The sequence below is a fragment of the Arthrobacter sp. MAHUQ-56 genome, assembly GCF_019710585.1.
Taxonomy (GTDB): Bacteria; Actinomycetota; Actinomycetes; order Actinomycetales; family Micrococcaceae; genus Arthrobacter.
The window spans coordinates 285,434-341,722 of the sequence record NZ_JAIFZQ010000004.1; the positions used below are offsets into that span (position 1 = coordinate 285,434).

The following is a 56,289-nucleotide window of genomic DNA, read 5'->3' on the forward strand; positions in this document are numbered from 1 at the left end:
GCCGTCAAGGAGGGCCTGACCATCCGCCAGGCCACCGAGAAGCTCGGCTTCGTCGGCGAAGGCGAAGGCAAGGTCTCCGAGGCCGACCTCGACAAGGCCCTGGACGTCACCACCATGACGTCCCCTGCCCACAAGGCCTAAATCCGCACTGCCTCCCTGGCTTCGGAGGCCCCTTTTGGGGGCCCGACGGCGGCCGGTACCCTTCGCGCGGAAGGCACCGGCCGCCGTCGTACTTTCATCCCAAGCGCTTGAAGGCATCCGGAACCCCGTCCCGGTGTGGGCGTGAAGGTACTACAGTGGATGCATGGCTCCCAGCCGCCATCCGCTCGACGACCTGCGTGAAACGATCGGCCACCTTGCCGATCAGCTCAAGCTGCCCGGCTCGGAGCGCGTCGATGACCTGGTCGGCGATTTCATCGGTGCCAGGCCCGGGCCGGCCCGGCCGCTGTCCGAGGTACAGGCCGAGCTTGACGCGCTGGTCGGACTGGAGACCGTGAAGGAACAGGTGCGGGCCCTCGTCGCACTGCTCCAGGTCCAGGCCCGCCGTAAGGCGCACGGCCTGCCGGAGGTGGCCACATCGCAGCATCTGGTGTTCCTCGGAAACCCGGGCACGGGCAAGACCACCGTGGCGCGGCTCCTGGCCGAGATGTACCGCGCGGTCGGACTGCTGCAGAAAGGCCACCTGGTCGAGGTGGACCGTTCGGGTCTGGTGGGACAGTACGTCGGCCAGACCGCCATCAAGACGGACCGGGTGATCCGGCGTGCCCTGGACGGTGTCCTGTTCATCGACGAGGCCTACGCGCTGGCCCCGGAGGACGGGCGCATGGACTTCGGCCCCGAGGCGATCGAGGTCCTGCTCAAGCGGATGGAGGACCACCGCCACCGCCTGGTGGTGATCGTGGCCGGGTACCCGCAGCTGATGGAGTCATTCCTGCTTTCGAACCCCGGACTGCGCTCCCGCTTCGCCCGCGAGATCACCTTCCCCGACTACTCCGTCGACGCACTCCAGACAATCTTCCACCAGATGCTGGCCCAGCACGAGTACACGCTGGAGCCAGGTGCGGACCAGATGCTCCGCCGCATCCTGACCGGGCTCCACGCGGGCGAGGACTCCGGCAACGCACGGTTCGCCCGCACCTTGTTCGAGCAGGCGCTCAACCGCCAGGCGCTGCGGCTGTCGCTCGACGGGGAACAAAGCCTCGACGCACTCGACCGTGAGGCCGTCATGACGCTCACCGCGGACGACATCGTGGAGGCCGCGCGCGCCCTGGGCGAGGAGCCCGAACCGGAACCGACGCCGGAACCGGAGCAGCCGCGGTGGTGGCGCTGGCTGCAGGCTTGACCGGAGCCGCGGCGCCTGCGGGCTTATGGCTCGAAGTGCGCGGTTCCTGACGGCGCCAGCGCCTGGCGGATGCTGGTGAGGTGCCCGGGCATCAGTTCGGGAAGTTCGTCGAGGCCAAACCAGCCAACAGCCAGGGATTCGTCGTCATTGACGCGGGCCTCGCCGGCCACATAACGGCACAAAAACACCACGTCCAGGAACTCGCAGACATCGCCGTTGGGGTAGGTCACGGGGCCTACCGCGCCCACTGACACGACGCGTTCGGCTTCCGCGATAACCGCCGTTTCCTCGAAGATCTCCCGGACCAGACCCCGGGCCGGCTGCTCCCCCGGGTCCAGCATGCCGCTGATGAGTGCCCATTGCCGGTTGTCTGCCCGCTGGGCCAGCAGGATCCTGCCGGCATCGTCGATCACCACTCCCCGGACGCCGGGAACCCAGAGGGGGTCGTTGCCGATCTTCTTGCGCAGCTTTAGGACGTATTCGGGTGCAGGCATACCGCCAGCCTACCGAAGGCCAAAGCCATTCAGGCCGGCAGCAGCATGGCGGCGGCCGTTCCGGCAAGCATGAACGGGCCGAACGGAATGGATGATTTCAGGGTTCCCCGGCGGGCCGCAAGGAGCGCCAGGGACCACAGCCCGCCCAGCAGGAAAGCCAGGAAGGTCCCGGCAAACAGGTGGCCCCACCCGAGGTAGCCAAGGTACAGGCCCAGCACTCCGGCGAGCTTGACGTCGCCGAAACCCATCCCCGCCGGGTAAATAAACCGCAGGATGAAGTAGAAGAGCCACAGGATTCCCGCCCCGGCCAGGATGCGAAGCGCCGGAACGGCCAGGATCCCGGCCGTGCTGTCCACTGGGGCCTGGACGGGACTGGCCCAGGCCACGGCGGCTGCCGCCAGCAAGAGCACTCCTGCCACCGCATAGGCGGGGAAGACAATCCGGTTGGGCAGCAGGTGGTGCCGGACGTCGATGATGGTGAGCCGGACCGCCATCACGGCGAAGTAGAGGCAGGCCGCCAGCACCAGCCAGAAGGCAGGCGGACTGTACTGCCAGAGGTCACCCAATCGTCCGATCACCCCTCGGATGCTACTGGATCCGGCCACTCCCGCCGTAGCACGCCCGCGTAAAATGTGGATATGTCGACCTGGGACTCCCGGCATGGGGCGCAACCCGAGACCGCTGCCGCCCCCGCGGACCTCGCAACCATGTTCAGGAACCTGTGCCGGTCTTCGCCCTGGAAATGGCAGTCGCTGCGCTTCGAATACTGGGACCAGCCTTTTGACCGGGCGCCGGATCCTGCCGCTCCCTTTGTCCGTGCCTGGCTGCGCCGCCCGGGGGCGCTGCGGCTGGAAAGCCCCGACGGGCAGATCCTGTACAGCACAACGGGAATCAACGATTCCCGGGACGTCTTCTACGTCAGCGCCACCCGCAAGTCCTGGCTCCTGCCCCCGCACCTGGTGACGCCGGTGTACGACGACGCCGGGCTGGTGCGGCGGCGGCCAGAGGCAGCCTACGGCGAGCCGGGCTTCGGCAACGGGCGTTTCTCTGCTGCGCTCGATCCCGTGGAGCTCGCGGGCAACGCCCCGGTGCCCCTCGAGTTCCCCGGGAGCAATGCCTTGGACATACTCCAGGTCCGGTTCGCCGAGCACGAGGGCCGGCGGGTCCTCGAGGCTGAGGCGATTGCCAATCCCGCCTACCGTCCCGGCGACCCTGCCGCTCCGCTCTGCGTTGCCGGCCGGTCCCGCCTTCGCCTGGACGTCGGCACCGGGGTTTGCGTGTCCAGCCAGTCGCTGGAGCCGGAAACGGCGGAACACGGGCACTGGCTGCGTATCATCGCCGTGGATGAATACATGCTGGATGACCTGTTCCTCGCGGAGTCCATGAACCTCACCGACGTCCGCAGGCACATCACCTGGGACATTCCCGCCTGAGCACAGCCCGCCACTGGCACGGACCGATCACCGCTCATCGGCTAGGCTTCGCGGATGACTACGTTGAGCTCCGTCTGGCCCTTGTTCGATCTCAGGCTGGTTACCCCGCGCCTGGAGCTCAGGCCCATCACTGACCAGGACATTCCTGCGGCCGTGGATGCTGCGCGCAGTGGCATCCACGACAACGGCAGGAACCCCTTCAGCACGCCGTGGACTGCGTTGCCGGAGCAGGAGCTGGGCCCGAACATGGCCCGCTGGTACTGGCGTTGCCGGGCCGAGTGCACGCCCGAGTCCTGGACCCTGCTGCTGGGTATTTGGCACGATGGCGGGTTTGTCGGCTGCCAGGACGTCGGCGCCAAAGACTTCGCGTCCCTTCGGACAGTCACCACCGGCTCCTGGCTCAGGCAGTCCGTCCAGGGCCGCGGCCTGGGCAAAGAGATGCGCGCCGCCGTCGCGCTCTACGCGTTTGACTGGCTCGGCGCTGACGTGGCCGAATCCGAAGCTGCCATCTGGAACGAAGCCTCCCTCGGCGTCTCCAGGTCCCTCGGCTACGAGCTCAACGGGACCACCCGCAAAACCTGGGGCACGGAAGTCCAAACGGTGCAGCACGTCCGCCTCACCCTGGAGAAGTTCAATCGCCCGGACTGGACACTCCAGGTCCAAGGCCACGAGGCAGCCGCGCGGTTCCTTCTCTCTAGCTAGGGTCGGGACCTGGTGCCCGGGCGCCCTTCCGGCAGCGTGGAACGAGCCAGCACGCAGAGGAAGGGGCGCCCGGGCACCCCCGCCTAGCCCTCCAGGAGTTCCGTCACCAGTGCGGCGATCGGCGAGCGCTCGGAACGGGTCAGGGTGATGTGGCCGAAGAGCGGGTGTCCTTTCAGGGTTTCGACGACGGCGGCGATTCCGTCGTGCCGGCCAACGCGGAGGTTGTCGCGCTGGGCGACGTCGTGGGTCAGCACGATCTTGGAGTTCTGGCCGATCCGGCTCATGACGGTGAGCAGGACGTTCTTCTCCAGGGACTGGGCCTCATCGACGATCACGAAGGCGTCGTGCAGGGAGCGCCCGCGGATGTGGGTGAGGGGCATGACCTCGAGCATGCCGCGGTCCATGACCTCCTCCACCACTTCCTGGCTGACCAGGGCGCCCAGCGTGTCAAACACTGCCTGGGCCCAGGGGTTCATCTTCTCCGACTCGGACCCTGGCAGGTAGCCCAGTTCCTGCCCGCCAACGGCGAACAGGGGCCGGAAGACAATCACTTTCCGGTGCTCACGGCGTTCCAGGACAGCTTCCAGGCCGGCGCAGAGGGCGAGGGCGGACTTTCCGGTGCCGGCGCGGCCGCCGATGGAGACGATGCCGACGGACGGATCCATCAGCATGTCGATTGCCAGCCGCTGCTCGGCGGACCTGCCGTGCAGGCCGAACACGTCACGGTCGCCCTTGACCAGGCGTACCTGCTTGTCCGCCCCCACCCGGCCCAGGGCCGAGCCCCGGTTGGAGAGCAGGACGAGGCCGGTGTTGACGGGCAGTTCGGCGGCGGCAGGAATGAAGACGGGCTCGTGGCCGTACAGGGTGGAGATTTCCTGTTCGTTGGCTTCGATCTCGGCCACTCCGGTCCAGCCGGAGTCCTTGACCAGTTCATTGCGGTACTCATCGGCCGTCAGGCCCATGGCGGACGCCTTGACCCGCATCGGCAGGTCCTTGGATACCACGGTGACATTCCTGCCCTCGTTGGCGAGGTTCTTTGCGACGGCGAGGATCCGGCTGTCGTTGTCCCCGCTGCGGAACCCCAGGGGCAGCACCTCCGAGGAGATGTGGTTGAGCTCCACGGTGAGCGTACCGCCGTCGTCCCCGATGGGGATGGGCTCGTTCAGGCCGCCGTGCTTGACCCGGAGGTCGTCGAGGAGCCGCAGCGCCTTGCGGGCGAAGTATCCCAGCTCGGGGTCGTGGCGTTTGGCTTCGAGTTCGGTGATGACCACTACGGGGACGATGACTTCGTGTTCGGCGAACCGGAGCAGGGCCCGCGGGTCTGAGATGAGGACGGAGGTGTCGATCACGAACGTGTGGATGAGGGGTTCCGTTCCGGAGACGGCAAAACCGGCCTCAGCATCAGTTGCTGAACCGGTTTGTGTAGTGGCTCGCGCGGCGCGAGAGGTAGCTTTTCCTGCCTGGTCGGAAAGGACCTCGTGCAGTTTTTCAGAAGTAGCCACATCGACTCCAGCCCCGGGCCCAGCCCGGCTTTGTTATTGGTGAGGCGGCTCGGCCACGAGGCCGGGTCCGGCCTCCCATACAACCGGTGCGATGTTTCGCTCCATGTACTGGCCTCCCCGATCAGCCGGCGGTTTTGCCTGCTGATGGATATAACGTAAATCCACTCCAGGTAATTTCCGCAACCATTATTCGGCGATTCCTGTTGCGGCGGCGTGAACTTGCCGTGAACCGCAGAAGTCAGGCCCCGAAGCGCCGCTGCCGGCCGGCGTAGTCCCGGAGGGCGCGGAGGAAGTCCACTTTACGGAAGGCCGGCCACAGGGCCTCACAGAAGTAGAACTCGCTGTAGGCGCTCTGCCACATGAGGAATCCGGACAGCCGCTGCTCCCCCGACGTCCTGATCACGAGGTCCGGGTCCGGCTGGCCCCGGGTGTAGAGGAAGCGCGAGATGTCGTCGACGCAGAGGTCGTCGGCAAGCTTGGAGATGTCCATGCCCTTGTCGACGGCGTCGTGCAGCAGTTCGCGGACGGCGTCGACGATCTCCCTGCGGCCGCCGTACCCTACGGCGACGTTGACGTGCAGCTTTTCCCGCACAGGGGTCCTGGCCGTCAGCTTGGTGAGCCGCTCGGCGAGGTAGTCGGGCAGCAGTTCGGGCGCACCCATCGCATGGACGGAAATGTTTGCGTCCTCGTCCAGCCGGTCAAGGGTGTTGGCGATGATGCCCATCAGGAGGTCCAGTTCCTCGCTGGAGCGGTTCATGTTGTCCGTGGACAGCATGTAGAGCGTGACCACCTTGACGCCCAGTTCCTGGCACCAGCCGAGGAACTCATGGATCTTGTCAGCCCCCGCCTGGTGGCCCTGGCTGGTGGGGGCGTTGAATTGCTTGGCCCAGCGCCGGTTGCCGTCAACCATGACGCCAATGTGCCGGGGAATCCGGTCCCTGGGGAGATCTTTGAGCAGACGGCGTTCGTAATAGCCATAGAGGAACCCGGGCAACTCCACGCGTCCACTCACCTGACTTTCCTGCCGAACGTACTTGCACATCCTAGGCTACCGCCCGCCACGGGCCGGTACTTCCCGCAATGCCGGGGACGGGCGTCCACCGCTTGTTACCAGCGGGTAACTTACCGGGCCGTAAGTTATTCTTGATCCATGAACAGCCACTCTCCGAAGGCTCCGCTGACACCCCAGCCGGAGGACAGGAACAGTGCCGGGACAGGTCCCGGGCCAAGCGCGGTTGACGATGCCGCGGCCAGGCTTGCCGAACTGCTGATGATCAAGCCCAAGTGGCGGGGCTGGATCCATACCGTCACCGCGCCGCTGGCCCTCGCGGCAGGCATCATGCTGATCGTCCTCGCCCCGACGACGGACCGCAAGATCACCTCTGCGATCTACGCCGCCACCGGTGTCCTGCTGTTCGGCGTCAGCGCCGTCTACCACCGCGGCAACTGGTCCCCCGGGGTGAAGCTGGTCCTGAAACGGCTGGACCACACCAACATCATGCTGGTCATCGCCGGCAGCTACACGCCGCTGGCGTGGACCCTCCTCGAGCGTCCGCAGGCTGTCCTGCTGCTATGCGTCATCTGGGCCGGAGCCATCCTGGGCGTGCTGTTCCGGCTCCTGTGGACGCACGCTCCCCGGTGGCTCTACGTGCCCATCTACATTGCCCTGGGCTGTGGCGCACTGTTCTACCTGCCCCAGTTCTTCCAGGCCAGCATTCCGGCAGCGGTGCTGATCTGCGTGGGCGGCGTCCTGTACATCACGGGGGCGGTCTTTTACGCCCTCAAGAAGCCCAACTTCAGCTACCACCATTTCGGGTTCCACGAACTGTTCCACGCGTTTACCGTCTTCGCGTTCGCGGCGCATTTCACCGCAATCGCCATCGCGGTCCTCCGCTGACCGCACGCCACCGCTGACCCCGCGCCCCGCCAACGGAGGCGCCTCCCGCCTAGTTGCGGGGGCCGGGAAGACCGGGGCCGGAGGCGTCGCCATTGGAGTCAGGCGCCGCGGCCGGGGGGCTGCCCAGCCCCTCCTGGGCGTCGGCAGCCTCCACGTCGGCGGCGGCCGCAGCCGCCAGGCGTTCCTCCTCCACCTGCGCCCGGTAGCGGACCCGGCGGATCCGGCGCACCATGTCGACGATCAGCAGCGCCGTGGCCACCACAAAGAAGGCGGTCATGATGAACCCCAGCAGACCCGGGGTTACCTGGTCCTCCGAGATCCCCTCCCGGAGCGTGGGAGTGGGCAGCGGAGTCGGGGTGGTGGCGAGGCTGAGGAGCAGAGAATGCACGGTGGATACCTTCTGGTGGAACGGATGCAGCAGGAAGCGGACAGCGCCGGCCGGGGCCGCTATTGTCTTCTACGCCAGATAGAAATTGCCTGCCGGGTCTATCTTAGCCCGGCAAACAGGTCCTTCTCCGGGAGTTCGGACGGCACCCGCGAAGAGATCAGGGAGTAGTCCTCCCAAGGCCAGGCGCGTCGCTGCATCTCCGGCGAGACGGCAAAGAAGAACCCCAGCGGGTCAACCTGCGTGCGGTGGGCACGCAGCGCGTCGTCGCGCACTTCAAAGAAGTCCCCGCAGTCGATCTGGGTGGTGGTCGGGTGCGCCGCCGGTGGCGGGGTGTGGCCTTCCGCGTCGGACTCCAGCCATGCCGCCAGCCGCTCCGCGTACGGGGACTGGAGCCCCGCCTCTTCGAGTGCAAAATGCAGTGCGCGGAAACGCTCCGGGCTGAACGCACGGTCGTAGTAGAGCTTGCTGGGCTCCCAGGGCTCCCCCGCTTCCGGGTAACGCTGGGGGTCCCCCGCGGCGTCGAAGGCTTCCACCGCAACCCGGTGGGCCATGATGTGGTCCGGGTGGGGGTAGCCACCGTTCTCGTCATAGCTGAGGATGACATGGGGTTTGAATGAACGGACCAGCCGCACCAACGGCGCGGCCGCCCGGTGCAGGGGCAGGGTTGCGAAGGAGCCGGCCGGAAGGGGCGGCAGCGGGTCGCCCTCCGGGAGCCCCGAATCTACGAAGCCCAGCCACCGTTGCCGGATGTTGAGGATGGCCGCGGCCTTCTCCATTTCCAGCCGGCGGGCACCGGCCATATCCCGTTTGGGATGCGGCTCGCCGTCCACTGCCGGATTCTGGATATCGCCACGCGAGCCGTCCGTGCACGTGGCCACGAGGACGTCCACTCCTGCCGCCGCGTACATAGCCATGGTCGCAGCGCCCTTGCTCGACTCGTCGTCCGGGTGGGCATGGACTGCCAGCAGCCGGAGCGGCACCTGGGGTTTGCTGGACGCTGTCATGGCGGGACTGCTCCTGGTTCTTCTGGACGCGGCTTGTGGCGGCGCCGCGGACGATAACGGTGCGGGCTGGCTTGTACGGCGGCTGCTGGACCCCGCAAAGCGCAGGCGGAAAGGGCACTAAACTGGTCTGGTGACTTCCCCGGACCGGCCGGCCCATCCCGCGCCCGCAGACACTAGCCTAGCCAATCGCTATGGTGCTAAAAAGCGCAGGCTCACCCCCACTGCAGCCCGCGCGGCTGCAGGCGTTGCACTGGCGGCGGGAATAGGGTTCCTGGCGTGGGTTTCAACATCGAATTCGCTGTCCGGCGTGACGTTCAAGGACATCGGCTACAGCACCACTGACTCCACGCTGGCGGAAGTGGATTTCCAGGTGACCCGCGAGCCCGCCAAGGCGGTTAAGTGCGCGGTCAAGGCCTTGGACTCGAAGTTCGCGGTGGTGGGTTGGAAGGTTGTGGACATCCCGCCGTCGGTGGCAGATGGCACGCCCGACGGCGGCCGGACAGTTGCCCAGCGGGTCACCGTGCGGACGGAGTCAGCGTCCGTATCCGGCGTCGTTGACAGCTGCTGGATCCCCGGGGATGGGCAATAAAACCTGTGACGTGCAACGCTTCGAGGTTGGGTTAACTCCAGAGGATTGACTACAATAGGTAGATACCTTCACCCCGCTGAGCTGGTTACTGTTCCACAAGTGGCCACCGTGGCGGGGTCTTTTGCATGTAGGACCACTAGAGGAGAAGTCCGTGTCTACCACCAACAGCGCATCTGCAGCCTGGCTCACGCAGGAGGCTTTTGACCGCCTGAAGGCAGAGCTGGACCACCTTTCCGGCGCTGGCCGGGCGGAGATCGTCCAGAAGATTGAAGCAGCCCGGCAAGAGGGGGACCTCAAGGAAAATGGGGGCTACCACGCTGCCAAGGAGGAACAGGGCAAGATTGAGGCCCGCATCCGCCAGCTGACGGCACTCCTTCGCGACGCACACGTGGGTGAGGCCCCGGCCGATGACGGCATCGTGGAGCCCGGCATGATCGTGGTGGCCAGGATCGCCGGCGACGAAGAGACCTTCCTGCTCGGCTCCCGTGAAATTGCGGGCGGTTCGGACCTGGACGTGTTCAGCGAGAAGTCCCCGCTTGGTGCTGCCATTCTCGGCCACAAGGAGGGCGACACCCTCAGCTACGTGGCGCCCAACGGCAAGGACATCAAGGTGGAGATCCTCTCCGCCAAGCCCTACACGGGCTAGCACCAGCGCAACGCAAACGGCGGCCTCCCTGGCAGGGACGGCCGCCGTTTTCGCTTTAATCCCGGCGTGTGCGGCGCACCTGCATCCCGCGTCAGTATCCCCTGGCTGCCGGTACGTGGCGTGGACGAAGAAGAAGCGCTGCCACCACTCCCCCGGCAGCACCGCCGAGGTGGGCCTGCCAGCTGATGTATCCTGCCACGAACGGCAGGACGCCCAGCAGGATGCTCCCGTAGCCCATGAAGAGGACCACGGCGAGCAGGATCTGCCGCCAGCTGCGGTTGAAGAAGCCCCGCACCAGGAGGAACGAGAAAAGCCCGAAGACCAGGCCTGAAGCGCCCACGGTCACGCCGTCGCCGATCAACCACACGGTGAGCCCGCTGCCCAGCCAGCTGAAGGCCAGGGCGGTCAGGAACACCCGGAGCCCGGAGAGGAACACCAGGAAGCCGAAGATGATCAGCGGCAGGCTGTTGGAGAGCAGGTGGTTCAGGTTCGCGTGCAGGAGCGGGAAAGTGAAGATATCCAGCAGCCCGTCCGCGCTCCTGGGCCGCAGCCCGAATGTCCGGTTGAGCGCACCCAGCATCAGGCTGTTGGCCAGCTCGAGGACAAAGAGCAAAGCCACGAACCCGCCCAGTACCAGCAACCCGCCCCTGGCCCGGGAGGCGACGGCCTGCCGTTCCGGACGGCGCCCGTTACCCATCGGTCCGGCCATGGCCGTTCCTAGTGCACAACGATCGGCTGGAAGCCCTCGGCGCGGAGCGCGCTGAGGACCTGTTCGCCGTGCTGGTGGCCCTTGGTTTCCAGGTTCACGGTGATGGAGACGTCTCCCATGCTGATCGAGCCGCCCACCCTGGTGTGGTCAAGTCCGGTGACGTTGGCGTCGTTTTCGGCGATGATGCGGGCGATCGTGGCCAGCGAACCGGGACGGTCATCGAGCATCATCCGCACGGTCATGTAGCGGCCTGCTGCGGAGAGGCCGCGCTGGATGACCTTGAGCATCAGCATCGGGTCGATGTTGCCGCCGGAGAGCACCACCGCGGTGGTGCCGGGGTTCTCGATCTTGCCGTCCATTAAGGCGGCCACGCCGACGGCGCCGGCAGGCTCCACCACCATCTTGGCCCGCTCGAGCAGGAAGATCAGCGCGCGGGCCAGCGAGTCCTCACTGACGGTCACAACATCGTCGACGAGTTCCCGGATGATGCTGAACGGCAGCTGCCCCGGGCGTCCGACGGCGATGCCGTCCGCCATGGTGGACACCTTTTTCAAGGGCACCAGCGCGTCTGCCGCCAGTGACGGCGGGTAGGCGGCGGCGTTTTCGGCCTGCACACCGATGATGCGGATCTCCCGGCCCAGTTCCCTTGCCCGTGCCTTGATGGCGACGGCGACCCCAGCCAGGAGCCCGCCGCCGCCAACCCCCATCAGGACGGTGTCCACGTTGGGCACCTGCTCGAGGATCTCCAGCCCCAGCGTGCCCTGGCCCGCCACGACGTCAACGTTGTCGAAGGGGTGGACGAACACCGTTCCCGTCTCGTTGCTGTAGCGCTGGGCTTCAGCCAGCGCCTCGTCCACGTTGTGGCCGTGCAGGACCACTTCAGCGCCGTGGCTGCGGGTTGCGGCAAGCTTGGGCAGCGCCACACCCAGCGGCATGTAGATGCGGGCCTTGATGCCCAGGCTCTTCGCGGCGACGGCGACACCTTGCGCATGGTTGCCGGCGGAAGCTGCCACCACCCCGCGCTTTTTCTCTTCCGGCGACAGGCGTGCCATCCGCACGTAGGCCCCGCGGACTTTGAACGAACCGGCACGCTGCAGGTTTTCGCATTTGAAGTAGACGTCCCCGCCCACCATGTTTCCCAGCGCCCGCGATGACTCAACGGGCGTACGCGCAATAATCCCGTCAAGCAGCTTCTGCGCCTCCAGGACATCGTCCAGTGTGACGGGAAGGGTTTCAAGGATTTTCACGGACTATTCTCCTCTGGGTTCGGCCCCGTTGCCCGGTCGGGAGGCGGTGCGGGCATCGCGGTGTTCAGTTGTGGTGCCGGCCCGGTCGTTCTCGATGTCGGATGCGGCCGGCGGTTCAACGTCCTCAATGGTGTTGTCCGGGCCGGCTCCGGCCGTAACGGGCTTTCCGGCAATTACCGGCACCTGTTCATGTTCCCACGTTCTCGCGGCGATGTAGCGAACGGCCGAGTTTGCTACGGCCAGGATGGGCACGGAGAACAGCGCGCCCGGGATGCCGGCGAGGTAGGAGCCCGCCGCCACGCTCAGGATCACGGCAACGGGATGGAGCGAGACCGCCTTGCCCATGACCAACGGCTGCAGGATGTGTCCCTCAAGCTGCTGGACCAGCAGCACGATTCCCAGCATGATCAGCGCGTTGACCGGACCGTTGGCCACCAGTGCCAGCAGCACGGCCACGACGCCGGTGACCAGGGCGCCCACCACCGGGATGAAGGAGCCGAGGAAGACCAGGACGCCCAGGGGCAGCGCCAGGGGAACGCCGATGATCGCAGCACCCACACCGATACCGATGGCGTCGACAGCTGCGACGAACATCTGGATGCGGGCATAACTGACCATTGATGCCCAGCCCTTGCGGCCAGCGCCAAAGGCCGCCGCCCGGGCTTTCCGGGGAAGCAGCCGGACCAGGAAGGCCCAGATCCGGTCCCCTTCAAGGAGGAAGAAGATCAGGATGAAGAGCGCCAGGAGCATTCCGGCCGCGAAGTGTCCGGCGGTGCTGCCGAAGGACAGGGCGCCGCTGAGGATGCTGCTGCTGTTGTTCTGCAGCGCATCGCTGGCTTCCTTCACGTACTGGTCGATCTGGGCTGCGGTCAGGTGGAGCGGGCCGGCCGACAGCCAGTCCTGGACCTGGCGCACGCCTTCAAGCGCCTGGGACCAGAGCTCGCCAAAGCCGACGATGAGTTGCCGCCCGACCAGCGCCAGCGCCCCTGCGATCACCCCGATGAAACCAAGGACGGTCACAGCCACGGCCAGGCCGGCGGGCAGACCGCGCCGCTTCAGCCACGCGGTGACCGGGCTCAGCAGCCCGGCAAGGAGCGCGGCCACCATCACCGGGATGAGCAGGAGGGTGACGTGGCTGAGCAGCCACACCAGGGTTCCGGCCATCAGGAGGATCAGCCCCAGGCGCCAGGACCAGGACGCGGCAATGCGCACGCCGTAGGGGATGTCCTTGTCGAGTTCACGGTCCGTCAGGACCCGCAGCGGCGCAGCGGATACCTGCGCGGAAGATTGCCTTGCCTGGGTAACGTCGTCCTCGTTTGGCCTCATATGCCAATACTTCCGCAGCCGTCCGCTAATGGGAAACTAGCGGCGGCCGGTGGCGGGCACGTAATCGATCCCCCATTCCATGCTGAACGACTCCCCCGCCGGCAGCCACCTCAGCCCGTCACCGGAGTTGAACGCGTTCGCCGGCCCGGTCATCGGCTCCACGGCAACGGCACGGGTGCGGCCGGGATAGACCGTGCTCACGTAGATATGGACGTAACGGCAGGATTCGTCCTGCCACAAGGCCACCTGGCTGCCGTCTGCGGCAGCCAGCACGTGCCGGGCCTTGCCGGCCTCGTATCGAAGATCCGTGAGGGCAACGTCAATGGCCAGGTCGGCGACGCGCCCGCCCGAACGGAAATCTGCGTCGCCCTCGACCGGCGCTGAACTGCGGGGAATCAGCCGCTCGTCGGTTACGAGACGGGTGCCGGCAGCAACCGTCAGGACCAGATCCTCAACGGGGGTGTCCCCCAGCCGCAGGTAGGGGTGGGCGCCCAGGACAAACGGTGCCGGCGCCGCCGAGTCGTTTGCCAGGGTTTGCCGGACCCTCAGGCCCAGGTCTTCGGTCAGTTGGTAGTCCACGCGGTGCCGGGCGAGGAACGGGTAGCCATGCTGCGGAAAAATAGTGGCTTCCAGCGACACCGAATGCTCCGACTGCCCGAGCGGCGTGTAGCCGGTGTTCCGCAGGAGGCCGTGGCTGGCGTTGTTGCGGCTGACTTCAGTGATATCCAGTTGCTGCTTCTTGCCGTCCAGCAACCACTGCCCGTCCTCCACCCTGTTGGCCCACGGTGCCATCGTGATGCCGGCCCCGCCGGGCGGGATCTCGTCATCGCCGTAGGTCTCGGTGAGCAGGACCCCGGCGCGGCTGAATGAGCGGAGCCCGGCGGCGAGTTCGGTGACCACTGCCACGGCATCTCCGCGGCGAAGCTCGTATTGGCGGCCCGTCGCGCAGGTCCGGGGGCTGGCAGGGGCTGGAATTTCCGGGTTGGAAGACACTGTCATGCGCCTTACCGTACAACGGGGAGCGCCGCTCCTCCACCACACCCGCTTGTTACTTTTTGTTGTTAACTATTCATTATTGATCGTTTGTGGGAAGATTTCCCCATGACAGGGATCACCAGTACTACACTCTCGGACGGCCGCGAGCTGATCTATTTCGACGACGCCGGCAGCACTGCTTCCCGCGCCGCCCACCTGACGACGGACCACCGCGGCCTGCCGCCACGGGGTGAACCGGGCGAGATCCGTTTCGATGCGTTGACGGACGAGTGGGTTGCCGTCGCCGCGCACCGCCAGACCCGCACCCACCTTCCGCCGGCGGACCAGTGCCCGATTTGCCCCACCACTCCCGGCAACGCATCGGAAATCCCCGCAGGGGACTATGACGTCGTCGTGTTCGAAAACCGCTTCCCCTCCCTTGGCCCGGCCCTGGGTCCGGTCCCCGCGGACCCGGCGTGGGGAACGAAGGGACCCGCCTATGGCCGCTGCGAAGTGGTCTCCTTCACCCCGGAGCACACGGGGTCCTTCAGCGGCCTGAGCCCGGAACGGTCCCGCACGGTGATCGAAGCCTGGGCCCAGCGCACAGAGGCGCTGAGCGCCATGGCGGGGATCAAGCAGGTGTTCCCCTTCGAGAACCGCGGCGCGGATATCGGGGTCACGCTGCACCACCCGCACGGGCAGATCTACGCCTACCCCTACGTCACGCCCCGCGCCGGCGTCCTGGGTGCAGCGGCCCGGAAGTACTACGACTCGAAGGATGGCAAGGAAACCCTGACCGGCTCCCTGCTGCGGGCCGAACGCGAGGACGGCAGCAGGATGGTCCTGGAAGGTGCGAATTTCAGCGCGTACGTCCCCTTCGCAGCCCGCTGGCCCCTGGAAATCCACCTGGTGCCGCACCGCCACGTCCCGGACCTCGCCGCACTGGACGGCGAGGAGAAGGACGAACTCGCGCACCTATACCTTGATTTGCTCAAGCGCGTCGACGCCCTCTACCCCACCCCTACCCCGTACATTTCCGCCTGGCACCAGGCGCCCCTGGATGATGCCCTCCGGCCGGCCGGCTACCTTCACCTGCAGCTGACGTCTCCCCGCCGTGCCGCCGATAAGCTGAAGTACCTCGCCGGTTCGGAAGCAGCAATGGGCGCGTTCATCAACGACACCACGCCGGAAAGCGTGGCGGAGCGGCTGCGCAATGTCGCCGTACCGCCGTCGTCCCAGCCTGTCCCCGCCCTGGCGGCCGCACCCGAAGGAGCCCCCGCATGAGCAAAGCCCCCAGTCCCGGCGCCGGTCCCGCCCCGGCCGGCACCGACGAGCTGACCGATCGCTTCAGCCGCGAGTTCGGCGGCCGGCCCGACGGCGTCTGGCAGGCCCCCGGCCGGGTAAACCTCATCGGGGAACATACCGACTACAACGAGGGATTCGTCCTTCCCTTCGCCATCGACCGCACGGCGCGCGTTGCGGTCGCAGCCCGCCCGGACTCCACCGTCCGCCTGCTGTCCACCTACGGGGACCACGGTGTCGTCACCGCCTCGGTGGAGTCGCTGCAGCCTGGAACCGCCAAGGGCTGGACCAAGTACCCCCTCGGCGTCATGTGGGCCTTGCGCGAACGCGGCATCGATATCCCCGGCGTGGACCTCCTGCTGGACTCCAACGTACCGCTGGGCGCCGGCCTGTCCTCGTCGCACGCCATCGAGTGCGCCGTCATCTCCGCACTGAACGACCTCACCGGCGCCGGGCTGGAAGCGGAGGACATGGTCCTGGCCACCCAGCGGGCCGAAAACGACTTCGTCGGTGCGCCCACGGGCATCATGGACCAGTCAGCGTCCCTGCGGGGATCCAGAGGGCACGCAGTCTTCCTGGACTGCCGGAACCAGGAGGCCACCCTGGTTCCGTTCGAGACCGAACCGGCCGGGCTGGTGCTGCTGGTCATCGACACGAAGGTTTCACACTCCCATTCCGACGGCGGTTACGCTTCCCGCCGGGCCTCGTGCGAACTCGGCGCCGAGGTACTTGGCGTCAAGGCGCTCCGTGACGTGGAGGTGGGTGATCTCGAGGAGGCGGCCGGGCTGCTTGACGAGGTCACGTTCCGCCGGGTGCGCCACGTCGTTACGGAAAACGACCGGGTACTCCAGACGGTGGAGCTGCTGGGCCGCCAGGGCCCCTCAGCCATCGGCCCCTTGCTGGACGCCAGCCACGCCTCCATGCGCGACGACTTCGAAATCTCCTGCCCGGAACTGGACCTGGCCGTGGACACCGCCCGGGCCAGCGGCGCCATCGGCGCCCGGATGACGGGAGGCGGCTTCGGCGGGGCAGCCATCGCGCTCACTCCGGTGGATGCCGAACAAAAGGTCCGCGACGCCGTCGCCAAGGCTTTCGCCGACGCCGGATTTGCCGCGCCGGACATCTTCACCGTCTCCCCTGCCGCGGGAGCCATGCGCATCGCCTAGGTGCGCCTGCTCCTTGCCGCCGGCAGCACTTAAAGACTGTGGGCCCCACCAGCTTGGTGGGGCCCACAGTTGTTTGATTTACGACGGCGGGAGCTGCCGCAGTGCCTAGTCGTTACCCCGGAGGATGGCCAGCAGGCGGATGATCTCCACGTAGAGCCAGACCAGCGTTACGGTCAGGCCGAAGGCTGCAGTCCAGGAGAAGCGCTGCGGCGCGCCGCTGCGGACACCCGCCTCAATGCTGGTGAAATCCATGATCAGGGAGAACGCGGCCAGGCCAATGGCCAGCAGGCCGATGAAGACGCCCAGCGGGATGCCGAAGATCTCAACGCTGCGCAGGCCGAAGGGCTGCTGCAGGACACCGGTCCACATCATCACCATGTTGACCAGGGCGAACACGGCATACCCGATCACGGCGATCATGAAGAACCGCATGGCCTTCGGTGTGGCGCGGACCTTGCCGCTCTTGAAGAGGACCAGGGTCACGGCGAACACCGACAGCGTGCCAATGACGGCCTGCAGGCCGACGCCCGGGAACTGCGTGTCCAGGATCCTGGTGAGGCCGCCGAGGAAGAGGCCTTCCAGGGCTGCGTAGGCCAGGATCAGGGCCGGCGAGGGCTGCTTCTTGAACGTGTTGACCAGGGCAAGCACGAAGCCGCCCAGGGCGCCGACGATCATGAGCATCGAGGCCAGGCCCAGCCCGACCGTGAGGGTGATGGCAGCGCCCACCAGGACGGCCCCGAGGCACGCTGCCGTCTTCATGATGACGTCGTCGAACGTCATCCGGCCGGTGTCTGCGGGCCCGGCCGACGGCTGGCTGTACATCTGGCGCAGCTGCTCGTCGGTCATGCTCTGGGGCTGCGCGTTCCAGCCCTGCTGGCCGTAGGGTGCCTGGCTGTACGGCTGCTGGCCATACTGTGCCTGGCCATAGGGAGCACCGTAAGGAGCCTGCGGTACAGGCGGTGCCTGGGTGGCTCCACGGAAACTCTTTCCGTTGAAGATCGGGTTGCCGCCAAGTGCCATTGCGGGGTTCCTCCATGTTGGGTGTGGGTGATGTACTTTTCGTTACGCTACCAATTCCCACGTCGGGCTTCTCCCGAAAGTTCCCGCAGCAGCGGCTCCGCAACCTAACCGTGACTCTTGGGCCCCGGCCGGGGCCGGGCGCCGGGCGGCTGCCCGGCGCCCGGCGCCCTACCCGACGCCCAGGTAGGCCTCCTTCACTGCGGGATCCTCCAGGAGTTCCTTGCCGGTGCCGCTGTGCGTGATCTCGCCGGTCTCCAGCACGAATGCCCGGTGGGCTCCGGCCAGCGCCTGGTTGGCGTTCTGCTCCACCATCAGGACCGTGGTGCCCTGGTTGTTGATCTCCTTGATGATCTTGAAGATCTGGCGGATGAACTGCGGCGCCAGCCCCATGGATGGCTCGTCGAGCAGCAGCAGCTTCGGGTTGGACATCAACGCCCGGCCAATGGCCAGCATCTGCTGCTCGCCGCCGGACATGGTGCCGCCGAACTGCTTTTCGCGTTCCTTCAACCGGGGAAACAGGTCGAAGACGCGTTCCAGGTCCTTGGCTACGCCGCTCCTGTCCTTGCGGCCAAAAGTTCCCATATCCAGGTTTTCCATGACGGTCATGCCCGGGAAGATGCCGCGTCCCTCCGGTGCCTGGGAGATCCCGTGGACAACCCGGATGTGCGCCTTCATCTTTGTGATGTCCTGGCCGGCGAAGGTGATCGTGCCTTCCGAGCAGTTGAGCAGTCCGGAAATGGTCCGCATGGTGGTGGTCTTGCCCGCGCCGTTGGCCCCGATCAGGGCCACCACTTCCCCCTCATTGACCGTGAAGGACATGTCCCGCAGGGCCTGGATGCGGCCGTAGTGGACGGACACTCCTTTGAGTTCAAGCAACGTCATCTTCGGGCTCTCCCAGGTAGGCGGCAATAACACGCGGGTCTTCACGGATTTCGCGGGGCAGTCCGTCCGCGATCTTCTTGCCGAATTCCAGCACCACGATCCGGTCCGTCACTCCCATGACGAGCTTCATGTCGTGCTCAATCAGCAGCACGGTGTAGCCCTCATCCCTGATGGTGCGGATGAGGGCCATGAGCTCCTCTTTCTCCGCGGGGTTGAAGCCGGCCGCAGGTTCGTCAAGGCACAGCACCTTGGGATCGGTGGCCAGGGCCCGGGCGATCTCCAGCCGCCGCTGGTAACCGTACGGCAGCTGGCGGGACAGCACATGCGCATGGCTGCCGATCCCCACAAAATCCAGCAGCGCCATCCCGCGCTCAATGGCCGACTTTTCTTCCCGGATGTGCGTGGGCAGGCGAAGCAAAGCCCCGCCCACACTGGTGCGGTGCCGGGCATCCAGGCCCACCACCACATTTTCCAGCGCGGTCATCTCGCCGAACAGCCGAATGTTCTGGAACGTGCGCGAGAGGCCCAGGCGCGTGATCTTGTGCTGCTTGATGCCGTTCAGGACCTGGCCCTCCAGCACCACTTTGCCGCTGGTGGGCTTGTAGACACCTGTCATGGCGTTGAAGCAGGTGGTCTTTCCCGCACCGTTGGGGCCGATAAGCCCCAGGATCTCTCCGCGCTTGATGTTGAAACTGATATTGTCCAGGGCCACGAGGCCGCCGAACTTGATGGTCAGGTTCTGCACCTCCACGATGTTGTCGCCGACTTTGACCGCGATGTCGCGGTCGGGCGCCACCTTCTCGGCCAGTTCCTGGTCAACCCCGGCTTCCGCCAGGGCTTCCATGTCCAGCTCAGGGGCGACAGGGGTCCCCGGGGTCTCCTGCGCCGGCTGTTCCTCCACGCTGCTGGACCCGGCGTGCCTTTCCTCGGAGCTCATGCCTCCGCCCCTCTCTCGCCGGCCGCGCGGGAATCCGTGCCCGCCGGCGGCTTGTCCGTGTCTTTGGGTTCCATGGCGGCCCGGTTGGTGACCTTGTTCAGGGCCGTCCGGCCGTAGGCGAGCAACCGTTGTCGGGCAGGAAGCAGGCCCTGTGACCGGAAGATCATGATCAGCACCAGCGCGATGCCGAAGATCAGGTACTTGTACTCGGCAATGGCCGTGAACCTGAGCGGAATGTAGCTGACCAGGGCCCCGCCAAGGATGGCGCCTACCTTGTTGCCTGCGCCGCCCAGCACGACGGCTGCGAGGAACAGGATGGAGGTGGTGACGTCGAATTTCTGGTTGTTGACGAACCCGACCTGCCCGGCGAAAAGAGCGCCGGAGAGACCACCGATGGCGGCGCCAATGGCGAAGGCCCACACCTTGTACTTGAAGGTGGGAACACCCATGATTTCGGCGGCGTCCTCGTCCTCGCGGATGGCGATCCAGGCCCGGCCCACCCGGCTTCGTTCCAGGTTGCCCACCAGGAGGGTGACGATGATGATGATGGTCAGCGTCAGCCAGTACCAGGGCACGCCGTTGGAGTTGGAAAAGATGGGCGTGCCGTCAGCCTCGGTACCCGGCGGGTGGCCGACGTTCTGGAAGCCAACCTGGCCCTTCATGGCGGGGATGATCGTGGCCAGGATGCGGATGATCTCGCCGAAGCCAAGCGTCACGATGGCGAGGTAGTCGCCCCTGAGGCGCAGGGTGGGCACGCCCAGCATGACGCCGAAGAACATGGTGACCGCCATGGCCAAAGGAAGCGTCCAGAGGTACGGGATGTGCAGGTAGGGCGAATCCGGGCTGGTCAGCATGGCGGCAACATAGGAACCCACCGCAAAGAAGGCAACGTACCCCAGGTCCAGGAGCCCGGCGTAGCCCACCACGACATTCAGGCCGACGGCGATCAGCGCAAAGCGTGCCATGTCGAAGCAGGCCAGGGCGAAGTTGTTTCCCGGCTCGGTGGTGATGATCGGCGGGTTGATCAGCGGGAGCAGGTAGGCCAGTACTACAACGATCACCAAAAAAGCCCACTGCTGCTGGCGGGACAATGCGTGCCAGCGGTCGGAGAAGTAGCCGGGCTTGCGTTTCCCCCGCTCGCGCAGGTCGCTTCTTCCCGCGGCCTTCGACGAGGCTTCGCGGTCCTCTGCTGCCTGCTCGGCTGCAGCGGTCTGCATCGGCGTGGGGCCATCCGTCATGCTCATGCTTTGCTCCTTCCAAGGGAGGTTCCGAGGATGCCTTCCGGCCGCAGCAGCAGCACGAGGACCAGCACCACGAACGCGACGACGTCGGTCCACTGGGAGTTGCCCAGCAGGATCTGCCCGTAGTTACCGATCAGGCCGAGCAGCAGGCCGCCGAGCAACGCGCCACGAACGTTGCCGATGCCACCGAGCACCGCCGCGGCGAATGCCTTGATACCCAGGACGAACCCACCGCTGTACTGGACACCGGACGGGATTTTCATGACGTAGAACAAGGCGGCGGCTCCCGCGAGCAGGCCTCCGATGACGAAGGTGGTAATAATGATGCGCTCTTTGTTGACGCCCATCAACGTTGCCGTGTCCGGATCCTGGGCGACAGCGCGGATGCCGCGGCCGGTGCGTGACTTGCTGATGAACCGGTCAATGCCCACCATCATGATGACTGCGGCGATGATGATCACCAGCTGCTGCGAATCGATGATGGTGCCGAAGACGTCGAAGATGGGGGTGGGCCGGAACATCGTCAGCGCCAGTTCGGGGCTGGGTCCGCGCCACAGGTAGATCAGGTACTGGATGGTGAAGGAAGCGCCGATGGCAGTGATCAGGAACACCAGGCGGGGGGCGTTTCGTTTGCGCAGCGGTTTGTAGGCAATGCGCTCCAGCAGGAAAGCCGTCACGGCCGAGGCAACCATGGCCAGGACCAGCGCCAGGAGCAGGTTGAGAATAATGGCCCAAATGTCCAGCCTGGGGACCGATGGACCGAAGCCAAGGCCGCTGAGGGTGAAAAAGACGGCATAGCAGCCGACGATGAACACTTCCGAGTGGGCGAAGTTGATCAGGTTGAGCACACCGTAAACCAGCGTGTAACCCAGCGCTACGAGCGCATAAATGGCCCCGAAGGTGAGGCCGTCAAAGGTGGCACTCCAGAAATTTTCGGCCAGCGACGGGACGTCGAAGGTGATCCAGTCGTTTTCCGTCGGGAGTAGTGGGACAAGAGAGGGAAGCATGGGAACATCCTGATCCAGTTGCACGCGGCCTTGTGGGCCCGGCCGTGGGACTTATGTCTATTGACCTGGTTTGGTCATGGGCTGCTGCCGAGCGAAGAAAAGGCTGTGGGGGCCTGCTGATGCTGGCCCCCACAGCCGATTCCCGCCGTTCCGGCTACTCCCCGATCGGGCCGACGGGAACGATCTTTCCGTTCTCCACCTTGTAGCCGTATACCGTTGGGGCCTGGAGCTCGCCCTTGGCATCCCACTTGTAGTGCTTGCTCAGGCCGTCCTTATCGTAGGACTTGACCCAGGAGAGCAGGTCCGCGCGGCTCTGCTTGCCCGCATCAATACCGGACAGGAGGACGGTGGCGGCGTCGTAGCCCTCGATGGAGTACGTACCGGGCTCCGCACCCTTGGAGACTTCCTTGTAGGCGGAGGCGAAATCGGGGATCAGTTCACCCGGGAGGCACGGGCAGGTGAAGTAGGCGTTGTTCGAAGCGTCGCCTGCCTGCTTGATGAACTGGTCATCCTTCACGCCGTCGGGGCCCACGAACGTGCCGGTGAAGCCCTTGCCCACAAGCTGCTGGGCAAACGGCGCACCCTCTGCGTAGTAGCCGGCGTAGTACACAGCGTCGGCCTTGGCGTTCATGATCTTGGAGATGACAGCCGAGAAATCCTTCTGGCCGGTGGTCACCTTTTCCGTGCCTGTCAAGGCGCTGCCCAGACCGCCCGAGGTGGAGGTTCCCAGGCCGATGCCGTAGTCGGAGTCGTCCTGGACCAGGTACACCTTCTTGGCCCCGATCTTGCCGGTAAGGAACTTGGCGGCTGCAGGGCCCTGGACGGCGTCGTTGCCGAGGCCCCGGAAGAAGGTGGTCCAGCCGTTCTCGGTCAGGCTCGGGTTGGTTGCAGACGGCGTGATGTGGACCAGTCCCTTCTGCTCGAAGATGTTGCCCGTGGCCTTGGATTCACCCGAGAACGGGAGGCCGATGACGCCGATGATGTCCGTCTCGCTGACCATCTGGGTGACCGGGCCGGTGGCCTTGTTCGGGTCGCCTTCGGTATCGAACTTCTTGAACTGGACTTGGCAGCCGGGGTTGGCCTTGTTGTGCTGGTCGATGGCCAACTGGACGCCGTTAAAGATGTTGACGCCGAGCTGGGCGTTGGGGCCGGTCTGTGCTCCGGCGTAGGCGATCGTGGTGCTGGCAGGGCAGGTTGCCTTGCCGTCGCCGGCCGGCTTCACCGCGCCGGACGGGACGTCCACTTTCGAGATGGCAGGGATGTTCACCTTGTTGGACGCGCCCGAGCTCTCGCCGGTGCTGGGACCCGACGGGTTGGCGCAGGCCGAAAACAGCATGCTGACTGTGGCTGCTGCCGCCAACGAGGTGAGGACTTTCTTTCGGTACATGTGTCTGCCTTCCGAAACAGGGCCATGCGATGCGTATGCGGAAACGTAGGGGCGCCTCGGCGCCCATGGTGAAACCAGGTGTTCCTGATTTAGCTTCAAGCTAGTGCATAGAGAGCAGGGAAACTAAGTGACTGAGGTCACAGCCTTATAACAGTCGTTTCCTATGTGGAATTAAATGCCGGAAGCCGCCTGCATCGCAGGCGGCTTCCGGGCGGCGGGCCCCTTGAGGGCTCCTGCCGCGATGTACCCCAGGTGGGACTCGAACCCACAACACGCGGATTTTAAGTCCGTTGCCTCTGCCAATTGGGCTACTGGGGCGCCGGGTCAATGGTACCTGTCCAAGGGGCCCGGGCTGGAAACGCCGGCGGCGGCCGGCCCCCAAAAAGGGACCGGCCGCCGTCGTACGTCTGATGGCACCTGCAGCGATGGCTACTTGGCGCTGGCAGGCACCGTTTCCTTCGGCGCAGCAGCAGCCGTTGAACCTGAGCCGCCGGCCGGGGCGGCGGCCGGGGCAGCAGCCGGCTTCGGAGCCGGGGTGGCGGCGGCCACGAAGGCACCGCGCGGGTTATCCAGGTCCAGCAGCTGGGTGGTGTCGCGTCCGGCGAAGAAGCTGATGATCCAGTTGAAGATCACGCGGAACTTGCGCTCGAAGGTAGGCATCGCCATGCCGTGGTAGCCGCGGTGTGCCAGCCAGGCGAGCGGCCCCTTGAGGCCGATGCGGCCGAGGAGGTTGATGTTGGCAACGCCCTTCCATTCACCGAATCCGGCCACGGCACCGAGGTTCTTGTGCTTGTAGTCGGCCAGCGGCTTGTCCCAGCGCGACGCCCACAGGTTCTTGGCGAGGCGCTTGGCCTGGCGAAGGGCGTGCTGGGCGTTCGGGACGCAGGTGCCGTCCGGCAGGCCCTTGCCCGTGAGGTCGGGAACGGCGGCGATGTCGCCGGCGGCCCAGGCGTTCTCCACGATGCCCTCGTCACCGGCAATGCGGAGGTCGGGCAGGACGCGGACGCGGCCGCGGGGTTCGAGCGGGAAGTCGGTGGAGCGGACCATCGGGTTGGCCTGCACGCCGGCCGTCCACACCAGGGTGTCGGCCTCGAATTCCTGCGCGGGGGTCTTGTCCGGGAGGTTGATCAGCTTGAGGGTGCCCTCTGCGCTGTCCAGGGAGGTGTTCAGGAGGACCTCGATGCCGCGGCTGCGCAGGTGCTCAACCACCCAGTCGGCCTGCTTCGCGGTGACCTCGGGCATGATGCGGCCCATGGCTTCGACCAGGACGAAGCGGACTTCCTCCTGCTTGATGCGCGGGTTGTTGCGCACGGCGGCGCGGGCGAGGTCTTCCATCTCGGTGATGCACTCGATGCCGGCGAAGCCGCCGCCGACCACCACGAAGGTGAGGGCCCGGGCGCGGGCAACGGGGTCGGTCATGGTGGAGGCAACCTCAATGCGCTCCAGGAGCTTGTTGCGCAGCGCAACGGCTTCCTCGATGGTCTTCAGGCCGATGCCCTTGTCCGCAAGCCCCTTGATGGGGAAGGTGCGGGTGATGGCGCCGGCCGCAAGGACGACGTCGAAGTAGGGAACCTCGAAGTTCTCGCCGCCGTCGGCCGGAGCCACGACAGCCGTGCGGTTGACGTGGTCAATGGAGGTGACCCGGCCCTGGATCAGTTCCGTCTGCTTGAGGTGCTGGCGGTGGGACACCACAGCGTGGCGGGCTTCGATGTTGCCGCCGGCCACCTCGGGAAGGAAGGGCTGGTAAGTCATGTAGGGCAGCGGATCGACGACAGTGACGATGCCACCGGCGTTCGCGATCTTCTTCTGCAGTTTCAGTGCTACGTACAGGCCGACGTACCCGCCGCCGACGACGAGTACCCGGGGACGGTCCTGGAGCTGTGGGGTGGTTGCCATGATTTAAGGATACAGGAGTTTGTGAAAATCTTCACTAGCCTCCGGCCCTCGTGCGTAACCTAGGGATTACGGCGGGAATCGACCCTTTCCACTACTCCCGTATCGGGGTCTTCGCGGGCGAGGGCCGGGTTCCGCGCGGCCCGGCGGAGCTGGACGGCGGCCGCTGCGATGATGGCCACGAACAGGATGGCAAAACCGATCACGACGGCGGCGCCGACGGCACTGTCCCGCTGGGAGGGAGCCTTGGCAGCGGGAACGGTTGCTTCCGGCAGCGTGGGTGCAGCGCTTGGCACCTGGGTGGGCGCGGGTTGCGGGGTTGCCGGAGCTGCGGGGTTCCCCCGCCTGTGGACGCGGATCCATTCGGCGATGGAACCCAGCGGGTTGGCTGCCACCTCGGGGACGTCGGCTTTGAGTGCGGCTTCGGCGTTGAGGATGCCGTAGCCGTACAGCGGGTCCTTGCCCGGTGCGCCGGCATCCTTAGCTGTCGAAACGATCCGGTTGATCACCTGTTCGGCAGTCATGTCCGGCCACTTGGAACGGATCAACGCGGCCACGCCGGCCACGATGGGGGTGGACCCCGAGGTTCCGGCCCATTCGGCGTAGCTGCCGCCCGGAAGGCCGCCCACCAGGTTCTCGGCAGGCGCGGCAACGCCAATGCTGATTCCCTGGGAGGACGCGTCCACGCTTGCCACGTTCTTGCGGTCCAGTCCTGCCACGGTGAGCACGCCGGGGATGGTGGCCGGAGCGCCCACCTGCGTGTTGCCGCCCACCCGGTTGCCGGCAGCGGCGACGATTACCACGTCCTTCTGCTCGGCATAGAGGAAGGCGGCGTCCCAGCTCTGCGGCCACTGGGGTGTGGTGCTGCCGAGCGATATGTTGATGACTTTGGCGCCGTTGTCCACGGCCCAGCGGACGGCTTCCGGGATTTGGTCCTGGTCGCTTTTGCCGGCGGGGTTGGGCGAGCCGAGCCAGGTGGACACGGACAGGATCTGCGCCTCCGGAGCCACCCCCATGATGCCGTCCGGCAGCGGGGCGGAGGGGCCCGGGCTGGGGCTGGGAGTGGCGTTGGCAGGCTGGTGGCCGCGGCCGGCCAGCATGGTGGCGACGAGCGTCCCGTGCTCGGGCTTGGACCCAACGCTCTTCTGCCCGTCGGGCTGGCCGGAGCCGGAGGCGTCGTAGCCGCCGCTGACCGCGCCCTTCAGGTCCGGGTGCTGGGCATCGACGCCGCTGTCGATGACCGCCACCTTGACGTTCGCGCCCTTGGACACTTCCCAGGCCTTGGTGATGCCCGAATCGGCCAGCCAGTACTCTTTGTCCCGCCATTCGTCCGCCCTGGCCTGGGGAGCGGTGAACAGGCCGGCGCACAGGCTGCAGGCAGCCAGCAGCAGGGCCAGCAGGCCGGCCCCCAGCCGGCGGAGGACCGTCGGTGCCAGTGATGTTGTCTGCATCCGGTTAGCCGATACTCAGCGCAATGCCGTCGAGGATGTCGTGCTCGCTTGCGGTGGCCGCAGTGATCCTCCCGCCGCTGAGCGCACCCACGCGTTCCAGGATCCGGCGCCACACCAGTCCCCCGGCGCCAATGACATCCACCCTTCCGGGATGCATGTAGGGCAGCGCGGCGCGTTTGTCCCGGCTCATGGTCAGCAGGTCGGTGGCGGCGGCCCGCACCTCATCAATGGGGAGTTCGGCGCCATGGATGACGTCAGGGCGGTATTCCGGCAGGCGGAGCGCGTGCGCGGTGATGGTGGTGATGGACCCGGCAACACCGACGACGGCGGTGGCGCGTTCCAGCGGCACGTCGCGTCCGGCGCGGGCAATGGCGGCGTCGACGTCCGCTTCTGCGGCGGAGATCTGTTCGGCAGTGGGAGGATCGTCCCGCAGGTGCCGTTCCGTCAGCCGCACGCAGCCAATGTCCACGGATTTTGCCGCCGTCACGCCGGCGGCGGTGCCGAGCACGAACTCGGTGCTCCCTCCGCCGAGGTCGACCACCAGCACTTCGTGGCCGTCGAGGATGGGCAGCACGCTGCTGGCCCCGGCGAAGGACAGCGCGGCTTCTTCGTCGCCGGAGATGACTTCCGGCTCCACTCCCAGCCGGTCCCTGATTCCGGCCACGAAGACGTCGCGGTTGCGGGCATCGCGGCTGGCGGAAGTTGCCACGAACCGGACCTTCGATGCGCCGTGTTCCCGGATCAGGCGGGCATAGTCGGCGGTGGCCGCGAAGGTCCGTTCCAGCGCTTCGGGCGCAAGTTCGCCGGTGGCGTCCACGCCCTGGCCCAGGCGCACGACGCGCATCTCCCGCACGACGTCGGTCAGGGCGGTGCTGCCGTTGCTGCGGTCGATGTCCGCGATCAGGAGCCGGATGGAGTTGGTGCCGCAGTCGATGGCGGCGACGCGGGTCACTCGGCCGCCTTGCCGGAGCCGGCAGGCTTCCGCACGGGAGCCGGCCTGCCAACGATGTCCGGCAGGCCCTGGGGCCCGTGCCGGCTGAGGTCCCTGGAGGGGGCCTCGCCGGTGGTGTCCCAGGCCCCGTCGCAGTAGCACTTGTCGGCGGTCCACCATTCGCTGATCAGTTCCAGCGCCCTGTCCCCCAGCGGGTTGACGCCGGTACCGGCGGCCAGGGAATGGCCCACCAGTACGTGCAGGCATTTGACGCGGGTGGGCATACCGCCGGCCGAGACGCCGTCGATTTCCGGAACCGGGCCAATGCCGGAACGCCGGCCGATCGCCTCCCGGGCGGCGAGGTATTCCTCATGGGCGGAGCGGTAGGCCGCGGCAAGGTCCACATCGGCCGCGAGCTGGTCGTTCATGTCATTCATGACGCCTGCGGCTTCCAGCCGGGAAACGGCGGAGGTGATGACAGGGTGCGTCAGGTAGAAGGTTGTGGGGAACGGCGTGCCGTTGCTGAGCCGGGGTGCCGTGGCGGCGACCAGCGGGTTGCCGCAAACACAGCGCGCCGGAATCTCCACGACATCGCGGACGGGACGCCCCAGTTGCCGGCTCAGTACTTCAAGGTCGCGTGCTGTCGGTTGGCGGGATTCGTCCCGGGCGGCTGCCGTGTTGTCTTCCACTGTCGCGGGCCGTCCTTCCTGTGCGGTTCAGTCTGTGGCCGCGCGCCTGATGGACTCCCACAGGGAATCCACCCACGGCAGATCGGCGGGGTCTTGTGCTGCTGCGCCGGTGGGGCTACTGCTTTCTCCGGCCGGCAAATCGCCGCCGAAGACCCAGTAGCCGGTTTCGCCCGGCATAACCATGTTAATGCGGTCGCGGGCCTGCTGCTTCACGTAGTTGGGGTCCTGCCAGCGGGAGACCTGTTGCCGGAGGACGTCACCTTCGGCCTGGCGTGCGGCGATATCGGCGTTCAGGGCGTCAATTTCCGCCTTCTTGTCGAAGAAGACCTTGACCGTGGGCGCGAGCATGATGGTGATGGCAATCATGACCACGGCCAGCGCCAGCATCCGCCCCGAGAAGGCCTTTGCCGGAACGGGCTGCGGCGCTTCGTCCTCGCCGGCGGGGGTACCGCCCGCGACGCTGCTCCCCTTGCCGCTTCGCTTGCCGGTGCTGCGCGCAGCCTTGGCCTGCCCCGCCGTCGGCCGGGCCGCAGCAGCACCGCGTGATTCCCCCGCGCGTTCCTTGGATTCTCCTGCCGCGCGTTCCTTGCCCGGGCCGAAGTGCGCGCGGATGACGTCGGCGCCCTCGGCGGATTCCCCGGCAGAACGGTGGGGGGCGGCCTTGGGAACTTTGGGACGGCGGGTAGCCATGACACTCCTGAAACGCAGCCTGCCTGGGCCGCCAAAAATCTGGGCTGGGACTGATGCTGCCGGAAACGACAGCGGTGGCTATGGTCTTCCAACCATAGCCACCGCTGAAGGTATTACGCGGCTACTAGCCCTTGAAACGCGGGAACGCGCTGCGGCCGGCGTAGCGTGCGGCGTCATCGAGTTCCTCTTCGATGCGCAGCAGCTGGTTGTACTTGGCGACGCGCTCGGAGCGGGCCGGGGCACCGGTCTTGATCTGGCCGGCGTTGGTGGCCACCGAGATGTCGGCGATGGTGGTGTCCTCGGTCTCGCCGGAGCGGTGCGAGGTGATGGTGGTGTAGCCGGCACGCTGGGCCAGGCTGACAGCATCCAGGGTCTCGGTCAGGGAACCGATCTGGTTGACCTTGACCAGCAGCGAGTTGGCGGTCTTGGTGTCGATGCCGCGCTGCAGGATGGAGGGGTTGGTGACGAACAGGTCGTCGCCCACCAGCTGGACCTTGTCGCCGATGGCGTCGGTGAGGGTCTTCCAGCCCTCCCAGTCGTTCTCGTCCAGCGGGTCCTCGATGGATACCAGCGGGTAGTCGGCCACGAGCTCGGCGTAGTAGGCGCTCATCTCGCTGGCGGACAGGGCCTTGCCCTCGAACTGGTAGGCGCCGTCCTTGTAGAACTCGGAGGAGGCGACGTCCAGGGCCAGGGCGATGTCCTTGCCCGGGGTGTAGCCGGCGTTCTTGATGGCTTCGGTGATGAGGTCCAGGGCTGCGCGGTTGGACGGCAGGTTCGGGGCGAAGCCGCCTTCGTCGCCGAGGCCGGTGGACAGGCCCTGTTCCTTGAGCACGGACTTGAGGTTGTGGTAGACCTCGACGCCCCAGCGCAGGCCCTCGGAGAAGGTCTCGGCGCCGATCGGGGCGATCATGAATTCCTGGATGTCGACGTCGGAGTCGGCGTGGGAGCCACCGTTGAGGATGTTCATCAGCGGGACGGGCAGGACGTGCGCGTTGGGGCCGCCGAGGTACTTGTAGAGCGGCAGGTCAGCGGAGGCTGCGGCTGCGTTGGCGACGGCCAGGGACACACCCAGGATGGCGTTGGCGCCGAGCTTGCCCTTGTTGGGGGTGCCGTCCAGGTCCAGCATGGCCTGGTCGATGCTGCGCTGGTCGGTGGCGTCGAAGCCGGTCAGGGCGGGGGCGATCTGGTCGATGACGGCGTCGACGGCCTTCTGGACACCCTTGCCGAGGTAACGGCCCTTGTCGCCGTCGCGCAGTTCAACGGCCTCGTGTTCGCCGGTGGATGCACCGGAGGGAACTGCTGCGCGGCCGATCTGGCCGTCCGAAAGCAGGACCTCGACCTCAACGGTCGGGTTGCCGCGGGAATCGAGGATTTCGCGGGCGTGGATGGCATCGATAAGCGCCATGAATTTGCTCCTTATGGGCGATTAACGGGGGGATGTGGCAGAAAAACTCGACGTACTCGTCACGGACAAGCGTAGTCGAGAGTGGTGCGGGTTACGGAAACCTGTCCAGGCCCCGGCGTCATGATGGTGCGGCATCGGACTGGTACCGGAGAATGGCGGCCCGCAGCGCGCGCTCGGCGTCCATGCCGCCGTCCCGGGCGGAACGCACGACGGCGAGCAGCAGCTCGCCGAGCTCTTCCTCGCTTCCGGGGACGGGAACCCCCGCGGGCAGCCCGAGCCCGGCGCGCTGGGCCCGGTCCAGTGACTTCTGTGCCCTGGCCAGCGCCGGGAGCGCCTGCGGGATCCCCTCGAAGGGATCTGTCCGGTGCGGTTTCTCGGCCCGTTTGACGGCATCCCACTTCTGCTCGATCTCCGCGACCGTGACTGGGAAGCTGTCCTGCAGGGTGCCGTCAGGCCGGAACACGTGCGGGTTGCGGCGGACCATCTTGGCAGCCAGGCCGCGCGCCACGTCGTCGAACGTGAAGGCACCCCGCTCCTGGGCGAGCCGGGCATGCAGCACCACTTGGAGCAGGACGTCGCCCAGCTCAGCCTGGAGTTCGGCGTCGGGGTGGCCTTCCTCGATGGTTTCGGCGACTTCGTAGGCTTCCTCGAGGAGGTACTCCACCAGGGAGGCGTGGGTCAGCGCGCCCATCCAGGGGCAGTGCTCGCGCAATTGCGCGAGGACCGCGACCAGGCGTTCGATGGGTGCCTGGTCAGCCAAGGTTGGCGTAGGAGTCGTTGATGTACTCCACCAGCGCTTCCTTTTCCTCCAGGGGCAGGAAGGAGGCCTCTGCCGCGTTCAGGGTCAGCTCCAGCAGGTCGTCGAGGTCGTAGTCGAAGGTTTCCACCAGCAGGTTGAACTCGTCCGTGAGGGTAACGCCGCTCATCAGCCGGTTGTCGGTGTTGATGGTGACGTTGAAGCCCAGCTGGTAGAGCATGTCCAGCGGGTGGCTTTCGATGCCTTCGCCGAAGCCGGCGATCGCGCCGGTCTGGAGGTTGGAAGACGGGCAGATTTCCAGCGGGATGCCGCGGTCGCGGACCCAGCTGGAGAGGTCGCCCAGGGTCACCAGACCCACGGTTTCGCCGGCCTCGTCGTCGTCGAATTCCACCATGATGTCCTCGGCGATGCGGACGCCGTGGCCCAGCCTCAGGGCGCGCCCGTCCACCAGGGCGGACTGGATGCTCTCCAGGCCTGCCGCTTCACCGGCGTGGACAGTGGCGGGGAAGTTGTGCTGGGCGAGGTAGGTGAATGCGTCCCGGAACCGGGAAGGCAGGAACCCGTCCTCTGCCCCGGCGATGTCGAAGCCAACGGCGCCCTTGTTGCGGTGGCGGACGGCGAGCTCGGCGATCTCCTGGCCGCGGTCCGCATGGCGCATGGCCGTGATGAGCTGGCCCACCTGGATCTCTCGGCCGCTCTCCCCCACAGCCTCGACGCCGGCTTCCAGGCCTTCCTGGACAGCTTCCACTGCCTCGTCGAGGGTGAGCCCCTTCTGCAGGTGCTGCTCCGGCGCCCAGCGCACTTCGCCGTACACCACGCCGTCGTCCGCCAGGTCCTCGACGAATTCCTTGGCCACCCGGAACAGGCCTTCGTGGGTCTGCATGACGGCGACGGTGTGGTCGAACGTCTCGAGGTAGCGCACCAGGGAGCCCGAGTCCGCGGACTCACGGAACCACTGCCCAAGGGCCACCGGATCCGTGGACGGGAGCGTGTGGCCGACGGCCTCAGCCAGTTCGATGATGGTGGCCGGGCGGAGTCCGCCGTCCAGGTGGTCGTGAAGGGAAACCTTGGGCAGGTTCTTCAGGTCAAAATCGATGGCAGGGGCGGCGTCAACAATAGGCTCAGTCACGTTCCCACCTTAGGGTGGGCCGGTGTCCAAAGCCAGCCGTCCAATGCCAGCCGTTCAAAGCCAGCCGCTAATTGGCCGTGGGGCCGGCCTCGGCGGCGGGCACCACCAGCGACACCGTTCCGGACCGGCCTTCCGGGCCGCCCCCGGCGGAGGAGCCGTCCGCCCATCCATCCGTGTCGGGGTCTTCGGGGACGTCATGGCGGCCCAGGCGTTTGTGCCACCAGCGCAGCAGGTGGTCAATGACAACTCCCAGCACGATGGCGAACACGACGGCGATGCCGGCGCTGAGCAGGGGGTTGTTGTGCAGCCAGGGGAACGAGCTGGCCAGCAGGCCGATGCCGATGGAGTAGCCCACCCAGGTGAGGCAGGCGGCGGCGTCAAGCACGAAGAACCTGCGGTGCGGGAAACCGGTGCTGCCCGCCACGTAGTTCACTGCCACGCGGCCCCAGGGGATGTAGCGGGCGGTGAAAATCAGCACGGCACCGCGCTTGTCCAGTTCGTACCGGGCCCAGCCAAAGACCTTCCGGACCTTGGGCCGGCGCATCCACTTCCAGCGTTCCAGGCCGATCCTGCGCCCCAGCATGAACGCCATGTTGTCGCCGCAGATGGCCCCCACGAGGGCGGTGAAGCCAAGGATCCACAGATTGGGTTCGCCGCTGTGCCGGGAAAACGCCGCGAGCGCCACGATCAGCGTTTCGCTGGGCACCACCATGGCGAAACCGTCCACGAAGAAGAACACCAACAGCACGGGGTAAATCCACCACTGGCCCGCTGCATGGAGCACGGCCTCATTAATAAACTCCACGCGGTGTTGCTCCTGTACAAAAATGACACAGCCAATGTGTCACAGCCATAGCGGAAAATCGTTCCTAAGTGTCCCATGCGGGGGGCGCAGTGCGCTACGCCTTTAGTGCCCGGAACGACGCGTTAAACGCCTTGGTCAGGTCCCTGGTTCCCGGATCCGTTCCACCACGTTGGGATTGCCGCGGAATTTGTTGATCGCCAGGTCCACCACGATGCCCAGCGCCACGGCGCAAACAATGGCAATGGCGGCGCCGAGGAGGTGGTTGTCTTCAAACCACTGGCCAAAGAAAAGTCCGATCGCGACCGAGTAGCTGGCCCACAGGGTGGCGGAGAGGACGGTCAGTCCGACGAACCGCAGATGCGGGTAGTGGGTACCGCCTGCCGTCAGGTTGACCGCCACCCTGCCGATCGGGACGAAACGGGCCACCAGGATCAGCGAGGCAGGCCGCTTCCGCAGTTCCCGGCCTGCCCAACGAAAGGCGCTCTGCATCCGCGGGCCGCGCATCCACGCCCACCTGCTGGTTCCCACGCGGCGCCCCAGCAGGTAGGCGATGTTGTCCCCCGCGAAGGCACCGCCGGCGGCCACGAGCGCCAGGATCCAGGGGTTGGGGACATCGGCGGTGGCGGCGACGGCGGCCAGGCCCACCACTACGGATTCGCTGGGGACGGGAGGGAAGAAACCGTCAATGACGCAGCAGGCCAGCACCAGGACCAGCACCCACGGCTGGCCTGCGGCGGCGAGGATGAAGTCATTGATGGCCTGCATGGGTACCTATGCTATGCGGTCGATGATGAGCTGCTGGGCGGGCCGCGACCCTTCGGGGGCGATGACCACCGCGTGTTCCAGCGCCTCCCTGGCGCGGGCGAAACGTTCCGGGGTGTCCGTCAGCAGCGTCATCAGCGGTTCGCCGGCGCGGACGACGGCCCCGGGCTTGGCGTGCATGCGGACTCCGGCCGCTGCCTGCACGGAGTCCTCCTTTCTGGCACGGCCGGCACCGAGCCGCCAGGCGGCGACGCCCACGGCGAGCGCATCAAGTTCCACGAGCACGCCGTCCGCGGGGGCGTAAACGACGTCGGATTCTTTGGCCACGGGCAGCGCGGCGTGCGGGTCGCCGCCCTGGGCCGAGATCATCCTGTTCCACACGTCCATCGCGCGGCCGTCCTTCAGTGCCGCGGCGGGATCGGCGTCATGTACCCCTGCGCAGGCGAGCATCTCTTCGGCGAGCCGGACTGTCAGTTCGACGACGTCTTCCGGGCCGCCGCCCGCCAGCACCTCCACTGATTCCTCCACCTCGATGGCATTGCCTGCCGTGAGGCCCAGCGGGGTGTCCATATTGGTGAGCAGGGCGACGGTGTTCACGCCCGCGTCCTTGCCCAGGGCCACCATGGTTTCGGCCAGCTCGCGTGCTTTGGCTTCGTCCTTCATGAAAGCGCCGCTGCCCACCTTGACGTCCAGGACCAGCGACCCGGTGCCCTCGGCGATCTTCTTGCTCATGATCGAGGAGGCGATCAGCGGGATGGCCTCCACGGTTCCGGTGACATCGCGCAGCGCGTAAAGCTTCTTGTCAGCGGGCGCCAGGCCGGCGCCGGCGGCGCAGATGACGGCACCCACCTCCTGGAGCTGGGCGAGGATTTCCTCGTTGCTGAGGTTTGCGCGCCAGCCGGGGATGGATTCCAGCTTGTCCAGGGTGCCGCCGGTGTGGCCGAGGCCCCGGCCGGACAGCTGCGGGACTGCGACGCCGAACACGGCCACCAGGGGTGCCAGCGGCAGCGTGATCTTGTCCCCCACCCCGCCGGTGGAGTGCTTGTCCGAGGTGTACTTGAGCCCGCCGTCAGGGCGGCGCAGGCTGGAGAAATCCATGCGCTCCCCGGACGCGATCATCGCAGCTGTCCAGCGGGCAATTTCCACCCGGTCCATGCCGTTGAGCAGGATGGCCATGTTGAGGGCCGCCATCTGCTCGTCCGCGATCGCTCCGCGGGTGTAGGCGTCAATGGTCCAGTCGATCTGTTCGGGGCTCAGCGTGCCTTTGTCGCGCTTGATGCGGATGATGTCCACGGCGTCGAACGCCTCGGCCTTGTTGTCGGTCACGGGGTCTCCTCCAGGTGGTCGGGGCCAAAGGCGTCGGGCAGCATCTGGTCCATGGTTTTGATGCCCTGGGTGGTCATCAGCTGCATGCCCGGCGCATGGAACTCGTACAGCAGTTGCCGGCACCGGCCACAGGGCACCAGGACGTTGCCAGCGCCGTCCACGCAGTAAAAGGCGCGCAGGAGCCCGCCGCCGGTCATGTTCAGGTTTCCCACCAGGACGCATTCGGCGCACAGGGTCAGGCCGTAGCTGGCGTTTTCCACATTGCAGCCGCTGACGATCCGGCCGTCCGCGGTGAGGGCCGCAGCCCCCACCGGGAATTTCGAGTACGGGGCGTAGGCGCTTTTCATGGCGGCGACGGCGGCTGCCTCCAGCGCCGCCCAGTCCACCTGCTGCGGGGCATCCACGGCGGTCAACCCTTCACGTAGGGAATGCCGCTTGCCGCCGGCCCCCTGGATTTGCCGACGAGTCCTGCCACGGCCAGGACTGTGACCAGGTAGGGCAGCATGGCCATGAACTGGCTGGGCACCGGGGTGCCGATGATGGTCACGATGCTCTGCAGGTTGTCCGCGAACCCGAACAGGAGCGCGGCGAAGAAGGCACCGATCGGGTTCCAGCGTCCAAAGATGAGCGCCGCGAGGGCGATGAATCCGCGGCCCCCGGAGATTTCCTTGGTGAAGCTGTCGATCGCCACCAGGGTGAAGAACGAGCCACCGATGCCGGCAACAGCGCCGCCGAGGGTGACATTCCAGAATCGGGTGAGGTTGACGTTGATGCCGAGGGTGTCCGCCGCCTGCGGGTGCTCCCCCACGGCCCGGACGCGCAGGCCCCACCGGGTCTTGAACAGGCCCACCCAAACAACGGCGACAGCGATGTACATCAGGTAGCCCACCAGCGACTGGCGGAACAGGATGGGGCCGATGACCGGGATGCCGGACAGCACCGGGATGTCGATGACGTCCAGGCCCGGCGGGGAGTTGAACTGGGCCTTGTTGGCCTGCATCACCGTGCTGAACAGGAAGCCGGTGACGCCAGAAACCAGCACGTTCAGGACCACGCCCACGATGATCTGGTTGACCAGGTATTTGATGCTGAACAGGGCCAGCACCATGGAGACGACAGCGCCGGCAGCGGCAGCGGCAACCAGGCCGATGAAGGGGTTCTTGGTCATGCTGGCCACAATGGCGGCTGTGAACGCGCCGCCCAACAGCTGCCCCTCGATGGCGATGTTGACCACGCCCACCCGTTCGCACAGGACACCGGAAAGGGACCCGAACACGAGCGGGACAGCGAGGGTGACGGACCCGGCGATCAGGCCGGCCAGCGAGATGGCCGGCGTGCGGGCCCCGCCCACCACCCAAATCAGGAACGCCGCGACGAAGAGGCTGATGAAGGTTACGGTCAGCCAGCCCGGGGCCGGGCGGTTTTTCAGCTTCAGGTAGACGGCATAGGCCGCCAGCGCCAGCAGGAGCACGGACAGCACGATGCCGCCGACGGCTGCATCGATCTCCAGGGCGGGCAGCTGGAAGAAGTCGCTTCCTGTGGAAATGCCGAAGCTGGCGGTCTTGTTGGGCGCCAGGAAGCCGAAGAACACCAGCGATACGACGGCGAACACGGCCAGCAGGACAGGCGTCTTCCAGCCCACCGGCTTGGCGGACAGCGCCGTGGCGGACGGGTCTGCGGTGGCGCCCCCGCCTTGCGGATTGCCCGGCCGGGGCGAGGAAACTGTAGTGCTCATGCTGCACCTCCGGTAGTGGCTGCCTGCTTGGACTTGGCGGTGCGCGCGGGCTTCCGGCGCCGGGGGTTGAGGCCAAACACCGCGCGTACCAGCGGCGGTGCCGCGATGAACAGGACAATCAGAGACTGGACCACCAGGACGATGTCGATCGGAGTACCGGTCTGGATCTGCATCTGGACCGCGCCGGCACGGAAGGCACCGAACAGCAGGCCGGCGGCAAAGGTGCCCCACGGCGTCGAACGTCCCAGCAACGCAACCGTGATGGCGTCGAACCCGTAGGTGGCGGCGACGCCGTCGGTAAGGACCTTCTCCGTGCCCGCCACCTGGGCCACGCCGGACATGCCGGCGAGGGCACCGGCGAGGGCCATGACGAGGATGGTTGCGCGGGGCACGTTGATCCCGGCCGTCTGGGCCGCTTTCGGGTTCGCCCCGACGGCGCGGAACTCGAAGCCCACGGTGGACCGGTTGAGGATCCACCACACCAGGAGCGTGGCACCGATAGCCAGGATGAAGCCGAGGTGCAGCCGGTATTGGGTGCCAAGGATCTGCGGGTAGACGGCGCTGGGGTCCAGGATCGGGGAGATCGGGTTCGACTCCCCCGGCCGCTGGAAGGCCGGGGTGTTCAGCAGGTAGCGCAGGAAGTAGAGCGCGATGTAGTTGAACATGATGGTGAGGATCACCTCGTGGGCGCCTGTGCGGGCCTTCAGCAGGCCCACCAGTCCGCCCCAGAGGGCGCCGCCCACGATGCCGGCGATAAGCACCAGGAGCAGGTGCAGGCCCATCGGCAGGTGGAGTGCGAAGCCCACCCAGGCTGCCAGGATGCCGGCCACGATGATCTGGCCCTGGGCGCCGATGTTGAAGAGCCCTGCCCGGAAAGCCAGTGCCACGCCAAGGCCGGCGGTGATGAGCGGCGTGGCGATGGTGAGCGTTTCCATGAAGGGGGCGAACTGCGCGGCTACCCCGTTGCCGCGGGGGTTGAACACCGACCCCTGGAAGAGCGCGATGTAGGAGCGGGTGGCTGCGTTCCACACCGCCGTGAAGAAGTCCGTTGGCCGGGCGAAGAAGTAGCTGGAGGTGGTGGCCACCTGTTTGTCGGTGCTGGCGATCAGCAGGCCGCCGATGACCAGCGCCAGGAGTACCGCCAGGACCGAGACCATTCCGCTTCCGGTGAAGATCCTGCGGAGCAGGGTGTCCGGGCCGCCGGGCAGCTTCCCGCTTTGGGCGGTTGCCGGAACCGCCGAGGGTTCCATCGCTCCGCCGGCCGTATCAACGGAGACGACGGCGGCCGTTTCCTCCTCTGCCAGGCTGGCATGGGAGGCGGTGCCATCATGTTTGTCGGCGGCGCCGGGGCCCTCTGCGGCGTGCTTGGGGGGATGCTGCTCAGGCATGGTCGGCTCCCTCGGCGTTGGTGGCGGGGGCCGGGTTGCTGCCGGCCTGTGGGGTGGGTGCGTGTTCCTCCGGCGGGATGCCCGCCATCATCAGGCCCAGGACGTCGCGGCTGGTCCCGGCGGGTACCGTGCCCACCAGCTTGCCCTTGTAGAGCACGGCGATCCGGTCTGCCAGTTCCATGACTTCGTCCAGTTCGGTGGAAATGATCATCACCGGCGTCCCCTGGTCACGCTCGGCGACAATGCGCCGGTGCAGGAACTCGATGGAGCCGACATCCACACCGCGGGTGGGCTGGGAGGCGATGAAGAGGCGCAGCGGGCGTGAGAGTTCGCGGGCCATCACCAGTTTTTGCTGGTTGCCGCCGGAGAGGGTGCCTGCCGCGGCCGCTGCGGACGGGGTGCGGACGTCGAACTCGCCGATGCGGGCCGTGGCGTTCTCCATGACCTTCGCCGGGCTCATGCTGATGCCCTTGGCGAAGGGCGGTTTGTCGTACAGATCGAGGATCAGGTTTTCGGCGACGGAGAACGTGCCCACCAGCCCGTCCACCTTGCGGTCTTCGGGGACGAACCCGACGCCGGCTTCCAGCACTTCCTTGACGGGGCGGCCCAGCAGTTCCTTTCCATCCAGGACGATCGAACCGGTCACCCGGTCCTGCAGGCCCAGGATGGCCTCGGTGAGTTCGGTCTGGCCGTTGCCCTGGACCCCCGCTACAGCGAGGATCTCGCCGCGGCGGATCTGGAAGCTGAGGTGGTCCACCACATGCTGGCCGTTGGCGGCTATGACGGTGAGGTCCCTGACTTCGAACGTTGTTTCCCGTGGCTGGGCCGGAGCCTTGTCCAGGTTCAGGCTGACGGCGCGGCCCACCATCATCGAGGCCAGTTCCGTGGTGGAAGCCGCGGGATCGGCGGTGCCCACCACCTTGCCGCGCCGGATGACGGTGATGGTGTCCGAAACTTCCTTCACCTCACGCAGCTTGTGCGAGATGAACACGATCGACGTGCCGCCGGATTTGAGCTGGCGCATGATGTCCAGGAGTTCATCGGTCTCCTGCGGCGTCAGGACGGCGGTAGGTTCGTCGAGGATCAGGACCTTGGCGTTGCGGACCAGGGCCTTGATGATTTCCACCCGCTGCTGGACCCCGACCGGAAGGTCCTCCACCAGGGCGTCGGGGTCGACGTCGAAGCCGTACTGGTCCGAAATCTCCCGGATCCGGCGCCGCGTCTGGTCCAGGTCCAGGAAACCGGCCGCTTTCGTGGGTTCGGCCCCGAGCGCAACGTTTTCCGCGACGGTGAAGACCGGCACCAGCATGAAGTGCTGGTGCACCATGCCGATGCCCGCAGCCATGGCATCGCCGGGCCCGCGGAAGGTGACGGGTTTGTCATCAAGCAGGATCTCGCCGTCGGACGGCTCATACAGCCCGTACAGCACGTTCATCAGGGTGGACTTGCCTGCCCCGTTTTCGCCGAGCAGGCAATGGATCTGTCCAGGCTCAACCACTACGTCGATGTGGTCGTTGGCCAGCAGCGTGCCGAAGCGTTTGGTGATCCCTCGAAGTTCAAGTTTCAAAACTGACGACCAATCTCGAAGCGTCCGGTGATCAACCGGACGGGATATGTGGCTGCAGCACCAGCCTAGTGGGTGCAGTCGGAGGTTGGGCCGGTCCCATGCGGTAAATGGGCGGCCAGCAAAAAGCGCCACCGGCCGGCCAGTGGGTGGGGGTCCGGCGGTGGCGCTTCCTGGCGGGTCAGACCTTCGGGCTTGCTGCGGATTCGACCTTCAGCTTGCCGTCGACGATGTCCTTCTTGATCTGCTCGAGCTCGGATTTCAGGTCTGCGGGAACCTGCGAGTCCATCCCGTGGAAGGGTGCAAGCTTCACGCCGTCGTTGGCGAGGGTGCCCACGTACGGGGTGTTGTTGAACTTGCCGTCCTTGTCCTCGGTGACCACGGTTTCCACGGCCTCGCCCATCTGCTTCATCACGGAGGAGAGCATGATGTCCTTGTAGTCCGGGGCCGTCAGGTAGCCGTCGGAGTCAACCCAGATGAGTTTGACGTCCTTGCCTGCCGCCTTGGCTTCGTTGAGCGCGGCACCCGCACCCTTGCCCACGGGCCCGGCCACGGGCATGACGATGTCGGCGCCCTGGTCCAGGAAGTTCTTTGTCAGCTGCTTGCCAACATCCTGCTTCTCGAAGTCGCCGGTGAAGCTGCCGTCCTGCGCGTCCTTGTTCCAGCCGAGCAGCTTGACGTTCTTGCCCTTCTGCTGGTTGTAGTACTTCACGCCGTCCGCGTAGCCGTCCATGAAGATGGTCACGGTGGGAATCTTGATGCCGCCGAAGGTGGCCACAGTGCCGGTCTTGGTGGTTCCTGCGGCGAGGTAGCCTGCGAGGAACGCAGCCTGGGCGGTGTCGTAGATGATGGGCTTGACGTTGCTGATCGGCTTGTCGTAACCGAAATCGATGATGGCGAAGTGCTTGTCCGGGTTGGCGGTGGCCTGCGCCTTGGTGGCGTCACCGAGCAGGAAGCCGACGGTGATGGTCAGGTTGCAGCCGGCGGTGACCATGGCCCGCAGGTTGGGCTCGAAGTCGTTGTTGGTCTTCGACTCCACCTGGTTGACCTTGATGCCCAGGTCCTTTTCGGTCTTTTTCAGGCCCTCGTAGGAGGACTGGTTGAAGGACTGGTCATCGAACCCACCGGAGTCGGAGACGATGCAGCCGGTGTAGTCGCTGGCACCCGCGGACGGGGTGCTGCCGGCTTCGGGGGCCGCACCGCAGGCGGTGAGCACAAGCGCGGACGCACCGAGGGTGGCCACACCGGCCATTGAACCGCGCTTGAAGCTGGCACGCAGTGATTTCTTCAATTTTCCTCCAGGGATGATGCGAGTGGCGCTACGGGCTGGAATTCAATGAGTGTCCATTTCGGCGCTGAAATTCTGTTTTCACTGAAGGCACGCAGCACTGCGCCGGAGCGCACTGATGGCATTACTTTAGTGGCCTGCGCCACGTCCCAATAGCACGCCGGAAGCCGTTCCCGGAGATTGTTTACAAGTTGTTACCAAGCAGTAGGGGCACCGCGAATAACGGTGCCCCTACTGTTCATGCCTGGTTGCGGTGGCTACAGCCGGACCAGCATTTTGCCGGTGTTCGCGCCATCCAGGAGGTCCATGAAGGCCTGCGGCGCTTTCTCCAGTCCGTCCACGATTGTCTCGTCGTAACGCACGGTGCCGTCAGCCAGCCAGCCGGCCATCTTCTCCGCGAACTCGGCAGCATGCTGCCGCTGCCCACCCACCAGGAAACCGCGGAGGGTGAGCTGCTTGCCGATCGCCTGCATCAGGTTGTGGGGCGCAGGAGTGGGTTCGGTGGAGTTGTACTGCGCGATGGCGCCGCACATCGCCACCCGGCCGCCCACATTGAGGACCGCCAATGCAGCCTCCAGGTGGTCTCCGCCCACGTTGTCGAAGTAGACATCGATGCCGTTGGGGCCGGCTGCCTTCTCCAGCTGCTCCACCACGGGACCGTCATGGTAGTCGAAGGCGGCGTCGAAGCCGAGCTCCAGGAGGCGTGCCACCTTGGCGGGCGAGCCGGCAGAGCCGATGACCCGCGAGGCGCCCATGGCCTTGGCGATCTGGCCCACCAGGGATCCCACGGCACCCGCGGCGCCGGACACGAAGACGGCGTCGCCGGGCTTGAATTCGGCAACCTTGAGCAGGCCGGTGTATGCCGTGAGGCCGGTCATGCCCAGGGCGCCAAGGAATGCCGAAGCAGGCGCCAGGTCCGTGCGGGCAGGGGTGGCAGCGGCTCCGTCCACAACCGCGTACTCGCGCCACCCAAGGGAATGGACGACGACGTCGCCCTCCTGGTGTGCCGACGAACGGGACGCGATTACCTCACCCACCGCGCCGCCGTCGAGCGCCTTGCCCACGGCGAAGGGGGCGGAGTAGGACTTGACGTTGTTCATCCGGCCCCGCATGTAGGGGTCCACGGACATGAAGAGGTTGTGCACCAGGATCTGGCCCTCTTCGAGCGCGGGCAGCGGAGACTCGGCCAGTTCGAAGTTGTCGCCGGTGGGGCGCCCCACGGGACGTGAGGCGAGGCGGATCTCACGGGTGGTGGTTGCAAGGGCTGTACTCATGCTGCGTACTCCAGAATCTTGAGGTCGACGTTGATGTTGCCGCGGGTGGCGTTCGAATAGGGGCAGACCTGGTGCGCCCTGGCCACGAGGTCCTCCGCGGTGGCGAGATCCAGTGCGGGGAGGGCGATTTCCAGTTCGGCGGCCAGTCCGAAGCCTGCTCCGCCGTCCAGTTGCCCCAGGTGGATCCTGGCCGCCACTGCCGAGTCCGTCAGGTCTGCGCCTGCCTTGCGGCCCACCAGGCGGAGGGCGGAGTGGAAACAGGCGGCATAGCCGGCAGCGAACAGCTGTTCGGGGTTGGTGCCCTGGCCGTTTCCGCCCAGCTCCACGGGGCTGGCCAGGTCCACTGCAAGCCTGCCGTCATTGCTGCGGGCCGTACCGTCCCGCCCTTCTCCCGAGGCCAGTGCCTCAGCGGTGTAGAGGGTCTTCACGATGGTTATCCGTCCTGTTGATGGGATGGTGCAGTAATCGGGTCTAGAGGGATTCATGCAGGGCAGCGGTCAGCTTGCCCAGCGTGTTGCGCAGTTGCTCAAGCTCGTCAAGGGAAAGCCCGGCGGCGTCGGCGAGCCGCTGCGGGATGGCAGCCGCGGGGCCGCTGAGGCTGCGTCCCGAGGGAGTGAGGTGGACGGCGACGCGGCGCTCGTCCTCCCCCGACCTCTTCCGCTCCACAAAGCCGAGGGCCTCGAGACGCTTGAGCAGGGGTGACAGGGTGCCGGAGTCCAGGCCGAGTTCATCGCCAAGTTCCTTGACGCCCCGGGGCTCGCTTTCCCAGAGCACCAGCATCACGAGGTACTGCGGGTAGGTCAGGCCGAGCTCATCCAGTACCGGGCGGTAGACCGCGGTGGCGGCCCGGGAGGCCGAGTAGAGCGCAAAACACACTTGCCGGTCGAGGCGGGGAGCATCAGTCACGCCTATAACCGTAGTACGCAATTCAATTGTGCACAACTTATCTGGAAGATGCGGGCGCGCTCCGGGATGGGATGACGCGCTGGAATCAGCGTTCAGTGCGCCGGGACTGTCCCTGCGCGGCGAGCCAAGGCTTCACTGCGCAGCCGGGCACGACGGCGGAGCGCGCCGGGGTTGCTAGAGGTCGCGGATGGTACGCAGTGCGGCAGCGGTCAGGACCCGGATGCCCAGGCCCAGCGCGCGTTCATCCACGATGTAGTCGCCGCGGTGGAGGTCGTAGTCCTCGCCGCCGGGGGTTTTGGTCCCCAGGCGCATCATGGCGCCGGGGAGTTCCGCGAGGAACCAGGCGAAGTCCTCTCCGCCCATGGACTGCGGCGTCAGCACCACTGCGCTTTCGCCGATCTCGGCGCGCGCCGAGGCTTCGATAAGGGCCGTCTCGTGCTCGGAGTTGACCACCGGCGGCACTCCCCTGGTGTGCTCCAGGTGGACGTCCACCCCGTACGGTGCAGCCACCTGGTGCACCACTTCGTCGAGGAGCTCCCCCGCAGCATGCCACGCATCCCGGTCCAGGCAGCGCATGGTCCCGGCCATGTAGCCCGTCCCCGGGATGGCATTCGGCGCCGAACCGGCAGTGATCTGTCCCCACACCACGGACACGCCGCTGCGGACGTCCACGCGGCGAGACAGCACGGCGGGGACGTTGACCGCGATTTGGGCCAGCGCGAACACCAGGTCCTCTGTGAGGTGCGGGCGCGAGGTGTGGCCACCGCGGCCGGACAGCTCAATCCGGATGGTGTCCGAGGCGGAGGTGATGGCGCCGATGCGCGTGCCGATCTTCCCCACTTCGATCCGGGGGTCGCAGTGCAGGGCCATGATCCTGGGTACGCCGTCCAGGACGCCCTGCTCAATGCAGGCGTGCGCCCCGCCGGGCATGGTTTCCTCGGCCGGCTGGAAGATGATGCGGACCCGCCCGCCGAGGGGGCTTTCCTGGTGCATACGGTGCAGGACCAGGGCGATGCCCAGCATGGTGGTGGTGTGGACGTCATGGCCGCAGGCGTGGGTGACGCCGTGGTTCCGGGAGGCGAAGGCCAACCCGGTCTCTTCGATGATGGGAAGGGCATCGATATCGCCACGCAGCGCGGTGGCGATGGGACCCTCCCCGACATCCACGGTGAGTCCCGTGCCCTCAAGGCGGCGGGGATGCAAGCCGGCGGCTTCGAGCCGCTCTGCCAGCTTGTCGGTGGTGCGGAACTCCTTGAAGGACAGCTCCGGATGCGCGTGGAGGTCCCGGCGGAATTCGATCAGTTCCGGCAGGAGCGGCTCGAGCCAGGGAGCCACCAGGGCGGTGGGCTCGGCTTCAGTAGTGTAGTTGCGCACTGCTTCACTCTAGCGAGCGTGGCCGCAATAGGAGCCATTCGCGAACGTCCCATTACATCCCGTTTCCTGCCGGCGATGTGCGCGCCGGCAGGAAACGGTCAGAGGACGTCCGTGTCCCCGCTGGCCTTAAGGGCATCAACCGCAGCCTTGACACGCTGCGAATTGGCCATGGTGGTCACCAACAGGGCGTCCGGCGTGTCCACGATGACCACGTCTTCGATCCCGATCAGGGCGATGACGCGCTTGGTGTCGGTGACGACCACGCCGCTGGAGTTTTCCGTGAACACGCGGGCGCCTTCACCGAGTACGGTGACTGCGTCGACTTCCTTGGCGCTGTTGAGCCGGCCAACGGAGGCGAAGTCACCGACGTCGTCCCAGCGGAAGGACCCGGGCACGACGGCGACGTCCCCGGCTTCCGCGGCAGGCTCGGCCACCGCGTAGTCAATGGCGATCTTCGGCAGTGTGGGCCAGACCCGCGCCGTGACCTCGTCACGTTCGGGGGTGTCCCATGCCCGCGCAATCTCCTGCAGGCCCTGGAAGAGCTGTGGCTGGTTGGCTTCGAGGTGCTTGAGCATCAGCGCAACGGGTGCCACGAACATGCCGGCGTTCCACACGTAGTCGCCGCTGTCCACATACTGCTGGGCGACGACTTCGTCGGGTTTTTCGACGAACTCCACCACGTCGTGCGCGCTGGGCGCACCGTCGATGTGCAGCGCTTTTCCGGAGCGGATATACCCGAACCCGGTGGAGGGGTGGGTGGGCTTGATGCCGATGGTCACGATTTTGCCGGCCGCGGCTGTGTGGATCGCTTCCCGGACCGCCTGCTGGAAGAGGTGGTCGGGGCTGATGACCTGGTCGGCCGCGAAGGACCCCATGATCGTGTCCGGGTCGCGCTCATGGAGGATGGCTGCCGCGAGGCCGATTGCGGCAGCCGAATCCTTGGGCTCGGATTCCAGGACAAGGTCCGCGTCGTGGATCTCGGGAAGCTGCCGGCACACGGCCTCGCGGTGGGCCTGGCCGGTGACCACGAGCATCCGGCTGCCCGCCAGCGGCTGCAGCCGGTCATAGGTGGCGCGCAGCAAAGTGCTGCCCGAGCCCGTGAGGTCGTGAAGGAACTTGGGAGCTGCTGCACGTGACAGGGGCCAGAGGCGGGTCCCCACTCCGCCTGCCGGGATCACCGCAACGAAGCGGTCAAGGGGCGATACCGGGCTTGTCACTTTGTCTGTACTCATCACCGCTACTTTAGCCGACGGGCACAACGGCCTCCTTTTGCCGCTGCCGCCGGGACACACTCCCGCACCAACGCACCCGCGCAGTGTGGCGTTCGTCTCATAAATTTGGAAAAACCGCGCCAGTATTGGGCAGCAAGGAACTCCCAAATTGAATAAGCTGTTAGCGGAGCCTAGATTTAGGCCTGAGCTACGAGTGCTCTCGCAGCAGGCGTTCCCCCCGCGTGGATCTCATGCCAGCGCCGCTGTGTTGCAGGGAGGTTTATCAGTGCCGACAAAACCAGCTGGCACCTTGTACCGCGGCCGTGAAGGCATGTGGTCCTGGGTAGGACACCGCATTACCGGTGTAGTGATCTTTTTCTTCTTGTTGGTCCACGTTCTGGACACCTCCTTGGTGCGTGTGTCACCCGAGGCCTACACCGCTGTGATCGGTGCATACAAGAATCCCCTGATGGCGCTGGGCGAGACCGGCCTCGTTGCCGCCATCGTGTTCCACGCCTTCAACGGCCTGCGGATCATTGCGGTCGACTTCTGGAAGAAGGGCGCCAAGTACCAGCGGCAGATGCTGTGGGCAGTGCTGGCCCTTTGGATCGTGACCATGGTCGCCTTCTCCATCCGCCACCTGTCCCTCGCCCTCGGAGGTCACTAAGCCATGACTGCAACGATCGAGAGCCCCCGCAGCGGGCGGATCGCGCCCCAGTACCGCCGCAGCGGTGGTTCCAAGGGCAACTTCGAGATGATCGCCTGGCTGTTCATGCGCCTCTCCGGCGTGGTTCTGGTGGTCCTCATCTTCGGCCACCTCTTCGTGAACCTTATGGTGGGCGAAGGCATCCACGCCATCGACTTCGGCTTCGTGGCCGGCAAGTGGGCGGACCCGTTCTGGCAGTTCTGGGACCTTGCCATGCTGTGGCTGGCCATGCTGCACGGCACCAACGGCGTGCGGACCATCATCAATGACTACGCCGAGAAGTCCTCAACCCGCCGCTGGCTGAAGACCGTTCTCTACGCAGCCGCTGTGGTCATCATCCTCCTGGGCACCCTGGTCATCTTCACCTTCAACCCCTGCCCCGTCGTGGATGGTGTGGCCCTTCCGGGTGGATTCTGCCCGGCCTAGCACTGGCACAACCCCGGGCCCGCGGGCATTCCCGCGGGCCCTGTTTTGCGGAGCAGGCAACGCCGCCCCGTTGTTTTATTGCGAATTTTGAGAGAAAGAGCGTCTGGTATGCAGGTCCATAAGTACGACGTCGTCATCGTCGGTGCCGGTGGCGCTGGCATGCGCGCCGCGATCGAGTCCGGTCAGCGCGCGCGCACAGCAGTACTGACCAAGCTCTACCCCACCCGCTCGCACACCGGTGCGGCGCAGGGTGGCATGTGTGCAGCCCTTGCCAACGTCGAGGAAGACAACTGGGAATGGCACACGTTCGACACCGTCAAGGGCGGCGACTACCTGGTGGACCAGGACGCCGCCGAGGTCATGGCCAAGGAAGCCATCGACGCCGTGCTGGACCTGGAAAAGATGGGCCTGCCGTTCAACCGCACGCCCGAAGGCCGCATCGACCAGCGCCGCTTCGGCGGCCACACCCGTGACCATGGCAAGGCACCGGTCCGCCGTGCGTGCTACGCCGCGGACCGCACGGGCCACATGATCCTGCAGACGCTGTACCAAAACTGCGTCAAGCACAACGTTGAGTTCTACAACGAGTACTACGTCCTGGACCTGCTGACGGTCGAAGAGGATGCTGTCCGTGAAGATGGCACCCCCTACAAGCAGAAGCGCGTGGCCGGCGTCGTCTCCTACGACCTCGCCTCCGGCGAACTGCACGTCTTCCAGGCCAAGTCCGTGGTGTTCGCCTCCGGCGGCGCCGGCAAGGTCTTCAAGACCACGTCCAACGCCCACACCCTGACCGGTGACGGCATGGGCATCGCGTTCCGCCGGGGCATCCCGTTGGAGGACATGGAGTTCTTCCAGTTCCACCCGACCGGCCTGGCCGGCCTGGGCATCCTGCTCTCCGAAGCCGCCCGCGGTGAAGGCGCCATCCTGCGCAACTCCGAGGGTGAGCGGTTCATGGAGCGCTACGCCCCCACCATCAAGGACCTGGCGCCCCGTGACATCGTGGCCCGTTCCATGGCCAACGAAGTCCGCGAAGGCCGCGGCTGCGGCCCGAACAAGGACTACGTCCTCCTGGACCTGACCCACCTGGAACCGGCCCACATCGACGCCAAGCTTCCGGACATCACCGAGTTCGCCCGCACCTACCTGGGCGTGGAACCGTACACCGAGCCCGTCCCGGTGTTCCCCACCGCCCACTACGCGATGGGCGGCATCCCCACGAACATCGAGACCGAAGTCCTCCAGGACAACGACACTGTTGTTCCCGGACTCTTCGCCGCCGGTGAAGTGGCCTGCGTTTCGGTCCACGGCTCGAACCGCCTGGGCACCAACTCCCTGTTGGACATCAACGTGTTCGGCAAGCGCGCCGGCATCGCCGCCGCCGAGTACGCCAAGACCGCCCAGTTCGTGGAGTTGCCGGAAAACCCGCTGGCCTACACCACCGAACTGCTGGATATTGCGCGCAACGGCACCGGCGACGAGAAGGTGGCCCAGATCCGCAAGGAACTGCAGGACACCATGGACGCCAATATGCAGGTGTTCCGTACGGCTGACACGCTGAACCAGGTGCTGCGCGATATCGCCTCCTTCGAGGAGCGCTACAAGCGCATCAACGTCCAGGACAAGGGCAAGCGGTTCAACCTGGACCTGCTCGAAGCCGTTGAGCTTGGCTTCCTGCTGGAACTGGCCAAGGTCATGACCGTGGCCGCCCTCCACCGCGAGGAATCCCGCGGTGGACACTTCCGCGAGGACTTCCCCGAGCGTGACGACGAGAAATTCATGAAGCACTCCATGGCGTACAAGGATGACCACGCGCCGGCAGACGGATCGGCGGAAGCAATCGCCGGTATCCGCCTTGCCACCAAGCCGGTTGTTTTTACCCGCTACGAGCCGATGGTGAGGAAGTACTAAGATGTCCGCTGAAATCGCTGAGCCAGCCTCCAAGGTTGAACTGCCTGCCGGCGTCGGCGGGGGCGGGGAAATCCCCACCTTCGATGTGCACCTGCGGGTCCGCCGGTACAACCCGGAAGTATCCGGGGAAGCTACCTGGGACGACTTCCACCTCACCATGTACGGCACGGACCGTGTCCTGGATGCCCTGCACAAGGTGAAGTGGGAGATGGACGGAAGCCTGTCCTTCCGCCGCTCCTGCGCGCACGGCGTGTGCGGGTCTGACGCCATGCGCATCAACGGCCGCAACCGCCTCGCCTGCAAGACCCTCCTGAAGGACCTGGACACCTCCAAGCCCATCACGGTCGAACCCATCAAGGGCCTGCCGGTGGAGAAGGACCTGATCGTGGACATGGAGCCGTTCTTCCAGTCCTACCGCGAGGTCATGCCGTTCCTGATCAACAAGGGCCACGAGCCCACCCGGGAACGCCTGCAGTCCGCCGAGGACCGTGAGCGCTTCGATGACACCACCAAGTGCATCCTGTGCGCTGCGTGCACGTCCTCCTGCCCGGTGTTCTGGACCGACGGCCAGTACTTCGGCCCCGCCGCCATCGTCAACGCCCACCGCTTCATCTTCGATTCCCGTGATGACGCCGGCGACATGCGGTTGGAAATCCTCAACGACAAGGAAGGCGTGTGGCGCTGCCGCACCACCTTCAACTGCTCCGAAGCATGCCCGCGCGGCATCCAGGTGACCCAGGCCATCGCCGAAGTCAAGCAGGCCATCCTCTCCCGCAAGATCTGACCAAGGATCGCAGCGGACGACGGCGCCCTCCCCCACCCGGGGATGCGGCGCCGTCGTCGTATCCGCACCAAATCCGCCGGATGCTCTATATGTTCTGGCCGCTAAGAACGCCTTTTAGGGACCACAACTGATAGAGCAACCCGAACGTCGATAGAAAGGGGACACTGTGTCCCACTCGGAAAAGGTCAGCTTCGAAGGCTCCACGGGAGAGATGCTCTCCGGCATCATCGATGTGCCCGAGGGGCCCGTCAAGGGCTGGGGTGTCTTTTCGCACGGCTTTACCCTGGGCAAGGACAGTCCCTCAGCGTCGCGCATGTGCAAGGCCCTGGCGGACAGCGGTGTGGGCATGCTCCGCTTCGACAATTTGGGCCTCGGGGGCTCCGCGGGGGAATGGTCTGCGGGCTCGTTCAGCCACAAGGTGGCGGACACCGTGAAGGCCGCCGAATTCATGCGCAGCCAAGGCAAGGAAATCTCGCTGCTGGTGGGCCACTCCTTCGGCGGTGCTGCCGTGCTCGCTGCCGCGCGGGAGATCCCCGAACTCGACGCCGTCGCTACCGTTGGGGCGCCCTTCTCGCCGAAGCATGTGGCCCACGTCTTCGATGCCGCGCTGGACAGGATCCTGAGCGATGGCAGCGCGGAGGTGGACCTGGGCGGGAAGCGGGTGGAGATCCGCCGCCACTTCGTCGAGGACCTCGAGAATGCGGACCTGACGGACTGCATCCGTCAGCTGCACAAGCCGTTGATGGTGCTCCACTCCCCCACCGACAACACCGTGGGCATCGAAAACGCCAGCACCATCTTCCAAACCGCCCGGCATCCACGGAACTTCGTCTCGCTCGAGGGAAGCGACCATCTGCTGACGGGCAAGGGCCAGGCCGCCCGCGCCGCCCGCATTATCGCCGCCTGGGCCGACCAGTACCTCGACGCCGGACAGTAGCCGCCGTCCCGTTCTCCGGCAGGACGGGCACCTGCCCGGGCGGAAGCGGCAGCCTGCCGGGCTGCACCGGCACCTTGCCCGGCTGGACCTGGCGTGCACCCCACATGGCTTTGTCCTGCCGTGCAGGCGAATTGCGCAGATCCGCTTCCCGCACCGCTGCCCAGCCACCGGAGACCAGGTACACCTGACTGACCAGGTTGAACCAGATCAGCAGCCCGATAACGATGGCAAAGGGTGCCAGGATCGGGTTGCGGCTGGCGCCGGCGAGCAGTTCGGTGCTGAACACCTGCAGGACTGTGGTGCCCACCGCGGCCAGGATGGTCCCCTCAAGCAGCGCCCGCCGGGACAGCTTCAGGGCGGCGGCCAGCCGGTACATGACCAGTGCCGTCACCCAGTTCAGCACCAGCGGGACGGTGATCTTCACCGAGGTGGTCAGCGGGCCTGCCACTGTTTCATCGAGGTGAAGGAAGTCCGAGACCCAGCCGGCCGCAGTTCCGAACACCAGCGAAGCACCGGCGCTGGTCACCAGGGCCACGCCGAGAAGAAGGAGGGTGCCGGCGTCGCGCAGCTTCAAAATAACGGGGTTGACCAGCACCGGTGGCAGTTCCAGGACCCCGCGGAGCCCCTCCCGGACCCCCGCAATCCATCGCAGCGACGTTACTACCGTGACCAAAGAACCGATCACCGCGGTCCAGCCGAGACCATTTGGATCCAGCAGGTCCTTGGGGTCCACCAGTCCTGGCGCGCCGTTGATCTTCAGCAGCCCCGGCGCACTCGTTGCCACACTGCTGATAATGGTGTCCAGCAGCGCCGGCTGGCCGCGCAGCACCAAGCCTGCCACCGAGAAGCCCGTGGCGAGCAGGCCGGTGATGGAGAAGAACATGTTGAAGCCAATGCCTGCGCTCAGCAGCGGACCGTGCTGGAGGCTGTAGTGCCTGAAGGCGCGCATGGGCCGCAGGACATTCAGGCGGGCTGTCGTCCACTGGACCAGGGCCATCAGGGCCTGGAATTTTCCGCCGTCCCTGCGGACCCGGTTCCATTCCATCTGTTTCTGGATGACCGCCAGTTTCAGCCGGGCATGGTCCGTGGGCAGCGGCTGCTGGTCAGCCGGCGTCGGTTGTCCTGTCCGCGGCGGCACCGGTGAAGCGGGTGCGGGCGTCGTTGTCAGTTTCGGTCCCAAAGTCCAGCTCTTCCCGTAGCTGCCAGATGCCCTCGGCATCGTGCTCGTAAAGTCCCATGCTAACCACGGGGAAGGTGGCCTTGTAGGTTTTCAGCACCGTTTCCGCCTCGTCCAGGCTTTCCGGCGCGACATCGTGGGCGATCGTGACGTGGGGGTGGTAGGCGAAAGGCAGGTCCCGGTGGAGCGGACCCTGCTGGAGCTTGCGGTGCAGCTCCACGCACTCCCCGAAGCCGTCCTCCACCTTGATGAAGACGACGGGTGAGACGGGCCGGAAGGTCCCCGTCCCTGCGATGGTGACCATGAACGGACTCTGGCACCGGGCCACCTCGCGGACATGGCGGAGGGTGGCGTCCCAGTCCCGGGTGGGGGTAGTGGTCACCAAGGTGATGTGTGCCGGCACCACATCCGCCAGCGGATCCCCGAAGGAAGCCCGCCAGCGCTGCAGTTCCTCGGCTATCCGGGGTGGAAAACCGAGGATGACGCCAACGCTGGTCTCATCATTGCCGGCCGGCTTTGCCGCCGCGCTCTGACCCGACTGCTCCGGGTACGGAGTGGTGAGTTCCCGCTCGGCCTGGCCGGCCGGGCAAGCGACTCCCCTGGCGGTGACATTCCTCGAAGCCATGACGCTAGCGGACTCCCGCGAGGCTCATCGATGGCAGGAACCCCATGCGGTCATACACCTGGCCCAGGGTGACCGAGGCGATCTCGCGGGCCCGTTCGGCGCCCAGCGCCAGCAGCCGGTCCAGCTCAGCGGGATCGGCCATCAGTTCGTTGGTCCGGTTCCGCAGGGGGGTGATGAAGTCCACCAGCACCTCGGCGAGGTCCACCTTGAGGTGCCCGTACATCTTCCCCTGGTACTCGGCTTCAAGGTCGGCCACCGACTTCCCGGTCAGGGACGAGTAGATGGTCAGCAGGTTGGAAACCCCTGGCTTTTCCTCGGCGTCGAAGCGGATGTCCGTGCCGGCGTCGGTCACGGCGGACTTGATGCGCTTCGCCGCGATCTTGGGATCCTCCAGGAGCTGGATGGACCCGTTGGGGGACTCCCCCGTCTTGGACATCTTGGCGCTGGGGTTCTGCAGATCGTAGATCTTGGCGCTTTCCTTGACGATGGCCGCCTCAGGAACGGTGAACGTGTGCCCGAACCGGGTGTTGAAGCGCTGCGCCAGGTTCCGGGTCAGTTCAAGGTGCTGGCGCTGGTCCTCGCCCACGGGCACCAGGTCGGTCTGGTACAGCAGGATGTCCGCCGCCATCAGGGTGGGGTACGCGAACAGTCCCAGGGTGGCGGCGTCAGCGCCGGACTTCTGGGTCTTGTCCTTGAACTGGGTCATCCGGGAGGCCTCACCGAAGCCGGTGATGCAGTTCAGCGCCCAGGCCAGCTGCGCGTGCTCCGGCACATGGGACTGGACGAAGAAGATGCTCTTGTCCGGGTCGATGCCGGCGGCGATGTACTGCGCCGCCACGGTGCGGGTGCGCTTGGCCAGCTCAGTGGGGTCGAAGTCGACCGTGATGGCGTGCAGGTCCGGAATGAAGAACACGGCGTCGTACTCGGCCTGCATGTCCACCCAGTTGCGGACGGCGCCGATGTAGTTCCCCAGGTGGAGGGAGTCGGCGGTGGGCTTGGCGCCGGAAAGGATGCGCTTTTTGGTGGCCGGGGAAGTCTGGCTGGTCATGGGTTGAAACCTTCGGGCTTAGAGCTGGTAGTCCACTACGAGCGGGGCATGGTCGGAGAAGCGGGTATCCCACGTGGCTGCGCGGTCAACGACTGCCGAGATGGCGGACGCGGCCAGTTCCGGGGTGGCCAGGTGGTAGTCGATGCGCCAGCCGGTGTCGTTGTCGAATGCCTTGCCGCGCCAGGACCACCAGGTATAGGGACCGTCAACGTCGCCGGCGAGGTTGCGGTGGACGTCGTGCCAGCCGATCTCTTCACCAAAGAAGCGGTCGAAGTAGGCCCGTTCCTCCGGCAGGTGGCCGGCCTTCTTCACATTGCCCTTCGAGTTCCGGATGTCCTTGGGGGTGTGGGCGACATTGAGGTCCCCCACCACCAGGGCATGGTCGCTGTGCTTGGTCAGCTCGGGCAGCCGGGTGCTCATGACATCCAGGAAGCGGAACTTGTCGTCCTGCTTCGGGGTGCCCACTTCACCGGAGTGGACGTAGGCGCTGGCGACGGTGAGCTGGACGGGATTCCCGGCGGCGTCGGGCACGCGGAAATCGGCTTCGACCCAGCGGCCGGCGGTGGCGAAATAGTCGTCCCCGATACCGTTCCGGGTCTCCAGCGGTTCCTGCCGGGAGGCAATGGCGACGCCGGCACGGCCCTTGGCTTCGGCCTCGGCGTGCAGGATGTGCCACCCCTCCCCCAGCAGCTGCCGGACGATCGCGTCGGGTGCGCGGACTTCCTGCAGGCAGAGGATATCGACTTCGCGCGGCTCCAGCCACGCCGCCATGCCGTTTTTGTAGGCAGCCCGGAGGCCGTTGACGTTGACCGATGCGATGCGAAGGTGGTCCTTGTTCAATGCCGAGCTCACCCGCTCCACTCTAGTCGATGATGGTTCCGGTGACCGGCTCTCCGCTGCCGCCGGAGGACTTGATCATGTCCCGGGCGTTGGTGGCTGTGATCTCGATGGTCTCGAGGGCCCGGTTGATGGTGTCCTGGTTGGCGCCGGATCCCTTGGCGCGTTCCTCCTCGACCACGCGGACCTGCACCTGGACGATCTTGAAGGAATGGTCCAGCTTCAGGTCCCGCACCTCGTCGGCTTCGCTGCGTTCGTAGAGGACCCGCGTCCCGCCCTGGTCGGCGGAGGAGTGCGACGGCGCGCGGCCGGTGGCGGTGTTGAAGGCGCTCTGGGCCTCGGACAGCTTTGCCCCGGCCTTCTTCGCTGCCTTCTGGATGCTGAAGACCACGAACGCGGCCAGCGCGAGCCAAAAGCCTGCGATGACGGCAACAACCCAGCCAACGACGTCGTTCTGGTTGGCCGCGAAGATGACGGCCACAATGAACGCGGTCACCAGGACCATCAGGCCCGGCCCGCTGATCCGGAACATGGAGAAACCGGCCCTGGCGGGTTTGGAGGATGACGAGGAGCTGCCCAAAGTTCGCATGCAGCTATTCTCTCAAACCGCCCGGTATGCTCCGTCCCGCTTCCACCGGCGGCGAACAGCCCCGGACGGGGACCTGCCCTACTTGAGGAACAGGCTCCGCAGCCGGAGGGTGGTCAGGAGCATGCCTACGGCGGTCATCGCCAGGTAGTAGCCGATGTGCAGCGGGGTGGCGGCCGTGAAGCTGCCCACGCTGATCTGGCGCAGCAGTTCCACCCCGTGCCACAGCGGCATGGCCTGGATGAGCCACTGGATGGGCCCCGGGTACACGCTCAATGGGTAGAAGGTGGCACTGAACAGGAACATCGGCAGCAGGATGAAGTTGATCCAGTCCATCTGCTGGAAGGTCTTGAGGAAGCTGGTGATGCCCATGCCCAGGCTGGCGAACCCGAAGGCGATCAGCACCGACGCCGGGATCATCAGCAGTGCCCAGGCCGTGGTGATCAGCCCCAGGGCGCCCATGACGGCGGTGAAGCCGGTGGCGTAGAGCATGCCGCGCAACAGGGCCAGGAAGATCTCCCCCAGGGCGACGTCCAGCGGGCCGAGGGAGGTGTACAGCATGCCCTGGTACAGCTTGGCGAAGTTCATCTTGAAGAACACGTTCCAGGTGGAGTCGTAGACGGCGCCGTTCATGGCCGAAACGGCCAGCAAAGCCGGGGCGATGTAGGCCGCGTAGCTGATGGGCGTTCCATCGGGCCCCTGGACATCGCCTACGATTGCGCCCAGCCCCACCCCCATGGAGACGAGGAAGAGGACCGGTTCAAAGAACCCCGACACCATGACCAGCCAGTTGGTGCTTCGCGTGGCCATCAGTCCGCGCGAGATCACGGCCCTGGCATTGCGCGAATACAGGGCGCCAAAGGTCCGGTTCCGGGCCTCGTCCGGTGCGGTGCGCTGCCCGGTCCCGGAGGCGGCGGTGCTCACTGGCCCATCCTCCGGGCAAACCGGCGCCGCGTCAGGTTCCAGCCCAGCACCGCCAGGCCGCAGAGGACGGCGACATGGAGGGCGGTCAGCAGCGGCGGCTCCCCGTATCCGAAGCTGAGCACCCGACCCAGTTCCGTGCCGTGCCAGATAGGCGAAATCCACCCAATCCAGCGGACGGCAAGCGGCAGGTTGTCCAGCGGGAAGAACGTCCCGGAGAAGAGGAACAGCGGCATGACGATGAACCGCATGACCAGGGCGAACTGGCCCTTGTCCTCGGTAATCGAGGCAGAATAGGCCATCAGCGGCAGACCGAAAGCCAGTCCCGCCAGGGTGGCAGCGAAGACTCCCGCCCACCCCCAGCCGGAGGGCGAGGCGCCGAACAGTGCCACGGCGGCAAAGTAGATGGCTGACTGCAGGAGCAGGCGCAGGGTCACGGCCATAATGTGTCCGGCGGCGATCTGTCCCGGCGTCAGCGGCGAGGCGTGCGGGCCGAAGTAGGTCCGGCGCCACTTGAAGCCGGCCATCACGGGAAACGTGAATTCATTCGCCGCCGTCAT

General features: G+C 66.2%; 58 protein-coding genes and 1 tRNA gene (2 of these 59 only partly in view). 14 read left to right on the forward strand and 45 right to left on the reverse strand.

What is annotated here, in order from left to right:
* A protein-coding gene (locus tag K4G53_RS02860) for a class II fumarate hydratase (RefSeq protein WP_221383981.1) crosses the window boundary here: on the forward strand, positions 1-141 show its end. 1,287 nt of this gene lie to the left of the window's left edge; the window shows 141 of its 1,428 coding nt (coding positions 1,288-1,428); its start codon lies beyond the left edge, outside the window; its stop codon occupies positions 139-141.
* A 163-nt stretch (positions 142-304) separates the two neighbouring features.
* On the forward strand, positions 305-1,342 hold the full coding sequence (locus tag K4G53_RS02865; protein ID WP_221383982.1) for an AAA family ATPase: 1,038 nt from the start codon (positions 305-307) through the stop codon (positions 1,340-1,342).
* A 23-nt stretch (positions 1,343-1,365) separates the two neighbouring features.
* Here K4G53_RS02865 and K4G53_RS02870 read toward each other — a convergent pair whose 3' ends face one another.
* Positions 1,366-1,836, reverse strand: coding sequence for an NUDIX domain-containing protein (locus tag K4G53_RS02870; RefSeq protein WP_221383983.1), 471 nt, complete (start codon positions 1,834-1,836; stop codon positions 1,366-1,368).
* A 29-nt stretch (positions 1,837-1,865) separates the two neighbouring features.
* A complete protein-coding gene (locus K4G53_RS02875; protein ID WP_221383984.1) occupies positions 1,866-2,414 on the reverse strand; it encodes an A24 family peptidase in 549 nt (182 codons plus the stop codon).
* A 60-nt stretch (positions 2,415-2,474) separates the two neighbouring features.
* Between K4G53_RS02875 and K4G53_RS02880 the strand changes: the two genes are divergently transcribed.
* Together K4G53_RS02880 and K4G53_RS02885 are read left to right on the forward strand one after the other, a co-directional pair.
* Positions 2,475-3,269, forward strand: a complete 795-nt coding sequence (locus tag K4G53_RS02880) for a hypothetical protein (protein ID WP_221383985.1) — start codon at positions 2,475-2,477, stop codon at positions 3,267-3,269.
* Positions 3,270-3,323: 54 nt separating this feature from the next.
* Positions 3,324-3,971 (forward strand): GNAT family N-acetyltransferase, encoded by a 648-nt coding sequence (locus tag K4G53_RS02885; protein WP_221383986.1) that lies wholly within the window; start codon positions 3,324-3,326, stop codon positions 3,969-3,971.
* Between the two features lie 83 nt (positions 3,972-4,054).
* Here the strand turns inward: K4G53_RS02885 and K4G53_RS02890 are convergent, their stop codons facing one another.
* Both K4G53_RS02890 and K4G53_RS02895 read right to left on the reverse strand, forming a co-directional pair.
* Entirely contained in the window at positions 4,055-5,473 is a 1,419-nt protein-coding gene (locus K4G53_RS02890; RefSeq protein ID WP_221383987.1) for a PhoH family protein, read from the reverse strand.
* A gap of 238 nt (positions 5,474-5,711) precedes the next feature.
* On the reverse strand, positions 5,712-6,473 hold the full coding sequence (locus K4G53_RS02895) for an isoprenyl transferase (RefSeq protein WP_308287805.1): 762 nt from the start codon (positions 6,471-6,473) through the stop codon (positions 5,712-5,714).
* Between the two features lie 150 nt (positions 6,474-6,623).
* Between K4G53_RS02895 and K4G53_RS02900 the strand changes: the two genes are divergently transcribed.
* Complete coding sequence (locus K4G53_RS02900; protein WP_374226137.1) at positions 6,624-7,370, forward strand: hemolysin III family protein; 747 nt, start codon at positions 6,624-6,626, stop codon at positions 7,368-7,370.
* Between the two features lie 49 nt (positions 7,371-7,419).
* Here the strand turns inward: K4G53_RS02900 and K4G53_RS02905 are convergent, their stop codons facing one another.
* A complete protein-coding gene (locus K4G53_RS02905) occupies positions 7,420-7,758 on the reverse strand; it encodes a hypothetical protein (protein WP_221383989.1) in 339 nt (112 codons plus the stop codon).
* A 98-nt stretch (positions 7,759-7,856) separates the two neighbouring features.
* Positions 7,857-8,762: a mycothiol conjugate amidase Mca gene (mca, locus tag K4G53_RS02910; RefSeq protein WP_221383990.1), complete on the reverse strand. Its 906-nt coding sequence runs from the start codon at positions 8,760-8,762 to the stop codon at positions 7,857-7,859.
* Between the two features lie 130 nt (positions 8,763-8,892).
* Here mca and K4G53_RS02915 point away from each other — a divergent pair, with 130 nt between their 5' ends.
* Both K4G53_RS02915 and greA read left to right on the forward strand, forming a co-directional pair.
* Complete coding sequence (locus tag K4G53_RS02915) at positions 8,893-9,351, forward strand: DUF4307 domain-containing protein (RefSeq protein ID WP_221383991.1); 459 nt, start codon at positions 8,893-8,895, stop codon at positions 9,349-9,351.
* A gap of 151 nt (positions 9,352-9,502) precedes the next feature.
* Positions 9,503-9,997, forward strand: coding sequence for a transcription elongation factor GreA (greA, locus tag K4G53_RS02920; RefSeq protein ID WP_221383992.1), 495 nt, complete (start codon positions 9,503-9,505; stop codon positions 9,995-9,997).
* 91 nt (positions 9,998-10,088) lie between these two features.
* Here greA and K4G53_RS02925 read toward each other — a convergent pair whose 3' ends face one another.
* The 4 genes from K4G53_RS02925 to K4G53_RS02940 are packed head-to-tail and all read right to left on the reverse strand — an operon-like array spanning position 10,089 to position 14,278.
* Positions 10,089-10,706: a rhomboid family intramembrane serine protease gene (locus K4G53_RS02925; RefSeq protein ID WP_221383993.1), complete on the reverse strand. Its 618-nt coding sequence runs from the start codon at positions 10,704-10,706 to the stop codon at positions 10,089-10,091.
* 8 nt (positions 10,707-10,714) lie between these two features.
* Positions 10,715-11,953, reverse strand: a complete 1,239-nt coding sequence (ilvA, locus tag K4G53_RS02930; RefSeq protein WP_221383994.1) for a threonine ammonia-lyase — start codon at positions 11,951-11,953, stop codon at positions 10,715-10,717.
* Between the two features lie 3 nt (positions 11,954-11,956).
* Complete coding sequence (locus K4G53_RS02935) at positions 11,957-13,279, reverse strand: AI-2E family transporter (protein ID WP_221383995.1); 1,323 nt, start codon at positions 13,277-13,279, stop codon at positions 11,957-11,959.
* A 36-nt stretch (positions 13,280-13,315) separates the two neighbouring features.
* Positions 13,316-14,278, reverse strand: coding sequence for an aldose 1-epimerase family protein (locus K4G53_RS02940; RefSeq protein ID WP_221383996.1), 963 nt, complete (start codon positions 14,276-14,278; stop codon positions 13,316-13,318).
* Positions 14,279-14,380: 102 nt separating this feature from the next.
* On the opposite strand from K4G53_RS02940, the gene galT reads away from it, so the two are divergent.
* Positions 14,381-15,538, forward strand: a complete 1,158-nt coding sequence (gene galT / locus K4G53_RS02945; protein WP_221383997.1) for a galactose-1-phosphate uridylyltransferase — start codon at positions 14,381-14,383, stop codon at positions 15,536-15,538.
* Complete coding sequence (galK, locus tag K4G53_RS02950) at positions 15,535-16,722, forward strand: galactokinase (protein WP_221383998.1); 1,188 nt, start codon at positions 15,535-15,537, stop codon at positions 16,720-16,722. Before galT ends, galK begins: the two co-directional genes overlap by 4 nt.
* Positions 16,723-16,827: 105 nt before the next feature.
* Here galK and K4G53_RS02955 read toward each other — a convergent pair whose 3' ends face one another.
* The 28 genes from K4G53_RS02955 to K4G53_RS03090 all read right to left on the reverse strand — a co-directional run bounded on the left by K4G53_RS02955 (position 16,828) and on the right by K4G53_RS03090 (position 45,795).
* The gene (locus tag K4G53_RS02955; protein ID WP_221383999.1) at positions 16,828-17,742 is read right to left on the reverse strand and encodes a Bax inhibitor-1/YccA family protein; all 915 of its coding nucleotides are present in this window, start codon (positions 17,740-17,742) and stop codon (positions 16,828-16,830) included.
* Between the two features lie 168 nt (positions 17,743-17,910).
* Positions 17,911-18,618, reverse strand: coding sequence for an ABC transporter ATP-binding protein (locus K4G53_RS02960; protein WP_374226141.1), 708 nt, complete (start codon positions 18,616-18,618; stop codon positions 17,911-17,913).
* Complete coding sequence (locus K4G53_RS02965; RefSeq protein WP_260323084.1) at positions 18,611-19,561, reverse strand: ABC transporter ATP-binding protein; 951 nt, start codon at positions 19,559-19,561, stop codon at positions 18,611-18,613. The genes K4G53_RS02960 and K4G53_RS02965 overlap by 8 nt, the downstream gene beginning before the upstream one ends.
* Positions 19,558-20,805, reverse strand: a complete 1,248-nt coding sequence (locus K4G53_RS02970) for a branched-chain amino acid ABC transporter permease (protein ID WP_221384001.1) — start codon at positions 20,803-20,805, stop codon at positions 19,558-19,560. Before K4G53_RS02970 ends, K4G53_RS02965 begins: the two co-directional genes overlap by 4 nt.
* Positions 20,802-21,809: a branched-chain amino acid ABC transporter permease gene (locus K4G53_RS02975; RefSeq protein WP_221384002.1), complete on the reverse strand. Its 1,008-nt coding sequence runs from the start codon at positions 21,807-21,809 to the stop codon at positions 20,802-20,804. Before K4G53_RS02975 ends, K4G53_RS02970 begins: the two co-directional genes overlap by 4 nt.
* 154 nt (positions 21,810-21,963) lie before the next feature.
* Positions 21,964-23,196 carry a branched-chain amino acid ABC transporter substrate-binding protein gene (locus tag K4G53_RS02980; protein ID WP_221384003.1) on the reverse strand — a complete coding sequence of 411 codons (1,233 nt, stop codon included), beginning with the start codon at positions 23,194-23,196 and terminating at the stop codon, positions 21,964-21,966.
* Positions 23,197-23,440: 244 nt separating this feature from the next.
* Positions 23,441-23,514: transfer RNA gene (locus K4G53_RS02985), tRNA-Leu, on the reverse strand.
* Positions 23,515-23,625: 111 nt separating this feature from the next.
* Entirely contained in the window at positions 23,626-25,092 is a 1,467-nt protein-coding gene (locus K4G53_RS02990) for an NAD(P)/FAD-dependent oxidoreductase (RefSeq protein ID WP_221384004.1), read from the reverse strand.
* A gap of 59 nt (positions 25,093-25,151) precedes the next feature.
* On the reverse strand, positions 25,152-26,540 hold the full coding sequence (locus K4G53_RS02995; RefSeq protein WP_221384005.1) for a S8 family serine peptidase: 1,389 nt from the start codon (positions 26,538-26,540) through the stop codon (positions 25,152-25,154).
* Between the two features lie 4 nt (positions 26,541-26,544).
* Complete coding sequence (locus K4G53_RS03000) at positions 26,545-27,492, reverse strand: Ppx/GppA phosphatase family protein (protein WP_221384006.1); 948 nt, start codon at positions 27,490-27,492, stop codon at positions 26,545-26,547.
* Positions 27,489-28,160 (reverse strand): DUF501 domain-containing protein, encoded by a 672-nt coding sequence (locus K4G53_RS03005; RefSeq protein ID WP_221384007.1) that lies wholly within the window; start codon positions 28,158-28,160, stop codon positions 27,489-27,491. The genes K4G53_RS03000 and K4G53_RS03005 overlap by 4 nt, the downstream gene beginning before the upstream one ends.
* Positions 28,161-28,187: 27 nt before the next feature.
* Positions 28,188-28,850, reverse strand: coding sequence for a septum formation initiator family protein (locus K4G53_RS03010; RefSeq protein ID WP_221384008.1), 663 nt, complete (start codon positions 28,848-28,850; stop codon positions 28,188-28,190).
* A 124-nt stretch (positions 28,851-28,974) separates the two neighbouring features.
* Positions 28,975-30,255, reverse strand: a complete 1,281-nt coding sequence (gene eno / locus K4G53_RS03015) for a phosphopyruvate hydratase (protein WP_221384009.1) — start codon at positions 30,253-30,255, stop codon at positions 28,975-28,977.
* A gap of 118 nt (positions 30,256-30,373) precedes the next feature.
* Positions 30,374-30,946, reverse strand: a complete 573-nt coding sequence (locus K4G53_RS03020) for a MazG nucleotide pyrophosphohydrolase domain-containing protein (protein WP_221384068.1) — start codon at positions 30,944-30,946, stop codon at positions 30,374-30,376.
* Between the two features lie 61 nt (positions 30,947-31,007).
* Entirely contained in the window at positions 31,008-32,141 is a 1,134-nt protein-coding gene (locus K4G53_RS03025; protein WP_221384010.1) for an adenosine deaminase, read from the reverse strand.
* 67 nt (positions 32,142-32,208) lie between these two features.
* Entirely contained in the window at positions 32,209-32,946 is a 738-nt protein-coding gene (locus K4G53_RS03030) for a DedA family protein (RefSeq protein ID WP_221384011.1), read from the reverse strand.
* A gap of 135 nt (positions 32,947-33,081) precedes the next feature.
* Positions 33,082-33,711, reverse strand: a complete 630-nt coding sequence (locus K4G53_RS03035) for a DedA family protein (RefSeq protein WP_221384012.1) — start codon at positions 33,709-33,711, stop codon at positions 33,082-33,084.
* Positions 33,712-33,717: 6 nt separating this feature from the next.
* Positions 33,718-35,034, reverse strand: coding sequence for a thymidine phosphorylase (locus K4G53_RS03040; protein WP_221384013.1), 1,317 nt, complete (start codon positions 35,032-35,034; stop codon positions 33,718-33,720).
* Entirely contained in the window at positions 35,031-35,438 is a 408-nt protein-coding gene (locus tag K4G53_RS03045; RefSeq protein WP_221384014.1) for a cytidine deaminase, read from the reverse strand. The genes K4G53_RS03040 and K4G53_RS03045 overlap by 4 nt, the downstream gene beginning before the upstream one ends.
* A gap of 5 nt (positions 35,439-35,443) precedes the next feature.
* Positions 35,444-36,769: an ABC transporter permease gene (locus K4G53_RS03050; protein WP_221384015.1), complete on the reverse strand. Its 1,326-nt coding sequence runs from the start codon at positions 36,767-36,769 to the stop codon at positions 35,444-35,446.
* The gene (locus K4G53_RS03055) at positions 36,766-38,157 is read right to left on the reverse strand and encodes an ABC transporter permease (protein ID WP_221384016.1); all 1,392 of its coding nucleotides are present in this window, start codon (positions 38,155-38,157) and stop codon (positions 36,766-36,768) included. The genes K4G53_RS03050 and K4G53_RS03055 overlap by 4 nt, the downstream gene beginning before the upstream one ends.
* Positions 38,150-39,724: an ABC transporter ATP-binding protein gene (locus K4G53_RS03060; protein ID WP_221384017.1), complete on the reverse strand. Its 1,575-nt coding sequence runs from the start codon at positions 39,722-39,724 to the stop codon at positions 38,150-38,152. Before K4G53_RS03060 ends, K4G53_RS03055 begins: the two co-directional genes overlap by 8 nt.
* A gap of 178 nt (positions 39,725-39,902) precedes the next feature.
* Positions 39,903-40,973, reverse strand: a complete 1,071-nt coding sequence (locus tag K4G53_RS03065; RefSeq protein WP_221384069.1) for a BMP family protein — start codon at positions 40,971-40,973, stop codon at positions 39,903-39,905.
* A 293-nt stretch (positions 40,974-41,266) separates the two neighbouring features.
* On the reverse strand, positions 41,267-42,283 hold the full coding sequence (locus tag K4G53_RS03070) for an NADP-dependent oxidoreductase (RefSeq protein ID WP_221384018.1): 1,017 nt from the start codon (positions 42,281-42,283) through the stop codon (positions 41,267-41,269).
* Positions 42,280-42,711, reverse strand: a complete 432-nt coding sequence (locus K4G53_RS03075; protein WP_308287803.1) for an organic hydroperoxide resistance protein — start codon at positions 42,709-42,711, stop codon at positions 42,280-42,282. The genes K4G53_RS03070 and K4G53_RS03075 overlap by 4 nt, the downstream gene beginning before the upstream one ends.
* 43 nt (positions 42,712-42,754) lie before the next feature.
* Positions 42,755-43,189 carry a MarR family winged helix-turn-helix transcriptional regulator gene (locus tag K4G53_RS03080; protein WP_221384019.1) on the reverse strand — a complete coding sequence of 145 codons (435 nt, stop codon included), beginning with the start codon at positions 43,187-43,189 and terminating at the stop codon, positions 42,755-42,757.
* Positions 43,190-43,363: 174 nt separating this feature from the next.
* The gene (locus K4G53_RS03085; RefSeq protein ID WP_221384020.1) at positions 43,364-44,563 is read right to left on the reverse strand and encodes an amidohydrolase; all 1,200 of its coding nucleotides are present in this window, start codon (positions 44,561-44,563) and stop codon (positions 43,364-43,366) included.
* A gap of 98 nt (positions 44,564-44,661) precedes the next feature.
* Positions 44,662-45,795, reverse strand: coding sequence for a mannose-1-phosphate guanylyltransferase (locus K4G53_RS03090; RefSeq protein ID WP_221384021.1), 1,134 nt, complete (start codon positions 45,793-45,795; stop codon positions 44,662-44,664).
* A 265-nt stretch (positions 45,796-46,060) separates the two neighbouring features.
* On the opposite strand from K4G53_RS03090, the gene sdhC reads away from it, so the two are divergent.
* The 5 genes from sdhC (at position 46,061) to K4G53_RS03115 (ending at position 50,535) form a co-directional block, all read left to right on the forward strand.
* Positions 46,061-46,441 (forward strand): succinate dehydrogenase, cytochrome b556 subunit, encoded by a 381-nt coding sequence (gene sdhC, locus K4G53_RS03095; RefSeq protein WP_221384022.1) that lies wholly within the window; start codon positions 46,061-46,063, stop codon positions 46,439-46,441.
* A gap of 3 nt (positions 46,442-46,444) precedes the next feature.
* Positions 46,445-46,906, forward strand: coding sequence for a succinate dehydrogenase hydrophobic membrane anchor subunit (locus tag K4G53_RS03100; RefSeq protein ID WP_221384023.1), 462 nt, complete (start codon positions 46,445-46,447; stop codon positions 46,904-46,906).
* Between the two features lie 108 nt (positions 46,907-47,014).
* Entirely contained in the window at positions 47,015-48,814 is a 1,800-nt protein-coding gene (sdhA, locus tag K4G53_RS03105; RefSeq protein ID WP_221384024.1) for a succinate dehydrogenase flavoprotein subunit, read from the forward strand.
* Position 48,815: 1 nt separating this feature from the next.
* Positions 48,816-49,598, forward strand: coding sequence for a succinate dehydrogenase iron-sulfur subunit (locus K4G53_RS03110; RefSeq protein ID WP_221384025.1), 783 nt, complete (start codon positions 48,816-48,818; stop codon positions 49,596-49,598).
* 166 nt (positions 49,599-49,764) lie between these two features.
* Positions 49,765-50,535, forward strand: a complete 771-nt coding sequence (locus K4G53_RS03115) for a S9 family peptidase (RefSeq protein WP_221384026.1) — start codon at positions 49,765-49,767, stop codon at positions 50,533-50,535.
* Here K4G53_RS03115 and K4G53_RS03120 read toward each other — a convergent pair.
* The 7 genes from K4G53_RS03120 to K4G53_RS03150 form a co-directional block, all read right to left on the reverse strand.
* Positions 50,492-51,580 (reverse strand): YihY/virulence factor BrkB family protein, encoded by a 1,089-nt coding sequence (locus tag K4G53_RS03120; RefSeq protein WP_221384071.1) that lies wholly within the window; start codon positions 51,578-51,580, stop codon positions 50,492-50,494. The two genes, K4G53_RS03115 and K4G53_RS03120, sit on opposite strands and share 44 nt — an antisense overlap.
* A 58-nt stretch (positions 51,581-51,638) precedes the next feature.
* Complete coding sequence (locus K4G53_RS03125) at positions 51,639-52,337, reverse strand: 2'-5' RNA ligase family protein (protein ID WP_221384027.1); 699 nt, start codon at positions 52,335-52,337, stop codon at positions 51,639-51,641.
* Positions 52,338-52,341: 4 nt separating this feature from the next.
* Positions 52,342-53,385, reverse strand: a complete 1,044-nt coding sequence (trpS, locus tag K4G53_RS03130) for a tryptophan--tRNA ligase (protein WP_221384028.1) — start codon at positions 53,383-53,385, stop codon at positions 52,342-52,344.
* 18 nt (positions 53,386-53,403) lie between these two features.
* Positions 53,404-54,237 carry an exodeoxyribonuclease III gene (locus K4G53_RS03135; protein ID WP_221384029.1) on the reverse strand — a complete coding sequence of 278 codons (834 nt, stop codon included), beginning with the start codon at positions 54,235-54,237 and terminating at the stop codon, positions 53,404-53,406.
* A gap of 10 nt (positions 54,238-54,247) precedes the next feature.
* Positions 54,248-54,811 (reverse strand): hypothetical protein, encoded by a 564-nt coding sequence (locus K4G53_RS03140; protein WP_221384030.1) that lies wholly within the window; start codon positions 54,809-54,811, stop codon positions 54,248-54,250.
* Between the two features lie 78 nt (positions 54,812-54,889).
* Positions 54,890-55,732 carry an ABC transporter permease gene (locus K4G53_RS03145; RefSeq protein ID WP_221384031.1) on the reverse strand — a complete coding sequence of 281 codons (843 nt, stop codon included), beginning with the start codon at positions 55,730-55,732 and terminating at the stop codon, positions 54,890-54,892.
* A protein-coding gene (locus tag K4G53_RS03150; protein WP_221384032.1) for an ABC transporter permease crosses the window boundary here: on the reverse strand, positions 55,729-56,289 show its 3' portion. The gene runs 276 nt beyond the window's last position; the window shows 561 of its 837 coding nt (coding positions 277-837); its start codon lies beyond the right edge, outside the window; it ends in the stop codon at positions 55,729-55,731. The genes K4G53_RS03145 and K4G53_RS03150 overlap by 4 nt, the downstream gene beginning before the upstream one ends.

What these genes read in the sequence shown, in the direction of transcription:
- K4G53_RS02990 (WP_221384004.1), bottom strand. Translation starts at nt 25,092, where the DNA reads ATGGCAACCACCCCACAGCTCCAGGACCGTCCCCGGGTACTCGTCGTC.
- K4G53_RS03125 (WP_221384027.1), bottom strand. Translation starts at nt 52,337, where the DNA reads ATGGCTTCGAGGAATGTCACCGCCAGGGGAGTCGCTTGCCCGGCCGGC.
- K4G53_RS02885 (WP_221383986.1), top strand. Translation starts at nt 3,324, where the DNA reads ATGACTACGTTGAGCTCCGTCTGGCCCTTGTTCGATCTCAGGCTGGTT.
- K4G53_RS02925 (WP_221383993.1), bottom strand. Translation starts at nt 10,706, where the DNA reads ATGGCCGGACCGATGGGTAACGGGCGCCGTCCGGAACGGCAGGCCGTC.
- K4G53_RS03065 (WP_221384069.1), bottom strand. Translation starts at nt 40,973, where the DNA reads ATGGCCGGTGTGGCCACCCTCGGTGCGTCCGCGCTTGTGCTCACCGCC.
- K4G53_RS02865 (WP_221383982.1), top strand. Translation starts at nt 305, where the DNA reads ATGGCTCCCAGCCGCCATCCGCTCGACGACCTGCGTGAAACGATCGGC.
- K4G53_RS03020 (WP_221384068.1), bottom strand. Translation starts at nt 30,946, where the DNA reads ATGGGCGCGCTGACCCACGCCTCCCTGGTGGAGTACCTCCTCGAGGAA.
- K4G53_RS02955 (WP_221383999.1), bottom strand. Translation starts at nt 17,742, where the DNA reads ATGGCACTTGGCGGCAACCCGATCTTCAACGGAAAGAGTTTCCGTGGA.
- K4G53_RS03120 (WP_221384071.1), bottom strand. Translation starts at nt 51,580, where the DNA reads ATGGAATGGAACCGGGTCCGCAGGGACGGCGGAAAATTCCAGGCCCTG.
- K4G53_RS03010 (WP_221384008.1), bottom strand. Translation starts at nt 28,850, where the DNA reads ATGGCTACCCGCCGTCCCAAAGTTCCCAAGGCCGCCCCCCACCGTTCT.
- galK (WP_221383998.1), top strand. Translation starts at nt 15,535, where the DNA reads ATGAGCAAAGCCCCCAGTCCCGGCGCCGGTCCCGCCCCGGCCGGCACC.
- trpS (WP_221384028.1), bottom strand. Translation starts at nt 53,385, where the DNA reads ATGACCAGCCAGACTTCCCCGGCCACCAAAAAGCGCATCCTTTCCGGC.
- K4G53_RS02970 (WP_221384001.1), bottom strand. Translation starts at nt 20,805, where the DNA reads ATGAGCATGACGGATGGCCCCACGCCGATGCAGACCGCTGCAGCCGAG.
- K4G53_RS03140 (WP_221384030.1), bottom strand. Translation starts at nt 54,811, where the DNA reads ATGCGAACTTTGGGCAGCTCCTCGTCATCCTCCAAACCCGCCAGGGCC.
- K4G53_RS03100 (WP_221384023.1), top strand. Translation starts at nt 46,445, where the DNA reads ATGACTGCAACGATCGAGAGCCCCCGCAGCGGGCGGATCGCGCCCCAG.
- mca (WP_221383990.1), bottom strand. Translation starts at nt 8,762, where the DNA reads ATGACAGCGTCCAGCAAACCCCAGGTGCCGCTCCGGCTGCTGGCAGTC.
- K4G53_RS03055 (WP_221384016.1), bottom strand. Translation starts at nt 38,157, where the DNA reads ATGCCTGAGCAGCATCCCCCCAAGCACGCCGCAGAGGGCCCCGGCGCC.
- K4G53_RS02935 (WP_221383995.1), bottom strand. Translation starts at nt 13,279, where the DNA reads ATGAGGCCAAACGAGGACGACGTTACCCAGGCAAGGCAATCTTCCGCG.
- K4G53_RS03035 (WP_221384012.1), bottom strand. Translation starts at nt 33,711, where the DNA reads ATGCAGGCCATCAATGACTTCATCCTCGCCGCCGCAGGCCAGCCGTGG.
- K4G53_RS02870 (WP_221383983.1), bottom strand. Translation starts at nt 1,836, where the DNA reads ATGCCTGCACCCGAATACGTCCTAAAGCTGCGCAAGAAGATCGGCAAC.
- K4G53_RS03070 (WP_221384018.1), bottom strand. Translation starts at nt 42,283, where the DNA reads ATGAGTACAGCCCTTGCAACCACCACCCGTGAGATCCGCCTCGCCTCA.
- K4G53_RS02940 (WP_221383996.1), bottom strand. Translation starts at nt 14,278, where the DNA reads ATGACAGTGTCTTCCAACCCGGAAATTCCAGCCCCTGCCAGCCCCCGG.
- K4G53_RS02980 (WP_221384003.1), bottom strand. Translation starts at nt 23,196, where the DNA reads ATGTACCGAAAGAAAGTCCTCACCTCGTTGGCGGCAGCAGCCACAGTC.
- sdhA (WP_221384024.1), top strand. Translation starts at nt 47,015, where the DNA reads ATGCAGGTCCATAAGTACGACGTCGTCATCGTCGGTGCCGGTGGCGCT.
- K4G53_RS03050 (WP_221384015.1), bottom strand. Translation starts at nt 36,769, where the DNA reads ATGAGCACTACAGTTTCCTCGCCCCGGCCGGGCAATCCGCAAGGCGGG.
- K4G53_RS02965 (WP_260323084.1), bottom strand. Translation starts at nt 19,561, where the DNA reads ATGAGCTCCGAGGAAAGGCACGCCGGGTCCAGCAGCGTGGAGGAACAG.
- K4G53_RS02900 (WP_374226137.1), top strand. Translation starts at nt 6,624, where the DNA reads ATGAACAGCCACTCTCCGAAGGCTCCGCTGACACCCCAGCCGGAGGAC.
- K4G53_RS02880 (WP_221383985.1), top strand. Translation starts at nt 2,475, where the DNA reads ATGTCGACCTGGGACTCCCGGCATGGGGCGCAACCCGAGACCGCTGCC.
- K4G53_RS03110 (WP_221384025.1), top strand. Translation starts at nt 48,816, where the DNA reads ATGTCCGCTGAAATCGCTGAGCCAGCCTCCAAGGTTGAACTGCCTGCC.
- K4G53_RS02975 (WP_221384002.1), bottom strand. Translation starts at nt 21,809, where the DNA reads ATGCTTCCCTCTCTTGTCCCACTACTCCCGACGGAAAACGACTGGATC.
- eno (WP_221384009.1), bottom strand. Translation starts at nt 30,255, where the DNA reads ATGGCGCTTATCGATGCCATCCACGCCCGCGAAATCCTCGATTCCCGC.
- galT (WP_221383997.1), top strand. Translation starts at nt 14,381, where the DNA reads ATGACAGGGATCACCAGTACTACACTCTCGGACGGCCGCGAGCTGATC.
- K4G53_RS02995 (WP_221384005.1), bottom strand. Translation starts at nt 26,540, where the DNA reads ATGCAGACAACATCACTGGCACCGACGGTCCTCCGCCGGCTGGGGGCC.
- K4G53_RS03090 (WP_221384021.1), bottom strand. Translation starts at nt 45,795, where the DNA reads ATGAGTACAGACAAAGTGACAAGCCCGGTATCGCCCCTTGACCGCTTC.